The sequence below is a fragment of the Ruminococcus sp. 210702-SL.1.03 genome, from assembly GCF_020559915.1.
Taxonomy (GTDB): domain Bacteria; phylum Bacillota; class Clostridia; order Oscillospirales; family Ruminococcaceae; genus YE71.
Window position 1 is genome coordinate 114792 of sequence record NZ_JAJCLZ010000001.1, and the last position, 57671, is coordinate 172462.

General features: G+C 49.3%; 50 protein-coding genes and 1 tRNA gene (2 of these 51 cut by a window edge). 31 read left to right on the forward strand and 20 right to left on the reverse strand.

Annotated features, from left to right (window positions below; all coding sequences use genetic code 11):
- The 6 genes from gatA to LI114_RS00580 all read right to left on the reverse strand — a co-directional run.
- On the reverse strand, positions 1 to 1387 hold the 5' portion of the coding sequence (gene gatA, locus LI114_RS00555; RefSeq protein WP_227218463.1) for an Asp-tRNA(Asn)/Glu-tRNA(Gln) amidotransferase subunit GatA. Its footprint begins 71 nt before the window's first position; only the first 1387 of its 1458 coding nucleotides appear in the window; its start codon is at positions 1385 to 1387; its stop codon lies beyond the left edge, outside the window.
- 19 nt (positions 1388 to 1406) lie between these two features.
- A complete protein-coding gene (gene gatC / locus LI114_RS00560; protein WP_227218465.1) occupies positions 1407 to 1679 on the reverse strand; it encodes an Asp-tRNA(Asn)/Glu-tRNA(Gln) amidotransferase subunit GatC in 273 nt (90 codons plus the stop codon).
- Between the two features lie 16 nt (positions 1680 to 1695).
- A complete protein-coding gene (locus LI114_RS00565; protein WP_227218467.1) occupies positions 1696 to 2247 on the reverse strand; it encodes a hypothetical protein in 552 nt (183 codons plus the stop codon).
- A 40-nt stretch (positions 2248 to 2287) separates the two neighbouring features.
- Positions 2288 to 4261: an NAD-dependent DNA ligase LigA gene (gene ligA, locus LI114_RS00570; RefSeq protein ID WP_227218469.1), complete on the reverse strand. Its 1974-nt coding sequence runs from the start codon at positions 4259 to 4261 to the stop codon at positions 2288 to 2290.
- A 161-nt stretch (positions 4262 to 4422) separates the two neighbouring features.
- Positions 4423 to 5424 (reverse strand): GGGtGRT protein, encoded by a 1002-nt coding sequence (locus LI114_RS00575; RefSeq protein WP_022128476.1) that lies wholly within the window; start codon positions 5422 to 5424, stop codon positions 4423 to 4425.
- Between the two features lie 17 nt (positions 5425 to 5441).
- The gene (locus LI114_RS00580; RefSeq protein ID WP_022128475.1) at positions 5442 to 6134 is read right to left on the reverse strand and encodes an iron-sulfur cluster assembly scaffold protein; all 693 of its coding nucleotides are present in this window, start codon (positions 6132 to 6134) and stop codon (positions 5442 to 5444) included.
- Between the two features lie 471 nt (positions 6135 to 6605).
- Between LI114_RS00580 and LI114_RS00585 the strand changes: the two genes are divergently transcribed.
- The 5 genes from LI114_RS00585 (at position 6606) to LI114_RS00605 (ending at position 9435) form a co-directional block, all read left to right on the forward strand.
- Positions 6606 to 6692, forward strand: a tRNA-Leu gene (locus LI114_RS00585).
- Between the two features lie 85 nt (positions 6693 to 6777).
- The gene (locus tag LI114_RS00590; RefSeq protein WP_227218470.1) at positions 6778 to 7545 is read left to right on the forward strand and encodes a TIGR00282 family metallophosphoesterase; all 768 of its coding nucleotides are present in this window, start codon (positions 6778 to 6780) and stop codon (positions 7543 to 7545) included.
- A gap of 119 nt (positions 7546 to 7664) precedes the next feature.
- Positions 7665 to 7925, forward strand: a complete 261-nt coding sequence (locus LI114_RS00595; protein WP_022128473.1) for a stage V sporulation protein S — start codon at positions 7665 to 7667, stop codon at positions 7923 to 7925.
- A 77-nt stretch (positions 7926 to 8002) separates the two neighbouring features.
- Positions 8003 to 8683 (forward strand): ABC transporter ATP-binding protein, encoded by a 681-nt coding sequence (locus LI114_RS00600; protein WP_227218472.1) that lies wholly within the window; start codon positions 8003 to 8005, stop codon positions 8681 to 8683.
- Complete coding sequence (locus LI114_RS00605) at positions 8677 to 9435, forward strand: hypothetical protein (RefSeq protein WP_227218474.1); 759 nt, start codon at positions 8677 to 8679, stop codon at positions 9433 to 9435. Before LI114_RS00600 ends, LI114_RS00605 begins: the two co-directional genes overlap by 7 nt.
- Before the next feature lie 56 nt (positions 9436 to 9491).
- Here LI114_RS00605 and LI114_RS00610 read toward each other — a convergent pair whose 3' ends face one another.
- Positions 9492 to 12110, reverse strand: a complete 2619-nt coding sequence (locus LI114_RS00610) for a valine--tRNA ligase (RefSeq protein ID WP_227218476.1) — start codon at positions 12108 to 12110, stop codon at positions 9492 to 9494.
- Positions 12111 to 12430: 320 nt separating this feature from the next.
- On the opposite strand from LI114_RS00610, the gene LI114_RS00615 reads away from it, so the two are divergent.
- The 4 genes from LI114_RS00615 (at position 12431) to LI114_RS00630 (ending at position 15370) form a co-directional block, all read left to right on the forward strand.
- Positions 12431 to 12943, forward strand: coding sequence for a hypothetical protein (locus LI114_RS00615; protein WP_227218478.1), 513 nt, complete (start codon positions 12431 to 12433; stop codon positions 12941 to 12943).
- Positions 12940 to 13314, forward strand: a complete 375-nt coding sequence (gene acpS / locus LI114_RS00620) for a holo-ACP synthase (RefSeq protein WP_227218480.1) — start codon at positions 12940 to 12942, stop codon at positions 13312 to 13314. The genes LI114_RS00615 and acpS overlap by 4 nt, the downstream gene beginning before the upstream one ends.
- Positions 13307 to 14818, forward strand: a complete 1512-nt coding sequence (locus LI114_RS00625) for an NAD(P)H-hydrate dehydratase (RefSeq protein WP_227218482.1) — start codon at positions 13307 to 13309, stop codon at positions 14816 to 14818. Before acpS ends, LI114_RS00625 begins: the two co-directional genes overlap by 8 nt.
- A gap of 90 nt (positions 14819 to 14908) precedes the next feature.
- Positions 14909 to 15370 (forward strand): hypothetical protein, encoded by a 462-nt coding sequence (locus LI114_RS00630; protein WP_227218484.1) that lies wholly within the window; start codon positions 14909 to 14911, stop codon positions 15368 to 15370.
- 38 nt (positions 15371 to 15408) lie between these two features.
- Here LI114_RS00630 and LI114_RS00635 read toward each other — a convergent pair whose 3' ends face one another.
- The 3 genes from LI114_RS00635 to LI114_RS00645 all read right to left on the reverse strand — a co-directional run bounded on the left by LI114_RS00635 (position 15409) and on the right by LI114_RS00645 (position 20116).
- Positions 15409 to 16323 carry a hypothetical protein gene (locus LI114_RS00635; protein ID WP_227218486.1) on the reverse strand — a complete coding sequence of 305 codons (915 nt, stop codon included), beginning with the start codon at positions 16321 to 16323 and terminating at the stop codon, positions 15409 to 15411.
- A 220-nt stretch (positions 16324 to 16543) separates the two neighbouring features.
- Positions 16544 to 17536, reverse strand: coding sequence for a hypothetical protein (locus LI114_RS00640; protein WP_227218488.1), 993 nt, complete (start codon positions 17534 to 17536; stop codon positions 16544 to 16546).
- A gap of 237 nt (positions 17537 to 17773) precedes the next feature.
- On the reverse strand, positions 17774 to 20116 hold the full coding sequence (locus tag LI114_RS00645) for a vWA domain-containing protein (RefSeq protein ID WP_227218490.1): 2343 nt from the start codon (positions 20114 to 20116) through the stop codon (positions 17774 to 17776).
- Between the two features lie 320 nt (positions 20117 to 20436).
- Between LI114_RS00645 and nrdG the strand changes: the two genes are divergently transcribed.
- The 6 genes from nrdG (at position 20437) to LI114_RS00675 (ending at position 27116) form a co-directional block, all read left to right on the forward strand.
- A complete protein-coding gene (gene nrdG, locus LI114_RS00650) occupies positions 20437 to 20979 on the forward strand; it encodes an anaerobic ribonucleoside-triphosphate reductase activating protein (protein ID WP_227218492.1) in 543 nt (180 codons plus the stop codon).
- A 12-nt stretch (positions 20980 to 20991) separates the two neighbouring features.
- The gene (locus LI114_RS00655; protein WP_227218494.1) at positions 20992 to 21663 is read left to right on the forward strand and encodes a vitamin B12 dependent-methionine synthase activation domain-containing protein; all 672 of its coding nucleotides are present in this window, start codon (positions 20992 to 20994) and stop codon (positions 21661 to 21663) included.
- A complete protein-coding gene (locus tag LI114_RS00660) occupies positions 21653 to 24016 on the forward strand; it encodes a homocysteine S-methyltransferase family protein (RefSeq protein ID WP_227218496.1) in 2364 nt (787 codons plus the stop codon). Before LI114_RS00655 ends, LI114_RS00660 begins: the two co-directional genes overlap by 11 nt.
- Positions 24017 to 24096: 80 nt before the next feature.
- Positions 24097 to 24360: a hypothetical protein gene (locus tag LI114_RS00665; RefSeq protein ID WP_227218499.1), complete on the forward strand. Its 264-nt coding sequence runs from the start codon at positions 24097 to 24099 to the stop codon at positions 24358 to 24360.
- Between the two features lie 21 nt (positions 24361 to 24381).
- On the forward strand, positions 24382 to 25872 hold the full coding sequence (locus tag LI114_RS00670; protein WP_227218501.1) for a diguanylate cyclase domain-containing protein: 1491 nt from the start codon (positions 24382 to 24384) through the stop codon (positions 25870 to 25872).
- Positions 25869 to 27116 (forward strand): ABC transporter substrate-binding protein, encoded by a 1248-nt coding sequence (locus LI114_RS00675; protein ID WP_227218503.1) that lies wholly within the window; start codon positions 25869 to 25871, stop codon positions 27114 to 27116. The genes LI114_RS00670 and LI114_RS00675 overlap by 4 nt, the downstream gene beginning before the upstream one ends.
- 58 nt (positions 27117 to 27174) lie before the next feature.
- Here the strand turns inward: LI114_RS00675 and LI114_RS00680 are convergent, their stop codons facing one another.
- A complete protein-coding gene (locus LI114_RS00680; protein WP_227218505.1) occupies positions 27175 to 27387 on the reverse strand; it encodes a helix-turn-helix domain-containing protein in 213 nt (70 codons plus the stop codon).
- A gap of 222 nt (positions 27388 to 27609) precedes the next feature.
- On the opposite strand from LI114_RS00680, the gene LI114_RS00685 reads away from it, so the two are divergent.
- From LI114_RS00685 to LI114_RS00710, 6 genes are all read left to right on the forward strand, one after another.
- Positions 27610 to 27810, forward strand: a complete 201-nt coding sequence (locus LI114_RS00685) for a superinfection immunity protein (RefSeq protein WP_227218507.1) — start codon at positions 27610 to 27612, stop codon at positions 27808 to 27810.
- A 99-nt stretch (positions 27811 to 27909) separates the two neighbouring features.
- Positions 27910 to 28140, forward strand: a complete 231-nt coding sequence (locus tag LI114_RS00690; protein WP_227218509.1) for a DUF6809 family protein — start codon at positions 27910 to 27912, stop codon at positions 28138 to 28140.
- Positions 28141 to 28316: 176 nt separating this feature from the next.
- Positions 28317 to 29153, forward strand: coding sequence for a DNA adenine methylase (locus tag LI114_RS00695; RefSeq protein WP_227218511.1), 837 nt, complete (start codon positions 28317 to 28319; stop codon positions 29151 to 29153).
- A complete protein-coding gene (locus tag LI114_RS00700) occupies positions 29146 to 30450 on the forward strand; it encodes a type II restriction enzyme (protein WP_227218513.1) in 1305 nt (434 codons plus the stop codon). The genes LI114_RS00695 and LI114_RS00700 overlap by 8 nt, the downstream gene beginning before the upstream one ends.
- Positions 30451 to 30529: 79 nt before the next feature.
- Positions 30530 to 31147 carry an HD domain-containing protein gene (locus LI114_RS00705; protein ID WP_227218515.1) on the forward strand — a complete coding sequence of 206 codons (618 nt, stop codon included), beginning with the start codon at positions 30530 to 30532 and terminating at the stop codon, positions 31145 to 31147.
- Between the two features lie 313 nt (positions 31148 to 31460).
- Complete coding sequence (locus tag LI114_RS00710; protein WP_227218516.1) at positions 31461 to 33479, forward strand: NACHT domain-containing protein; 2019 nt, start codon at positions 31461 to 31463, stop codon at positions 33477 to 33479.
- A gap of 316 nt (positions 33480 to 33795) precedes the next feature.
- On the opposite strand, the gene LI114_RS00715 is transcribed toward LI114_RS00710, so the two are convergent.
- Genes LI114_RS00715 through LI114_RS00725 form a run of 3 tightly spaced genes read right to left on the reverse strand, consistent with a single transcriptional unit; the run spans position 33796 to position 36563 of the window.
- On the reverse strand, positions 33796 to 34377 hold the full coding sequence (locus tag LI114_RS00715; RefSeq protein WP_227218518.1) for a recombinase family protein: 582 nt from the start codon (positions 34375 to 34377) through the stop codon (positions 33796 to 33798).
- A gap of 15 nt (positions 34378 to 34392) precedes the next feature.
- On the reverse strand, positions 34393 to 35997 hold the full coding sequence (locus tag LI114_RS00720) for a relaxase/mobilization nuclease domain-containing protein (protein WP_227218520.1): 1605 nt from the start codon (positions 35995 to 35997) through the stop codon (positions 34393 to 34395).
- Positions 35892 to 36563 (reverse strand): plasmid mobilization protein, encoded by a 672-nt coding sequence (locus LI114_RS00725; protein WP_227218522.1) that lies wholly within the window; start codon positions 36561 to 36563, stop codon positions 35892 to 35894. The genes LI114_RS00720 and LI114_RS00725 overlap by 106 nt, the downstream gene beginning before the upstream one ends.
- A gap of 460 nt (positions 36564 to 37023) precedes the next feature.
- On the opposite strand from LI114_RS00725, the gene LI114_RS00730 reads away from it, so the two are divergent.
- From LI114_RS00730 to LI114_RS00755, 6 genes are all read left to right on the forward strand, one after another.
- The gene (locus LI114_RS00730) at positions 37024 to 37497 is read left to right on the forward strand and encodes a GNAT family N-acetyltransferase (protein WP_227218525.1); all 474 of its coding nucleotides are present in this window, start codon (positions 37024 to 37026) and stop codon (positions 37495 to 37497) included.
- Between the two features lie 239 nt (positions 37498 to 37736).
- Positions 37737 to 38006 (forward strand): hypothetical protein, encoded by a 270-nt coding sequence (locus LI114_RS00735; protein WP_227218527.1) that lies wholly within the window; start codon positions 37737 to 37739, stop codon positions 38004 to 38006.
- Between the two features lie 42 nt (positions 38007 to 38048).
- Positions 38049 to 38231 (forward strand): transposon-encoded TnpW family protein, encoded by a 183-nt coding sequence (locus LI114_RS00740; RefSeq protein WP_117957124.1) that lies wholly within the window; start codon positions 38049 to 38051, stop codon positions 38229 to 38231.
- A gap of 88 nt (positions 38232 to 38319) precedes the next feature.
- Positions 38320 to 39945, forward strand: a complete 1626-nt coding sequence (locus LI114_RS00745; RefSeq protein ID WP_227218529.1) for a recombinase family protein — start codon at positions 38320 to 38322, stop codon at positions 39943 to 39945.
- On the forward strand, positions 39887 to 40828 hold the full coding sequence (locus LI114_RS00750) for a patatin-like phospholipase family protein (protein ID WP_227218766.1): 942 nt from the start codon (positions 39887 to 39889) through the stop codon (positions 40826 to 40828). Before LI114_RS00745 ends, LI114_RS00750 begins: the two co-directional genes overlap by 59 nt.
- The gene (locus LI114_RS00755; protein ID WP_227218531.1) at positions 40825 to 40968 is read left to right on the forward strand and encodes a hypothetical protein; all 144 of its coding nucleotides are present in this window, start codon (positions 40825 to 40827) and stop codon (positions 40966 to 40968) included. The genes LI114_RS00750 and LI114_RS00755 overlap by 4 nt, the downstream gene beginning before the upstream one ends.
- 56 nt (positions 40969 to 41024) lie before the next feature.
- On the opposite strand, the gene LI114_RS00760 is transcribed toward LI114_RS00755, so the two are convergent.
- Genes LI114_RS00760 through hflX form a run of 3 tightly spaced genes read right to left on the reverse strand, consistent with a single transcriptional unit; the run spans position 41025 to position 44297 of the window.
- On the reverse strand, positions 41025 to 41723 hold the full coding sequence (locus LI114_RS00760; RefSeq protein ID WP_227218533.1) for a hypothetical protein: 699 nt from the start codon (positions 41721 to 41723) through the stop codon (positions 41025 to 41027).
- Between the two features lie 5 nt (positions 41724 to 41728).
- Positions 41729 to 43012, reverse strand: coding sequence for an alcohol acetyltransferase (locus LI114_RS00765; RefSeq protein WP_227218535.1), 1284 nt, complete (start codon positions 43010 to 43012; stop codon positions 41729 to 41731).
- 1 nt (position 43013) lies between these two features.
- Positions 43014 to 44297 carry a GTPase HflX gene (gene hflX, locus LI114_RS00770; protein WP_227218536.1) on the reverse strand — a complete coding sequence of 428 codons (1284 nt, stop codon included), beginning with the start codon at positions 44295 to 44297 and terminating at the stop codon, positions 43014 to 43016.
- Positions 44298 to 44467: 170 nt separating this feature from the next.
- Here hflX and LI114_RS00775 point away from each other — a divergent pair, with 170 nt between their 5' ends.
- Both LI114_RS00775 and addA read left to right on the forward strand, forming a co-directional pair.
- Complete coding sequence (locus LI114_RS00775; RefSeq protein WP_227218538.1) at positions 44468 to 47821, forward strand: PD-(D/E)XK nuclease family protein; 3354 nt, start codon at positions 44468 to 44470, stop codon at positions 47819 to 47821.
- The gene (gene addA / locus LI114_RS00780; protein WP_227218540.1) at positions 47821 to 51507 is read left to right on the forward strand and encodes a helicase-exonuclease AddAB subunit AddA; all 3687 of its coding nucleotides are present in this window, start codon (positions 47821 to 47823) and stop codon (positions 51505 to 51507) included. Before LI114_RS00775 ends, addA begins: the two co-directional genes overlap by 1 nt.
- 53 nt (positions 51508 to 51560) lie before the next feature.
- On the opposite strand, the gene LI114_RS00785 is transcribed toward addA, so the two are convergent.
- From LI114_RS00785 to LI114_RS00795, 3 genes are read right to left on the reverse strand one after another with little or no spacing between them, the layout of a single operon-like run.
- Positions 51561 to 53405, reverse strand: coding sequence for an ABC transporter ATP-binding protein (locus LI114_RS00785; protein ID WP_227218542.1), 1845 nt, complete (start codon positions 53403 to 53405; stop codon positions 51561 to 51563).
- Positions 53405 to 55129, reverse strand: a complete 1725-nt coding sequence (locus LI114_RS00790; RefSeq protein WP_319638284.1) for an ABC transporter ATP-binding protein — start codon at positions 55127 to 55129, stop codon at positions 53405 to 53407. Before LI114_RS00790 ends, LI114_RS00785 begins: the two co-directional genes overlap by 1 nt.
- A complete protein-coding gene (locus tag LI114_RS00795) occupies positions 55126 to 55608 on the reverse strand; it encodes a MarR family winged helix-turn-helix transcriptional regulator (RefSeq protein WP_227218543.1) in 483 nt (160 codons plus the stop codon). Before LI114_RS00795 ends, LI114_RS00790 begins: the two co-directional genes overlap by 4 nt.
- Before the next feature lie 414 nt (positions 55609 to 56022).
- On the opposite strand from LI114_RS00795, the gene LI114_RS00800 reads away from it, so the two are divergent.
- Positions 56023 to 56982, forward strand: a complete 960-nt coding sequence (locus LI114_RS00800) for an L-lactate dehydrogenase (protein ID WP_227218546.1) — start codon at positions 56023 to 56025, stop codon at positions 56980 to 56982.
- A gap of 108 nt (positions 56983 to 57090) precedes the next feature.
- Positions 57091 to 57671, forward strand: partial view of an NADP-dependent malic enzyme gene (locus tag LI114_RS00805; RefSeq protein ID WP_022127687.1) — the beginning only. Its footprint extends 592 nt past the window's final position; the window shows 581 of its 1173 coding nt (coding positions 1-581); the start codon lies at positions 57091 to 57093; the stop codon falls past the right edge of the window.

The window sequence follows — 57671 nt, forward strand, 5'->3', positions numbered from 1 at the left end:
CAGCGAACTTATCGCCTATGAGCTGCAAGCCCACGGGCAGCTCGCCAGCCTTATTCATGCAAGGCACGGAGATAGCGGGCAGACCTGCGATATTTACCGTAACGGTGCAAACGTCGGTAGCATACATCTTGAGCGGGTCGTCGGTATTCTCGCCGATCTTGAAAGCGGGAGTCGGCACGGTGGGCGCTGCGATAACGTCTACCTCGCGGAAAGCTTCGGCAAACTCAGCGCTGATGCGTCGCTGGAGCAGCTTAGCTTTCTTATAGTAAGCGTCGTAGAAGCCCGAGCTGAGCACGAACGTACCGAGCATTATTCTTCTCTTGACTTCATCGCCGAAGCCCTGCGAACGGGTCTTTTCGTACATATCTACAAGACCATCGTACTCTTCGGCGCGGAAGCCGTACTTTACGCCGTCGAAGCGCGCGAGGTTTGAGGAAGCCTCGGCGGAGGAGATGATATAGTATGAAGAAAGCGCGTAATCGGTAGAGGGCAGCGAGATATGCTTAACCACTGCGCCCTGCTTTTCAAGCTCCTTAACGGCTTCAATAACGGCAGCCTTTACGCCGTCCTCTATGCCCTCGCCGAAATATTCATCGGGTATGCCTATGCGCAGACCTTTAACGTCGGAATTGAGCAGAGCCGCGAGATCGGGATACTCGCGGTAAGCGGAGGTAGCGTCCATCTTATCATGGCCGCAGATAGCGGTCTGGAGCATAGCAACGTCCTCTACCGTTTTGCCGAGAGGGCCGATCTGGTCGAGCGAGCTTGCGAAAGCTACAAGACCGTAGCGCGAAACAGCGCCGTAAGTAGGCTTTAAGCCGACAACTCCGCAGTAGGAAGCGGGCTGGCGGATAGAACCGCCCGTATCAGAGCCGAGGGTCATTACGGCTTCGCAAGCCGCAACAGCCGCCGCCGAACCGCCCGAAGAACCGCCGGGTATTCTGGTAAGGTCGAAAGGGTTCTTTGTTTTCTTGAAATAAGAATTTTCGGTGGAAGAGCCCATAGCAAACTCATCCATATTCAGCTTGCCCGTAACTACTATATCGTGGGCGCGCAGCTTTGTCATAACGCTCGCATCGAAAGGCGGAACGTAATTTTCGAGCATTCTGGAAGCGCAGGTGGTGCGCAGACCCTTAGTAGAGATATTATCCTTTATGCCGATGGGTATGCCTGCGAGGGGCGAAAGCTCGGCGCCCTCAGCACGCTTTTTATCGACCTCGGCGGCTTTGGCAAGGGCGTTTTCCTCATCGAGGGTTATGTAAGCCTCTACCTTATCCTCTACCTGCGATATTCTCTCGAACACCGACTTTGTAAGCTCTACCGAGCTTATCTCTTTATTTTTAAGCATTGCAGAAAGCTGCGACGCACTTTTTTCATATAAAGCCAATTTATTCAACTCCTTGATATTACTGTTCTACCGTCTTTGGAACTACTAAGCAGCCCGCTTTTACCGAGGGGGCGTTCTTCATAAGCTCCTGCCTTGTAAACTTGCCGCTTTCGGCTACGTCGGGGCGCAGCTTCATCGGGGTAGCGGGGTCGGGCTTCAGCTCGTCTGAAATATCAGGCAGCTTCTCCACCATTTTCACGATATTCTCCATCTGAGTTCCAAACATTTCAAGCTCGTCCTCGGGTATCTCGAGCCTTGCGAGCTTTGCGATATGCTTGATGTCGATATTCATATCTATTCCTCCTGTTTTAGTTTATTGTTTTCCACTTAGCGCCCGCGCATTTCTGAGATAAAAATTTCTCAAGGTCGGGGTACTGCGGAACATTATTTTTGTTTATATACACGCCGAATCCGCGCTTGCTGACAAGCAGCAGGAAATCGCCGAAGTCTACTATTTTATTTACATCGCCGTAAGCGGCGTGAGCAGCGCCTTTTTCCGGCATACGGGGGCAGGTTATCTGCATCTCACCGTCAAAAAAGGCTATCGAGAAAAGCTGGTCGGAAAAGCCGGTAGCGGTAACGAGAGAATCTATCTCACGCTGAACTACCCTTTTCGGCTGTTTCAGATACGTCACGATAAGCGCTATACTGCTTATCATCAGCATGGCTAAGATGACGAATAAAAAGTCGATCTTTCCGCCCCGTGTGAGCTGATCGATCATTAAACACGCCGCCCAACCGCCTATCACGATCTGGAGCACGATATTGAACAAATGTCCGCCCGTTTCTACGCCGTAGGCGACTCCGCGGCGGTACTGTTCTTCTGAAATTGCAATGTCAAGAGTAAAAAGCGGCTGCATAAAAACCTCTCCTTTTTAATTTTGTCATTTTACGTTTTCGTCACTTTATCATATCGAGGAACTGTTCCTCGGTAATGATCTCTATACCCAGCGAGCGCGCCTTATCGAGCTTGCTGCCCGCTTCCTCGCCCGCAAGAACGTAGGTGGTCTTTTTAGACACCGAACCACTGGCTTTGCCGCCGTATTTTTCGATAAGCGCCTTAGCCTCGGCACGTTTCAGCGTAGGCAGAGTGCCCGTGAGGACGAAAGTCTTGCCCTCAAAACGGCTGTCTACCTGCACTTTCTGATACTTAGTATTAACGCCGCACTCGGCAAGTTTAGCGATAAGTTCGCGCATATGCGGTTCGGCAAGCTCTTTTGTAACGGCGGAAGCCATTATGTCGCCGAAGCCCTCAATATCGGCTATCTCTTCCTCGCTCGCGGAGCAGATATTATCCAGATCGCCGAATTTATCGCAGAGCAGCTTTGCGGAAGCCTGACCGATATTCGGTATGCCGAGCGCGAAAACCAACCTGTCGAGCGGCTGAGATCTCGACTTTTCGATAGCGTTTATAAGATTATCCGCCGATTTTTCCTTAAAATTATCAAGCTCGAGCAGGTCGGCTTTTTTAATAGTATACAGGTCTGCGACGGAAGTTATCAGCCCGTTGTCAAGCAGTGCGCGGACTATTGCAGGGCCTAGACCGTCAATATCCATAGCGCCTTTAGATGCGAAGTGGACTATACGGCGGAATATCTGCGCGGGGCAGTCGATGTCAGAGCAGCGCACGGCGGCTTCGTCCTCGCTTTTAACGAGCGGAGCGCCGCAGACGGGGCAGGTATCGGGAAACTCAAAGCAGCCCTCGGAACGTTTTTCGGCAACGCAGAGCACCTCAGGGATAATATCGCCCGCCTTACGGACAGTGATAAGGTCGCCGATATTGACATTTTTCTCGGCGATAAAATCGCGGTTATGCAGAGTAGCACGCGCGACTTCAGTACCTGCGAGCATTATCGGCTCAAAGACAGCCACGGGGGTGACCGCACCCGTTCTGCCGACATTCAGCTCGATGTCGAGAAGCTTTGTATTCTTTTCCTCGGGCGGAAATTTATACGCCACCGACCATTTTGGGGTCTTAGCGGTATAGCCGAGCGTTTCGCGCTGAGCAAAATCATCTACCTTTATAACAACGCCGTCAATATCGAAAGGCAGAGTATAGCGCACCTCGCCTATCTCTTCGATACGGGCAATGATCTCATCGGCGGTGGAAACGCGCTTATAATCGGGGATAGTCTTAAAGCCGAGCGACTTTAGATAATCGAGCGACTGTTTATGCGCGGTGAGTTCCCTGCCCTCTATACGCTGAACGTTGAAAACGAAAATATCAAGTTTACGGCTTGCGGCTATCTTCGGGTCTTTTTGGCGCAGCGAGCCTGCGGCGGCGTTGCGGGGATTTTTAAAGGGCTGTTCGTCGTTTTCCTCCTGTTTTTTCACGAGATCTTCAAAGACGCCGCGGGGCATATAGACCTCGCCGCGGACTTCCAACAGAGGGAGATCTTCGGGCAGAGAAAGTGGGATAGAGCGAACAGTTTTAAGATTTTGGGTAACATTTTCGCCGACGAAGCCATCGCCGCGGGTAGAGCCTATAACAAATTCGCCGTCATGATATTCAAGCGAAACGGAAAGGCCATCTATCTTCGGCTCAACGACAAAAGCGGGCGCGGGGATAGTTTCGCGGACGGTATCGACGAAGCGGCGAACCTCCTCGAACGAGAAAACGTCCTGAATAGAGCCCATCTGAACGATATGCTCGACTTTTTCAAACTGCGAAACAGCCTCGCCGCCGACGCGCTGAGTAGGCGAATCAGGGCGCAGGAACTGCGGGTAATTCTTCTCAAGCTCTTTTAGTTCATTTTGCAGCATATCGTAATCATAATCAGAGATCTCGTTACGATTTTCGACATAGTAAAGGCGGCTATGGTAATTGAGCTGCTCTACCAGCTCATCAATACGTTTTTTAGCATCAATCTCCATACTAAGCTCTCACATTCCTCTCACGATCAGAAATTCATAATTTATTATAACACATTTTTTGATGAATTACAAGTAGTGCGGGAGAAAAAATTCACCCCGCTGAAAGCGGGGCTTCGCGGGGTGAATGATATTATTCGGTTATGTTATTTTAGGCTGTCAGATCAACCCTTCATAGCCTCTTCAACAGCAACCGCACAAGCAACGGTAGCGCCAACCATGGGGTTGTTACCCATGCCTATGAGTCCCATCATCTCAACGTGAGCAGGAACAGAGGAAGAGCCTGCGAACTGTGCGTCGCTGTGCATTCTTCCCATGGTGTCGGTCATGCCGTAAGAAGCAGGGCCTGCTGCCATGTTGTCGGGGTGCAGGGTACGTCCTGTGCCGCCGCCCGAAGCAACGGAGAAGTACTTCTTGCCTGCGTCCAGACGCTCTTTCTTATATGTACCTGCAACAGGGTGCTGGAATCTGGTAGGATTGGTAGAGTTACCGGTGATGGATACGTCTACGTTTTCCTTCCACATGATAGCTACACCTTCGGTAACATCGTTAGCGCCGTAGCAGTTTACCTTTGCGCGGAGTCCATCGGAGTAAGCCTTGCGGAATACTTCCTTAACTTCGCCGCTGTGGTAATCCATCTCGGTCTCAACGTAGGTAAAGCCGTTGATTCTTGCGATGATCTGTGCAGCGTCTTTTCCAAGACCGTTCAGGATAACGCGGAGGGGCTTCTGGCGAACCTTGTTAGCCTTCTCAGCGATACCGATAGCGCCCTCAGCAGCAGCGAAAGACTCGTGGCCTGCGAGGAATGCGAAGCACTCGGTCTCTTCCTCAAGCAGCATTTTGCCGAGGTTTCCGTGGCCAAGACCAACCTTTCTGTGGTCGGCAACAGAGCCGGGGATGCAGAAAGCCTGAAGACCTTCGCCGATAGCAGCAGCAGCGTCAGCAGCTCTGGTGCAGCCCTTCTTGATAGCGATAGCGCAGCCTACGGTGTAAGCCCACTTAGCGTTCTCGAAGCAGATAGGCTGAATGCCCTCTACGAGCTTGTAGATGTCAAGACCCTTTTCCTTACATACGTCGGCACATTCTTCAATAGTATTGATACCGTACTGATTGATAACAGCAAGGATCTGCTTTTCTCTTCTTTCATATGATTCAAATAAAGCCATTGTTCTGTACCTCCTTATTATGCTTTTCTGGGGTCAACGATCTTAACGGCGTCTGCAACTCTTCCGTACTGACCCTTAGCCTTCTCGAAAGCGGTGTTAGCGTCGTCGCCGCCCTTGATGAAGTCCATCATCTTGCCGAAGTTTACGAACTGATAGCCGATGATCTCGTCGTCCTCGTTAAGAGCAACGCCGGTAACATAACCGTCGGTCATTTCGAGGTATCTGGGGCCCTTTGCAAGAGTACCATACATAGTACCTACCTGCGAGCGAAGACCCTTACCGAGGTCCTCAAGACCTGCGCCGATAACAAGACCGCCTTCGGAGAAAGCGCTCTGCGAACGGCCGTATACGATCTGAAGGAAAAGCTCTCTCATTGCGGTATTGATAGCGTCGCAAACGAGGTCGGTATTAAGAGCCTCGAGAACTGTTCTGCCGGGCAGGATCTCAGCAGCCATAGCCGCAGAGTGAGTCATACCGGAGCAGCCGATAGTTTCTACCAGAGCCTCCTGGATAACGCCCTCCTTAACGTTAAGTGTAAGCTTGCAAGCGCCCTGCTGGGGAGCACACCAGCCCACGCCGTGAGTAAAACCGGAAATGTCCTTGATTTCCTTAGCCTTCACCCACTTAGCTTCTTCGGGGATAGGCGCTGCGCCATGAGCTACGCCCTGAGCGATAGGGCACATTGTTTCAACTTCATGAGAATAAACCATTTTTCACATAACTCCTCTCGTTAATTTAAATGCAAACTTGAGCCAGCGTCTGCATACAAATTTATTATACAACATATTTCGCTAAATTTCAAGCCCCTTTTCATTTTTTTCTTTTTTTATTCATGAAATAGGTATTAAGGCAACACCGCACAACTACCGCCTAGCGGCTTTGTGCACATCTTGCTTGCGTTTTTGCGAAGCCAAAACAATTTTCCGTCATATCACCCAAAACCTCCTAGCTTAACGCGAGTTAAGCGTTGTCGGCTTTAGGCGATCTGACGAAAAATCTGACGACGCAATCTGCACACAATAGCTGTGCGGTATTGCCTTAAGAAGCTCCCACACGTTTTAAGCAGTGATAAAACCTTGAATTTTTCGCCATCACGATCAACAAGTCAACAAAATAAATGCTTACAATGCAAAAATTCCCCTTGACAAACGCCGCATTTTTTGATATAATAGATATATAATGCCGGTGTGATGGAATTGGCAGACGTGACGGACTCAAAATCCGTTGGTAGCGATACCGTGTCGGTTCGAGCCCGACCACCGGCACCATATTTTTTCGAGCGCTTCGGGCAGATACCGAGGCGCTTTGTTGCAAAGACCCGCATGGCGGGTGCGAACTGAAAGGAAATTTGCTATGAAAATGCTCTTTGTCGGCGACGTTGTGGGTACTGCGGGAATCGAGATACTCGAGCGGCGGCTTTACAAGCTAAAGCGCGACCTCGCGATTGATCTCACTATAATCAACGGCGAAAACTCGGCGGTCGGAAACGGCGTCAACCGCGCTTCTTACCAGCGGCTGATACGGCTGGGCGCTGACGTAGTTACGGGCGGCAACCACTCTTTTCAGCAAAAGGGCTGCACCAGCCTTTATGACGAAGCTGAAACGCTGCTGCGCCCCGCTAATTTTCCCGAGGGCGTTTCGGGCAGGGGCAGCTGCATAGTTGACGTTTTCCCCGTGAAGATAGCCGTTATAAGCCTGATGGGAACAGTAGGGCTTGAGGCGCTGGACAACCCTTTTTTCTGCGTGGACAAGCTTATCGAAGAGGCGGACACGCCTAACATTTTCGTAGATTTTCACGCGGAGGCTACCTCTGAGAAAAAAGCTATGGGGCAGTACCTTGCGGGCAGAGTTACCGGCGTTTTTGGCACGCACACGCACGTTCAGACGGCGGACGAAACCATTCTCGGCGGGCACACGGCGTACATCACCGACGCGGGAATGACAGGCCCTGAGCTTTCCGTACTGGGCGTAGACACCGAGATAGCGATTCAAAAAATGAAGTACCACTGCCCTGTTACATTTAAAATAAGCGAAAATCCGGCTTTCATAAACGCTGTAGCAGTTGAATTTAATGAAAAATTGGGCAAAGCGAACAAAATCGAGCGCATAATTATGAGATAACCTACAAAAAATCCGCCGAACTGTTGCAAATTTTTTAAAAATGTTGTATAATCAAATTACCATAGCGGATAATTTTTCACATCTGCGAATGGATATTTGTTTAGCCGGAGGTACAATAAATGGAAATTTTAAAAGTGTCTTCAAGATCAGTTCCGAACTCGGTAGCAGGCGCGATCTCGGGCGTTGTCCGCGACAGCGGCGCGGTTGAGGTGCAGGCAGTCGGCGCAGGCGCGGCTAATCAGGCGATAAAGGCAGTCGCCATCGCAAGGGGTTACCTCGCACCGCTGGGCATAAATATGATATGTATTCCCGCATTTGCAAACGTCGTCATCGACGGCGAAGAGCGAACGGCTATAAAGCTGATCTGCGAGGAAAGATGATTTTTGTAAAAACAACGCCGCGAACGTTCGCGCCTGCGGGCAAGAGCGAAGCGGCGTTTTGTGTTTAAGGAGGAAGTATGGCTGAGATACTGCGGCTGAGCGAGGTCAGCAGAAAACTGGGCAGAATGCCCGCGCTCACCGACGTCAGCGTGAGCGTTTACGGCGGCAGAGTCGTGGGACTTTGCGGGCTGCACGGCTGCGGCAAGAGCACTCTGCTGCGGATAGCCGCGGGGCTTATGCGCGCTGACAGCGGCGAAGTCGAGATCTGCGGACTGCCTGTCGGCAAAAAAACGCGTGCGCTGACAGCCTGCCTCCCTGACCGCGATATGCTGCCAGACGATGTAAAGATCGGCGAAGCGGTGCGGCTTTTCAGCGGGTGGTTCAAGGACTTCAGCTCGGCGGCGGCGCTCGCTATGCTGGACGATCTGAGCATCGACATCAACAAGCGCTTCGGGACATTTTCGCAGGGCGCACGGCGGGGCATACAGTTTGCGCTGACGGCTTCGAGGCAGACGGCGCTGTATCTATTGGATGAGCCTGCGGCTGGCACTGACGAACGAACGCGAGCGTACATCTATCAAAAGATAGGCGAGCTGGCGCGCGAAGAAAGCGCTGTGCTTGTCGCCGTGAACAACATTGACGAAGCGGCGCAGGCGTTGGACGATCTGCTGATACTGCAAAACGGCACGGTGCGGCACTACGGCTCAGCGCGCGAATGCGACCCCGCCGCGCTTTTCAAGGAGGTCTGCCAATGCTGAACCTCGGAAAACTCATATGCCGCGACCTAGCCTGCACGGTGCGAGCTGTGCTGACGATATTCGGCTCGCTGGCGGTGATCGTCGGCATCGCACTCGCGACCATCGCGCACTTTCCTGAAAACGCGGAGAGCTACGCGCAGACTATGCTGATATTCTTAGAGCTTGCGGTGTTCGTGTGTTCGCTGGCAATGCTTGCCACGGCGTTCGCTATGCCGCTGAGCAGATTTGTACGCGCGTATTTCAGCCGTGAAGCAGCGCTGACAGTCTGCCTGCCTATACCGCCGAGCGCGCAGATGATCTCAAAGCTGGTCTGCTGTACGGTCTGGTACATACCCGCGCGGCTGATATACGAAACCGCCATGAATCTGCTGACGAAGCTTATCAACAGCACGAGCGTGGTTTACACGCAGGCTGAGAGCGCGCTTCTCGACCCCATATCGTGGGTGCGCGGGCTGATGTTCATGCTGATGGCGCTTCTCTTCTGCTTCATGGTAATGCTGATCGCAAGCGCGGCGCGGCGGCGGGTTCTTTTCGGCACGGTGGTATTTATATTCGGCGGGCTGATAGTCGCGCTGAGCTATTTCTGCATACAGCTCGGGCTGATGAAAGCTTTCACGCAGATCTTCGGCGAGAGCGAAACGCTGACGAAAGCCGCGCAGCTTTCCGACTGCGTATTTGCGGGATCTTTCGCAGCGGCGTTTTACATAGTCTGCGTTATCCTGCTGAACAAGGTCTACGAAGTTAGAAATTAACAAAAAATAAGGGAACATCTTTTGCCGAGATGTTCCCTCTTTTTATATCTTGTGATTTACTTGAGCGCTGCGAGCGACTCTTCTATCTTCGCCATTTTTTCCTGAGCCTTAGCGAGCTTTTCTTTCTGCGCCGCGATGAGCTGTTCGGGGGCTTTCGCGAGGAAGCCCTGATTATTCAGTTTGCCTGAGAGGAAGTCGATGTCTTTCTGCACCTTTTTCTTCTCCTTATCGAGGCGTGCACGCTCCTTTTCGGTGTCTACGATGTCGGAGAGAGGGATGAAAATTCTTGCCGCGTCGGTAACTGCGGTAACGGCGTCCTTAACGTCAGCCTTTTCAAGTATCTCCACCTCGCTTGCGGAAGCAAGACGCTCGAAGAACATAACGCCGTTTGCGAAAACCTCGGGCTGAGCCGTTTCGATATAAAGCTTAGCCTTTACCGATGGCACAACGTTCATTTCGCTGCGGATATTTCTTACAGCCTTGATAGCCGCGATGATCTTGCCAAAGTCGATCTCCTCAGCCGAGAAGTTGAGCGACTCATCGTAAACGGGGTACTTTTCGAGCATGAGAATGCTTGCGCCGTCGGTAAGGGTCTGCCAGATCTCTTCAGTGATGTACGGCATGAAGGGGTGCAGAAGCTTCAGCATACCTTTCATTACCCAAACGAGCACCGTCTGCGCCGCCGCCGCGGTATCGCCGCCCGCCGCAATCCTCGGCTTAGTCAGCTCGATGTACCAGTCGCAGTAAACGTCCCAAATGAAGTCGTAAAGCTTAGCGACCGCTACGCCGAGGTCGAAGTTTGTAAGATTCTCATCGATCTCCTTAGCGAGGGTATTGAACTTGGAAACTATCCACTTGTCCTCGATGTTCATCTGCGCGGGCAGTGCATCGGCGGTAAAGCCATCGGGCAGGTTCATCATGATGAAGCGAGCCGCGTTCCAAAGCTTGTTTGCAAAGTTTCTGGAAGCCTTTACCTTATCGTCTGAATAGCGCATATCGTTGCCGGGGGCGTTGCCCGTAGCGAGCATGAAACGCAGAGCGTCAGCGCCGTATTTGTCGATAACTTCCAGCGGGTCGATGCCGTTGCCGAGCGACTTAGACATCTTTCTGCCCTGCTCGTCGCGGACAAGACCGTGGATAAGAACGGTATCAAAAGGCTTTTCCTTCATATTTTCCATACCCGCAACTATCATGCGCGATACCCAGAACGGGATAATATCGTAGCCGGTAACGAGCGTGCTGGTCGGGTAGAAATACTTGAGGTCTTCGGTATCATCGGGCCAGCCGAGGGTAGAGAACGGCCAAAGCGCCGAAGAGAACCATGTATCGAGGGTGTCGGGGTCTTGGCGCATGGGCTTGCCGCACTTAGGGCAACAAACTTCGCTTTCCTTAGAAACCACCATTTCGCCGCAGTCGTCGCAGTAGAACGCGGGTATGCGGTGACCCCACCAAAGCTGGCGGGATATGCACCAATCGCGAATATCGTTCATCCAATTAAGGTAATTCTTTTCAAATCTATCGGGCACGAACTTGATGTCGCCGTCCTCTACAGCCTTGATAGCAGGCTTGGCAAGCTCGTCCATCTTTACAAACCACTGGAGCGAAACACGAGGTTCTACGGTAGTGCCGCAGCGGTAGCAAGTACCGACGTTGTGCTCGTGGTCTTCAACTTCTACGAGATAGCCGCCCTTTTCAAGGTCTTCGACTATCTTCTTTCTTGCTTCGTATCTATCCATGCCAGCATACTCGGGATAATCGTCAACTATCTTAGCGTCCTCGGTCAGAACGTTCAGAACGGGCAGATCGTGGCGCTTGCCGACCTCGAAGTCGTTGGGGTCATGCGCGGGGGTGATCTTAACTACGCCTGTACCGAACTCCATGTCAACATAGCTGTCGGCGACAACGGGTATCTCTCTGCCAACGAGCGGCAGGATAAGGGTCTTGCCAACAATGTCCTTGTAACGCTCATCCTTGGGATTTACGGCAACTGCGGTATCGCCCAGCAGAGTTTCGGGACGGGTGGTAGCAAGCTCAACGTAGCCAGAGCCGTCTTTCAGCGGGTAGCGAAGATGCCAAAAATGACCCGCCTGATCTTCATACTCTACCTCGGCGTTTGAGATAGATGTACGGCAATGCGGACACCAGTTTATAATTCTTTCGCCGCGGTAGATAAGGCCTTTATTATAATAGTTTACAAACACGTCTTTAACAGCCTTGGAACAGCCCTCGTCGAGTGTGAAGCGCTCGCGCTCCCAGTCGCAGGATGAGCCGAGCTTTTTTAGCTGCGAAACTATTCTGCCGCCGTACTGCTCTTTCCAAGCCCATGCGCGCTTGAGGAAGCCATCTCTGCCGAGGTCGTCCTTTGTGACGCCCTCTTTGCGCATAGCCTCGACTATCTTAGCCTCGGTCGCGATGGAAGCGTGGTCGGTGCCGGGTACCCAGAGCGCGCAGTAGCCGCTCATTCTCTTCCAGCGGATAAGAATATCCTGAAGAGTGTTATCCAGCGCGTGACCCATGTGAAGCTGACCCGTTATATTCGGGGGCGGGATAACGATAGTGTAGGGCGTTTTTTCGGGGTCGCGCACTGCGTGGAAACAGTTTTCATCGACCCACATCTTATAGATTCTATCCTCAAAATCAGAGGGACTGTAAAGCTTATCCAGCTCTCTTTTCATATTCATCTATCCTTTCAGCAAGTTTTGTAATTATGTTCAAACGAATTTTAAACCTGCCGCTCGACTCGCGTATCCATTTCAAAGGTAAGTCGGCGGAGTATAGCTATTTTCATATCCATAAAAAGCACTTCCGTAACAAAACATATATTTATATTATCTCACATATTCCGTCGATTGTCAAGGGGTAACGGCAGAAAATCACGGGTTTGGGCAGCAAAATGCGTAAATGTGCTTTTCAACAAAATTAACAAAATATCGCTTTACTTTTCGTGAAAAATGTGCTATACTATTTAATACACAACTTTAGGAGGACAAATTTCATGGACGTTTTCAAGGAATATATTGTAAAAAGAGAGCTTTCGCAGGGAGAAAAGACCTCGAAGATCTTCACGATAGCCGCGGCAGTAGCGCTCGCCGCTTTCTTTATACTGCTGACTTTCAACACGACGCTGACGCTTTTCGGCTTTGTGTTTGCAGGACTGAGCATTTTCATCGGCTACCAGCTAATCACGAAACTTTTCGTTGAGTACGAATACATTCTCACGAACGCCGACCTCGACATCGACAAGATCATAAATCAGGCTAAGCGAAACAGACTTTGCACCATCGACCTGCACAAGGTCAGCGAGTACGGCGTTGTAAACGGCGATTTTGCCGTTGGCGAGGACGAAACGCTTGTCAAGGCGGGCGCGAATAACCCTGAGCTTACCGATTATTACCTGCGTTTTACGCACCGCGAGTTCGGAAAAGGCGTGCTGGTATTTACCCCCAGCACCGAAATGACCCAGCTTATGAAGCCGTTTTTTCCGAGAAATGCGGTGAGCAAGCTGTGAAATACCGCGTTGGCTGCGACCTGCAAGAAGTCGAGAGAGTGAAAAATGCGGCTCAGAGAGATAGTTTTTGCCGCCGTGCCTTTTCAAATGAGGAGCGGCGGCGTTTTTCTCAGATGAAAGACCCTTACCAATCAATGGCAGGGACTTGGGCGGCGAAAGAGGCGTTCGCGAAGGCACTGGGCACGGGCGTGCGCGGTTTTTCGCTGAATGAGATCACCGTAGCGCACGATGAGCTTGGCGCGCCTTACCTAAAACTGGAGGGTGCGGCAGCACAGGCGGCGGCGGGACTGGAATTTTCGATAAGCATTTCGCACACGCGCGAGCTGGCTCAGGCGGTGTGCATCGCGGAAAGGAGCGATAAAGATGAATAGACTATTAACGCCTCAGCAGATGTCGCAGGCGGAAAAGGCTTCGGAAGCGCTGGGCGTTTCGCTCTGGGAGCTTATGCAGAACGCGGGAGCGCAGTTGGCGAGAACAGTCGAGAGTGCGGCGGCGCGAATCGGTGCGAAAAACATTCTGGTTCTCTGCGGGTCGGGCAACAACGGCGGCGACGGTTCAGTCTGCGCTTCCTTACTGGCGGACAAATTTGACGTCAGCGCGGCCTACGTCTGTGGCGAGCCTAAGACCGAGCTTGCGAAGAAAGCTTTTGCGCTCAATGGCAGCAAAAAAGTGAAGATCATTACAGAAAACGTTGATTTTGGCGATGCAGATATAGTTGTAGACTGCATTTTCGGCACGGGTTTTCACGGCGAGTTTCGCGAGAACATACAGTTTTTGATGAGCAGATTTGCACGATCTGACACCTACAAGATAGCGTGCGATATGCCGAGCGGTGTTGACTGCCTACGCGGAAAGATCGCAGCTGAAACGGTAAAGTTCGACGAAACGATCACTTTTCACGCGATTAAGTTCGGAATGGCGCTCAAACCTGCGCTTTCTGTATGCGGAAAGATCGAAATTGCGAACATCGGAATTCCCGACGGCTGGGAAGAGTACCTCGATGACCGCATGTCTTCTCACGAGATTTTCGGCAGCGAATTGCACAAAATGTTACCTGCGCGTCCCGAATACTCACACAAGGGAACGTTCGGAAAAGTCCTGCTGATCTGCGGGAGTGAAAATTACATCGGCGCGGCGGCGATATGTTCGCGTGCGGCGCTTCACACCGGCTGCGGGATAGTGAACCTTGCTGCTCCGCACAGCGTGATCTCGATAATTGCGGCGAGCGCGCCCGAGTGCATTTACACTCCGCTTGAAACAGAGGGCGGCACGATCAGCAGTTGCGAGATAGATAAACTGGTCGGATTGGCAAATTCACACAGTGCTGTTGCGGTCGGCTGCGGCATCGGCAGGAGCGAAAACACGCGCAGGCTTGTCGAAGCGTTGGTAAAAAAAGTGCGTGTACCGCTGCTTATCGACGCGGACGGAATAAATCAGCTCGCGCTGAATATAGATGTACTGAGGGACAAGAATTGTGAGATAGTTCTGACTCCGCACATCGGCGAACTGGCAAGGCTGAGCGGTCGGACGACGGCAGAGGCTTCGGCTGAGCGGTACGCGATCTGCCGCGAGCTGAGCGAGAAGTACGGCGTGACACTGCACAGCAAGGACACGACTTCTGTGACGTTCAGCAATGGAAAAGCGGCTGTCACGAATTTTGGCTGTTCGGCACTTGCAAAAGGCGGCTCGGGCGATATGCTTGCGGGCGTTATCGCATCGCTGCTTGCGCAGGGCGTTACGGCGGCGGAAGCTTGCGCGTTGGGCGATTACATATGCGGAAAAACTGCGGAAATACTATGTGAAAAGTACTCACCTGCTGCCGTCACGGCGAGCGATATTATAAACGCTTTTAAGGAAACTCTCACGATTTTGTAAATTACGATTGTCAACAATTTGCAAGTTAACAAGCTTGATTATGCAAAAGTCCCCCATCGGTTTGGGGGACTTTTTTATGGAGGGGTCTGAATGAAAAGATTTATACTGATGTGTATGTGTATCTGCGCGATCTCGACGGCATCGGCGTGCGGCAATTCAAAGAGTGCGGAGATCTCGCTGCCGAAAAGCTACACGGTTACCGCCGATATTTCCAGTGACGATTTTGCAGGAAAAGCGCAGTTTGAGCGATTAGAGGGCGGCTGGCAGATAAGCGTCAGCGAGCCGAAAACGCTCGCGGGAATGGAAATTTCGCTGACTGACGCCGACTGCAAGATAAGTTTTGAGGAAATGGAGCAGACTTTTTCACGCGAGGAGTTGCCCGCAAATTCGCCGATATTTTTGACGGTGCGGGTGTTGGAAAAATGCGCGGCGGGAAAAGTCAGCGGTAAAATCAGCAGTGAGGATTACGATGTTGAGATGAAAAACGACAAACCGAAAAGCGCTGAGATCGGCGAAATGAGTGTAAAGTTCAGCAAATTTGCAAAAAAATAAACCGCACAGCGTGTGTGCGGTCTATTATGTAAACTGAATTATTCAGCGTGTGCGCCAATGGAAACGGGCAGAACATTGCCGTCCTCATCCTTAAAGGTGATGTCTGCAACGTAGAAATCAGCCTGGTTAGGAATGGTCCATCTCAGAAAGGTAAAGTACTGAGGAGTGTCAACAGCGCTGAAAGGTCCAAGCAGACCGGGACGAACGCTAAACTTGTAAGTAGCCCACTCAGAAGTCCACTCAGATTCGCTGATCTGGTTGTCAAGTTCCTTCCAACCGAGCTTGTCAGGATCTTCGCCAGCCTGCGAGCAAAGAGCGCCCATGAAGTTGCCGGGAACGAGCGACTCAGTACCGTCATCAGCTACGAAGTTGCCAACAGCCTTGGTCATGAACTCGATGTCGATGGTGAATACCTTGTCAAGAGTATCGGTCTTGCCAGCAAAGATCTTGGACATATCGAACTGGATCTTCGGAACCTTGTAACCGAGAGAAGGATCTTCTTCATCCTTAAGGGTCAGAACCTGACAACGGAGCATAGGAACGCCCTCGACCTCTTCAATAGAGAATTCAACGTCAGATTCATCGTTCTCAAAGTTTGCCTCGTTCATAGTCTTTACGAAATCAGCAGGATCCATGCTGGTGTCGAATACGAGAGAAGCGGTCTCGAGATCCTGAAGAGTTGCAGGCATCTCAGAGATAGGCTTAGGCTCAGCGGCATCGCCCTCTGCAGCGGATTCATCAGCAGCGGACTCTTCGGTAGCAGATTCATCAGCAGCGGACTCTTCAGCAGCGGATTCCTCGGTAGCAGATTCATCAGCAGCAGAGCTGGCCGCGGTGGTAGTGGTGCTCTCAGCAGCCTTGCTGGAGCTGTCCTTAGAATCATCACTGCCGCAAGCAGTCATCATAGATGCTGCGATAATAGTCGCAACAGTGCAAGCTAAAAACTTTTTCATAAGTAATTACCTCCAAAAATAATTGTTCATACAGAACCATTTACTTTTAAAGTATAACACAAATGCCGAAAATATTCAATATACTAAATGTACAATTATCCATTTTACTTTTGTTCATACTGCACAGATAACGTTTTCATATTCATACAATATATACAAAAAAGGCACTGCCCGAGAGCAATGCCTTTTATTATTTGCAATTATTCAGCTATGCTAAAAATTACTTCTTGCGGGAAACTACGATAGCTGCGCCTGCAAGAGCAGCGATAGCCAGACCTACGCCTGCAGCTGCACCGGACTCTGCGTTAGCAGTGTTATCGGAAGCACCGGCATCCTTAGCGGAAGAAGTAGAAGCACTGCCCTTGGAAGTGCTTCCGCCGTTGGAACCACCTTTGGAACCGCCCTTAGAGCTGGAAGAAGCAGAGTTCGAGCTGCTTCCGGAGGAAGAACCGGAAGAAGAGCCGGAGGAAGTAGTGCTGCCGTCACCGGAGCTAGTAGTGCCTTCGCCCTCGATCTGCTTGTTGATGTCAGCGTTAGGAATCTTCTCAGGAGTCGAAGCGCCATTACCGAACATGGTGAATACAACGTAGGAGTTCTCATCATCGGACTTAGCCTCGTCATAAGCATGATATTCCCAAGTAGTGTCAGCATCTGCAACAACAGTTACAGTGACGGTAACGCTGGAAACATCGTCATTGGTCAGCATGAACTGTGCCCAGTTGCCGTTGAACTTGGTAGGGCCGGAATCCCAGCCGTTCAGCTCAGCAGCACCCTTAGCTTCGTTTTCAGTGTACTTTACAGTGCTCTTTTCTTTATCAGCAGGAGCGTCAGCGTTCCAAGAAGTCTGTACAGTCCAGCAAGTATCATCAGAACCAGCGTCAGCATCAGCACCCTTGTAGATGTTGCCAGCGTCACTATGTACAGTCATGGAAACCTTAGCGTTCTTCATATGTCCAACCTGGAAGTTGAAACCGCAGGTCCAGGTGCTGGGCGATCCATCTTCGCTGGTGTTTTCAGCAAGCAGGATACCGTCGTTATCACCGCTGGGGCCGATCTTATCTGCATAATCAGAAAGCTTGAATGTGTAAGTCCATTCGCCAGTCGCATTGTAGAATTCATTATCTACAGGAGCTTCAGCAGATGCAGGCATTGCTACCGCAGCAGCGATGATAGCAGCAGCGGACATTCCTGCGAAAATCTTAGAAATTTTCATTTTAAATCTCCTCCACATTAATTAGTGTAATTTAGAATTTACAGTACGCCCATTGCGCACCGTTCTAATTCAATATTTATTATAACAGAAAAACGCCGTAAAATCAAGGGCTTTTGTGAAATTTGTTTTCAAAAATACGTCAAATTTCTTACGAAATTCCCGCCATGAATTTGTGCAGTATTTACAGAAAACGTTTACTTATGCTCACTCCAAATATCTTTTTGGAGTGCCGCGCGGTCAATATGCCGCTACGTCAGAAAATTTTACGCCTACCTGTTTGCCGTCATATTCGCAGGTGTATTCGTAGGAAACGTCTTTCAGTTTGCCCTTGCCATCTGTAATATCGAAATTGCCCTTTACGGCGCGGGTGATGTACAGCTTTTTGATCGAGCCGGGATAATTGCTGTCGTAGACCTGAAGCACATATTTGCGGTGGTCGGAGCTGTCTTGTATAAGACCGATAGCATTTACGGTATGCGAGCCGTCGATGGTGGTAACTACGGGTTCGCCGAGAGCGAGAAGCGATTTCAGCTCGTCAAAGCCCTCATCGCCGTTAAAGAGATCGAAAGTAACGGGCGTATCGTCCCACTGCAAAGCGTTGAGGTGGTAGAGAGCCTTATAAAACTCCGCTTCCGAGTCGGAGCTTGCCTTTGCGATCTTGTCTGAGCATTCTTTGACGTTGAGCGAGAGAAGCTCTACCTTTTCCCACGAGAGGTTGTTCGCGTCAAGCTTATATTTCTTCACCGACCAGCCCTGCTGGAGAGCCTTTGCCATAAGGTCGGCGTCAACTTTCAGAACTGAGCCTGAGGAAGAATAATCGAGGTACTTTTTAACGTCGCCGAAGTCGCCCGTGATAAGGGACGGAACGTAGGAAGAGAGCGGCTGATTTGCCTCGAACTTTTCTTCCACTTCACTGCCCTTGAGGTTATAGCCCTCGGCATCGTATTTCTGCTCGCTGTCGTCCGCGGGAGAAACGGCCTTGGTCTTGAGCTGAAGTCTGCCGACGTACCAGTCGCGCGCCATTACCGCCATACCGAAGTCTACGCTCGGGGTATCAGAGGTGCGGAAGTTTCTGAACGAGAAGCCGTTTTTGGTGGGGTCAAAACCTGTGTTATAGAGCGAGTAGCCCTGTGCCTGCTCGTCCGAATCGGAATAATCTACTATATCGTAATTCAGAGTGGTAACTATCTGCTTGTAAACGCTTTCGAGAGCGTCTGCGTCGGAAGCCGAGTAGTACTTGCCGCCTGTCTGCGCCGAGAGGTTTTGCAGCCATGCGCGGTCAGCCTCTTTGCCCAGACCTATCGTCATAACGATGATGTTGTTATTATTTGCGATTTCCGCAAGCTGCTCTATGCTCTTCGGATTTGATTCATCGGAAGCGCCGTCGGAAAGCAGCACTATTATATTTCTCTGATTAGTCGAGCCGTTATCGAAAGTGCTCATGCAGCTTTGGAGCGCTGACTGGATATGAGAACCATCGAATACCTCTTTGCCGACGCGAATTTTTTCGAGCGCGTTATTCAGCTTTTCGGTATCGGCGGTGAATTTCTGGAGCTGGGTGTATGTGCCCGTAAATTTCGCTATGCTGTAAAGGTAATCGCCCTCGCCCTCTATCTTATTGATAAGGCTCTTGGTGAAGTCAAGGCGCTTGAAATTAACGTCGTTTTCGGGAGAAGTTTCGCACTCCTCTACGGGGTACATAGAGCCGGAGTTATCGAGCAGGAACGCTATTTTGGTAACTGCGGGCGAATTAGCCTTTTTCTCTGTGCCGACTACATATGTGCCGTAAGTGTTGATGTCTGCGGAGATAGTACCCGCCGAGCTGTCTGCCCTGCTCTTTATTTTCTCGTAACTCTGAGTCGAAGCGTCGAATTTCAGTACTGAGAGGTCAGAGAAGCTTGCGCCCTTTTGTGCGACTTTCTTGCTGTCGAGCTTGAAAGTGATCTTCGCGGTCTGGAACTTGTGGTCGGAAACGAAGTCGTAAGCGGTGCTGACGATACCTGTGTTAGAAGAGATCCCGAAAACGTTAAGCTCAGAGATAGATGTATCAGCTATATTTGCGTCGCCGGTAACGTTAAGAGTTATCTCGCCGAACTCACGCTTTATATCTACCACAACGTCCTTATCGGGCGTTTTATCATCGGTGCTTGTCTTTTTCGGGTCAAGACCCGCCATCAGCTCAAAGCCATCGAGAAGTCCGTCGCCGTCGGTATCAGGATTGAGCGGGTCAGTACCGAGCGCGACTTCGTCGCCGTCGCTTATACCGTCGTTATCGCTGTCAACGTCCTGCGGATTGGTCTTGGCGCGCGTTTCAGCTTCGTTGAGCATACCGTCGCCGTCCTCGTCGCCGTCAGAAGCTAGCTCAGGCTCGCGGTAAGTAGTATTTATCTCAAACTGAGAGATAAGGTTTTTCGCGAGCATTATGCGGTCGTTGGCGCGTATCTTTGCAACTGCCACTATGCTGACTATCGCTATCATCAAGATGATGCCCAGCGCAACGGCAAAGCCTATGTGCCTGTTCCTCAGCCGCCTGCTCTGCTTGCTGGCAATAGCTTGAGCGGCTGACATTTCATTTTTCATTTTTTTGCCTCCCTGCGGTAAAAATAATCCCCTTATCTGCAAGCTCGAAAAACCGAGCATACAGACCTCATCATATTATTCTATCATATAATCGTTATTTAATCAAGCAAATTTACAAAAAATAACTCACAAAAAAAATAATTTTTTCATCTCAAATATGACAAATCGGCAAATAGCGATGAATCGGTGTCATTTAAAATGTTAAATCAAGGTTAATTTTTCTGATTATTATTGTTTTTAGACATAATAACTGCTATAATAAATATGTATACTCATTTACAGTAGGTATGAATGAATAATGATCAGGAGATAATTGTAAAATGGAACTTAAAATAGCTGGGCTGGTGAATGACTCGATAGTAGACGGCCCCGGAATGAGATTTACCGTTTTCGTGCAGGGCTGTCCGCACCACTGCCGCGGCTGCCACAATCCACAGACATGGACATTCGAGGGCGGCAGGACTGAGAGCACGCAGGAAATATTTGAAGAAATAATCAAAAATCCCCTGCTGGACGGCGTAACTTTTTCGGGCGGCGAGCCTTTTTGCCAATGCGCCGCGCTGACCGAGCTTGCCGACATGATACTCGGGTACGAAGGCTTTAAGATGAACGTCATGGCGTACACGGGCTATACCTTTGAATATCTGATGGAAAACGCGAACGCGGAAAACGGCTATCTTGAGCTGCTGAAACGGCTGGATTATTTGGTAGACGGCGAATTTGAGATGGACAAAAAAAGCTACGAGCTGAAATTCATGGGCAGCTCTAATCAGCGGTTCATAGATGTGAAAAAGTCGCTGGCGGCGGGCGAAGTTATACTCGCTCACGACCCATGGGACAACATCGAGATAAAATTATTATAAGGGAAGCTAAAAATGGAGATAAATATAAGTATAAATGTAAACGAAGCGATTAGGTACATGGGCTACCGCGAGCAGCCCCCCGCCCCGCAGATGGAGATGATAGAGAGCTGCCGCCGCGAGCTGGTAAAGGCGATAACGCCCGCTTGGGTATACCGCGCTTTCGACATCGAGGAATGTGACGATGGGATAAAACTGGCGGGCACGAAGCTGATCTTTAAGGGCGAGGACATACGCCGACACCTCAGCGGGTGCCGGCGGTGCATACTGCTATGCGCTACGGCTTCATCAAAAGCTGACGAGCTTATTCGCCGCAAGGAGGCTGAGGACATAACCCTCGGCTACATGACCGACTGCTTAGCGAGCGCGGCGGTGGAAGCCGTTTGCGACGAAGCGGAGAAAGAGATATACGAAAAACTTACGGGCTGCTGGTTCACATGGCGGTTCTCGCCGGGATACGGCGACTTCCCGCTAGACATACAGCCGATGATAATAGAAACGCTGAACGCGCAGAAACGCGCGGGGGTAGCCTGCACCGATTCGCTGCTGCTGACTCCGAGAAAATCGGTAACGGCGGTGATAGGCGTTTCAGACGAGCCTATAGAAAAAGGGCGGCGCGGCTGCGCTATCTGCAAGATGGCGGGCAGGTGCGAATTCAGAAAGAGAGGAATACACTGTGGATCTTAAAAAACTGCTTAACGAAAAGGAATTTATATTTTTAGACGGCGGAATGGGCACTATGCTGCAGGCAGCGGGTCTGGCGGCGGGCGAGAACCCCGAACTGCTGAACCTCACCCACCCCGAGCAGATAGAGGAGATAAACCTAAAATACATCGAAGCGGGCGCGGACATTTTCTACTGCAACACCTTTGGCGGAAACAGGCTGAAACTCGCGGCTACGGGCAAGAGCGTAGACGAGATAATCGGCGCAGCGGTAGAGATAGCGCAGAGGGCGAAAGCGCGCGCGAGCCGTACCGCATACTGCGCGCTGGACATAGGCCCTACCGGTCAGCTTCTCGAGCCGAACGGCTCTATGAAATTTGAGGAAGCCTACGACGTTTTCAAAGAGATGGTGCTGGCGGGCAAGGACGCGGACGTTATAGTTATAGAAACCATGACCGACCTGCTGGAGGCCAAAGCCGCGCTGCTCGCCGCAAAGGAAAACTCTGACCTGCCCGTACTCGTCACCATGACCTTTGAGGAAAACATGAGAACATTCACGGGCTGCGGAGTAGAGTCGATGACGATGACGCTGGGCGGACTGGGGGCAGACGCCATAGGCATAAACTGCTCGCTCGGCCCGCGCGAACTGCAACCGGTAGTAGAGCAGGTATGCGCGCACACGAATCTTCCCGTTATCATAAAGCCGAACGCAGGTCTGCCAGACCCCATAACCAACGAATACAACGTATTGCCCGAAGAATTTTCCGAGCTGCTCGCCGACATGATACCGCTGGGCATAAAGATAATCGGCGGCTGCTGCGGCACTACGCCCGACTACATAAGGGCTACCGCAGAGAAATTCAGCGGCAGGAAGTGCGAAGCTAAGTACAAAGAGCTCGGCGCGGGAGTATGCAGCGCGAGCAGAGCCGTACCGATAAACTGCCCGAGGATAATTGGCGAGAGAATAAACCCGACGGGCAAGAAGCGCTTTAAGCAGGCGCTTGCTGAGCACGACCTGGACTACATCTGCAATCAGGCGATAGAGCAGATCTCGGCGGGCGCGGAGATACTGGACGTAAACGTAGGTCTGCCCGGCATAGACGAAAAAGAGATGATGGTGAGCGCGGTAAAGGCGATACAGGGCATATGCGACACGCCTTTGCAGATAGACTCATCTATACCCGAGGTGCTGGACGCGGCGCTGAGAGTTTACTGCGGAAAGCCGATAGTAAACTCGGTAAACGGCGAGGAAAAATCGCTCAACTCAGTACTGCCGCTGGTAAAGAAATACGGCACGGCGGTAGTAGGACTCTGCCTTGACGAAAACGGCATACCTAAGACGGTAGAGGGCAGACTAAAGATAGCAGAAAAAATATGCCGCCGCGCGGACGAATACGGAATACCCCGCAGCGACATTTGTATAGACTGTTTGGTACTCACCTGCTCCGCAGAGCAGGAAGCGGCTATGCAGACATTGCAGGCGGTAAAGCTGGTAAAAGAAAAGCTGGGCGTAAAGACGGTGCTAGGCGTATCGAACATAAGCTTTGGTCTGCCCTCGCGCGAGATAGTGAACCGCACTTTCCTCACGATGGCGCTGATGCAGGGGCTTGACCTGCCTATCATGAACCCGAACATCGACTCTATGACATCGGCGGTGCGCGCTTACAGACTGCTGGCGAACATTGACAAGAATGCTGCGGAATTTATAGAGAACTACGGCGCAGAGCAAGCGCCCGTGCCGAAAGCCGCAGCGGCGGACATGACCCTCGGCTACGCTATGGCGCACGGCTTGAAGCGCGACGCGGCAGAGATAACGGAAAAGCTGCTGGAAACTACCGACGCTATGGAAATAGTGAACAACATACTTATCCCAGAACTGGACAAGACAGGCAACGAATTTGAAAAAGGCAAGATATTCCTGCCGCAGCTCATACTCACGGCGGGCACGGCGCAGGCCTGCTTTGAAGTAATAAAGCAAAAGCTTTCGCAGAGCGGCGAAAAGGAAGCCTCTAAGGGCACTATTGTGATATGCACGGTAAAGGGCGACATACACGATATAGGCAAAAACATAGTTAAGGTACTGCTGGAAAACTACGGCTACGACGTTATCGACCTCGGCAAGGACGTAGACCCCGAGCTGGTAGCGGAAACGGCTGTAAAGCACAACGTAAAGCTGGTAGGACTTTCGGCGCTGATGACCACCACGCTGAAAGGCATGGAGGACACTATAAAACTGCTGCGCGAAAGGCACGAATGCAAGATAATGGTAGGCGGCGCGGTGCTTACGCCCGAGTACGCCGAGATGATAGGCGCGGACTACTATGCTAAGGACGCAAAGCGCTCATGCGACATAGCCAAAGAAGTTTTCGGAAAATAATTTCTGCGGGTGATTAGCGCGATAAAAACTGCCAATGATACTTTCAGACATCTTTAAAGACAGTGAAAGGAAGTATCGGCATGAAATACCAAAACAATAACATAGCTTGCACATCGGCAAGATCTGAGAGAGCCAAGAGGGCGCTTTGCTGCGGGTTCGCAGCGGCGATAATGCTTGCTGCCTGCGGCGGCGGAGCTGAGGCAAAGGCGGAGAAGCAGACTTTTCTCTTTCCGCAGATAAGCAGCTCGGCGGCGGCTGAAAAGCAACGAGGCGCACTGGCAGACAAGGTGACCTACTCTTTCAGGATATGCGAGCTTTTAGATAAAATTTTCCACAAAAAATAAATTCAGAAAGGACCGCACGCCATGGGGGAAAAAGATAACGGCAAGAGAGTATCAGTCCGCAAGGTGCGAAACCGCATGATGATATGCTACACGATAGTTACCGCCATGCTGTTTTTCGCAGCCTTTACATACGCATTCGTAAACCTTAAGAGCATAGTTTACAAAGAATGTGAGGAGGACATAACGGCGCTGGGCAGACAGTACGCAACAGCTGTAAACAGCTTTACCAAAAGCGTGGAGAACGACACGAGCGCGCTTTTCACGGTAAACGAGCTGCCCGAGTACGACCCCGTAAAAGGAGGGCTATCCCCCGCAGATGAGAGCGAGCTGAAAAACAGCACAAAAGAGATGCTGCTGAAAATGTCAGCTGGCAAGACATACGTTGACTTCATGATATTCTACTCAGACGGCAGCGTTATAGGCAAAGCATCATCGGGCACGAATGCGGCGCTGAACACAGAGAGCTACGAATACTTCAACGACCAAATGAAAAACGGCGAATGCTGGCTTTTCGGGCTTAGCGGCGCTAACAGAAAGATATACTACATAAGGCGGCTGAGCGACCACTCGGTACTGCTGCTTTCTGAGTACATCGACGAGCTGGACAAGATAATCAACTCGGAAAACGGACAAAAACAGATATTCATACTCACTGACGAACAGCAGAGGGTGATATACACGACTGCTGACGAGAAAAAACTGAAGCATGGCGACGCGATACCGAAAAAATACTCATCAATGTTCGATGCGGAAAACGAGCACGTTACGGTAAACGGGCTGATGGGCGCAAAGCTGACAACTGACAGCGGCTGGACGGCATACACGATAATGGAACAGCCTTCTCTGATAAAGATCTCGCCGATAGATGGGCCATCGGCTATGGCGATGCTGCTGATACTGGTGCTTATATCCGTAGCGACGGGCACGCTCGCGACTGCGAAATTCATGGCTGGCGAGCTGGCGGACACCAACAGCGAATTCATCGACCCCGCTACGGGCGTGCTTAACGAGTACGGACTGGACGAAAAGATAAGCGAGCTGATGGAAACCTCTATCATCGGAAGTACATACGCGCTGGTGCTGCTTTCGATAAAGGATGCGGCGGGCATACGGTCTACCGTTACATACAGTTGCTGGAACGACACGCGGGTGAACGCGATAAACATTATAAAAGAATACTTTGGCGAAAAGGCAGTATACATCGGCAGGATCTCGGAAGACCGCATAGCGGCATTTGTGAACTTCAGCGAATTTGACATATTCAAAGCGCACGAAGCTATGAACACGGTTTGCGGCGGGCTGCCGGAAGCATTTGAAGAATTCACGCTGGGCGGCGAGAGCGATATGAAGCTTTACGTTTCGATAGGCATATGCTGCTACCCCGACCACGCAGAGGACTTCAGCTCGCTGATAAGCAAGGCGGCTGAGGCGATGAAGGAAGCCGAGCAGGCGGAAGGCAACAGCGCAGCTTTCTACAAGCCGGAGAAAAGCAAAGAGGGGGCGGCAAAATGAGCGGCTTTATAAAAAGAGCGACGGCTGCGGCATCGGCGGCGGTGATAACGCTGACGGCAACGGGCTGCTCTAACGGATTTTTCAAGGAATACCAGAGCCGCGAGGAGATAAGCGTGCCGACCGAAATATCGTTTGCATGGTGGGGCGGCGACGCGCGCGCTGATTACACATTCAAAGGCATAAAGATATTTGAGCGGGAAAACAGCGACATAAACGTACAGCCCTACTCCAGCGACTACGTTGGCTACAAAGAGAGCCTTGACGCACTTTACAGCTTCGGCAAAGAGAGCGACATAATACAGCTGAACTACGCATGGCTGAACGAATATTCGCCCGACGGCGAAGGATTTTACGATCTGAACACGCTGAGCGACGAGATAGCTCTGGACAATTTTACGGAAGAGCAGCTCTCTTACGGCATGATAAACGGAAAACTGAACGCCATACCTATCTCACTAAACGCGATAACATTTTACTACAACGAGGATATGCTGAAAGAGATCGGCGAGGAGATACCCGAAACATGGGACGACCTTTTTGAGTGCGGCAGCAAGCTTGCGGCTGAGGGAAAGTACCTCTTTGAAACGGCGAACATATACCTATGGCTGATGCTGACGGCACATGAGGAGCAGACAACGGGCAAGGCGGCTGCGGATTTTGACACCGAAAACCTAGCCTCTATGATGAGATTTGCGAAAGAGCTGAATGAGGGCGGCGTGATACACCTTGGCGAAAACTATGACAAGACCAACTATTTTGGCGGCAAATGCGCAGGACAGCTATTATGGGCGAGCGACGCGCAGAACTACGCATATTCGGACGACTCACAGATAACTACGGTGATAGGCAAATACATCAGCACGGAAGAGCCGCTGCGCAGCGGCTGGTATGTAAAGCCCACGAACCTGTACGCTATCAGCAAGAACAGCGACGACCCGCAAAGCGCGGCACGCCTGCTGAACTATCTGCTAAACGGCGAAGAGATGGCAGAATTGCAGGGCATAGAGAAAGGCATACCTCTTTCGCGGTCGGCACTGGAAACACTGGACGGCAAAGAAATGCTGACCGGCACGGCATACAGCGCGGGCAAGATGATAACCGACTCGCAGAACGAACTGCAGCCGATGACAAAAGGGCTTGAAGATACCGAGAGGATAAACAGTTTTTTTGTGCAGCTTGAGCAGTACATGAAAGGCGAAAAAACTGCTGAGGCGGCTGCGGGGGACGTAATTTTGCAGAGCTGAAACAGTACATAAAAAACGGAAATGGACTTCGAGTGAGCGCATTTCCGTTTTTTTTGATTTAGAGATTTGTTTTTTTATTATTCGTTCTGCCGAGAATGTAATCTACCGAAACGTTGTGAAAATTTGCGAGCTTGATTAGAATATCGGTAGGAATATCAAGCTCTCCCCTCTCATAATTGCTGTACACGCGCTGACTGCAATTTAAGATCTTAGCTATCTCAGTCTGCGTCATATCCGCGTCCTCTCTCAAATTCCTTATTCTTACATACATACTGCTGATGCTCCTTTTTAGTCATTTTACCCAAAATCTGTGTTCAATATTTGTTAAATTTATTATACGGTATTTTGTAATTTGCTGTTGACTTTTAGCGGAAAATCCGCTATAATTATATTGTGGTCATAAAACCGGTTTGCCAAGCGCGGCACTGCCCGTTTAGTAAACGGACTATTTATGCAATATATTAGCGGAAAATCCGCTAGAACGGAGGAAAATATGGACGGTTCAGCACTTATGATTTTGATGATAATAGTAGGTATCATCGTGTATTTTATCCCTACTGTTGTAGCACTAGCGAGGGCTAGGGTAAACAAGGGCGCGATATTCTGCATGAATCTATTTCTCGGCTGGTCATTTATAGGCTGGGTAGTAGCGCTCATTTGGGCGGTAAAGGAACCTGATAATGCAGGAAAATGACAAGCCTATACGTTTACGACAGTAGGCATAAAGAAGTTTTCAGACAAGCATTGTAAGACAGGTACAGCAAGCTAAAATAATACCGAAAGGGTGCTTACAATGATTGATATGATTTACAACCTCCGTGTGGGTGATATTCACGCCGCCGAGTTCTCTGACGAGTTCAACAAGCTCTGCATTCCATTTGAGGATTCTTTGAGCGAGGAGCAGATCGAAGTATTCCACAAGATACTTGACTGCGTGAGCGATACCGCCGCCGCCGAGATGAGAACTGCGTACAAGGTCGGCTTCAAGGACGGCGTTGCGTTGATGAGAGAGGTTCAGGAGTAATCACATATAACTATTGAGGAAAGGTCTTATCCCTGTGACACGGGGATAAGGCTTTTTCTAAAAAGTGCTGAAAATCTATTGACTTTCGGACGATAATGCGGTATAATAAAATAGATTAGGTGGTTTTTCTCGTTTTTTACTAAATTATGCTAACCTGTTAAGAGGGAGTGACTTTAATGCCTAAAAATAAACTTGTATCTCCCGTACTTAAATGGGTCGGGGGAAAGAGACAACTTTTACCTTCAATAAAGCCTATGTTGCCTAAGAGAATAACATCATATTGTGAGCCTTTTGTTGGAGGTGGCGCAGTATTATTTGATCTTCAGCCTAAGAGAGCGATTGTGAATGACATTAACAGCGATCTTATTCTTGTTTACACTGTAATAAGAGATAATGTTGAAGCACTTATTGAATTGCTTGAAACTTATCCAAATGAAGAAGGTTTTTACTACGAACTTCGCAATATTGATCGTGAGCAGGAAAAGTATGATAAGTTGAGTGAAATCGAAAAAGCTGCAAGAGTTATTTTTCTTAACAAAACCTGTTATAATGGGTTATATCGTGTTAATAATGCTGGCGAATTCAATAGTCCTTTTGGAAAATATAAAAACCCAAATATTGTTAATGCTCCTGTTTTACGGGCTGTAAGTGCCTATTTTAATTCATCGGAAATAACATTTAGCACAGCTGATTTTGAACTGGTACTTGAGCAAGTGCGCAGAGGAACATTTGTATACCTTGATCCACCATACGATCCAGTATCAGATACATCCAGCTTTACGGGCTATTCTAAAGGTGGATTTAGTCGAGAGCAACAAATACAATTGCGTGAATGCTGTGATAGACTTAATGCTCGTGGTGTAAAATTCATGTTATCTAACTCCGCAACAGATTTCATAAGAGAGCAGTATTCTAATTATCATATAACAATAGTTCAGGCTAAAAGAGCAATTAACTCTGTCGCAAGCAAGCGAGGAGATGTCGATGAGGTAATAATAACAAATTATGAGTGATACAGAGAAAATTGATAAACTTGAACACGAAAGCAGAAATGATGCTGCTTGGCATCTCCTATTTGAAAAATATGACATTCTCCATCATATTGAGCAGGATGGTTGTTTTCAAATATCTGCTACGCAAATAAAGGAATTTCGTGAACCCCGATTAATGGCAAAATTTGATCACACTATCAATTTGCCAAAATTATTCAAACAAAATAAGCTCTCTATACTTCCAATAACTCGTGGAGACTATATCATTTCACATTTTGATGCCTATCATAAATTCGAGCCTGTATCAAGTGATGTAACAAGAATCAGTTTGCCGTATTACATTCAGAGTTTGAATATAGATTCGATAACAAGTGAAGCAGTTGCATTAAATTGTGCCTATGTTTCAGGAATAATGGCTGATTTTTTAGAGGATGAACAGCTTGTACCAACAGTTAGCGGACGAATGGGATCTGGTAACTTTGATTTTGAGATTAAAGATACACAGCATAGGAATAATAGAATTGTCCAAGTGCATAATTCTCAAATCGAAATAGATGCAGGGTATGAAGGATTACAGAAACTTGCGTTAATTGAAGCAAAGCGTGATTTATCTGATGATTTCCTTGTTAGACAGCTCTATTATCCATTCAGAACTTGGAGTGATCGAGTAAACAAAGCTGTTAAGCCTATCTTCTTGGTGTACTCGAATGGTATCTTTCACCTATATGAGTATCAATTCGCAAATCCTATGGAATACAGCTCGTTAATGCTTGTTAAGCAGAAAAACTACACAGTTGAGGAAGATATGACTATTACAACTGAGGAGATCAATCGGATACTTGATGCTGCACAGAGAGCTAAGGAACCTGAAATAGCCTTTCCGCAGGCAGATAGCTTTGATAGAGTTATAAATCTTTGCGAATTGTTACAAGAACACCCTATGACAAGGGAAGAAATTACGATAAATTATGCCTTTAATGTAAGACAAACAAATTATTATACCGATGCAGCTCGTTATCTTGGTTTGGTAGATAAGCAGAGAACCGATGATATTACATTCACTTTAACCTCAAAAGGAAGAAGTATACTACGATTAGGCTATAAACAAAGACAGTTAGCTTTTTGCGAATCTATATTATCACACAAAGTTTTTGCTGACAGCCTTAAACTGTGGTTTGGGCAAGGTGAAATTAACAAGCAAGACATTGTTGCGATCATGAAGCAAAATGATCTCTACAACGTCGAAAGTGAAAGCACATATATTCGTAGAGCATCAACTATCAGAGGTTGGCTGGAATGGATCGTTAGATTACTATAAATTTATGTCTGTTGATATTACAATTCATAAATGAATAACCTCAACCGAATCTAAACTATTAGAATCTAGGTGTAAGTATATGTCAGAATATATGCGTATATTTTTAAATGAAATATATAACTTAAAAAAGCAAAAAAGAAATGGGTGGATGGCAAAAGGTAGAGAACTTGAACGGATTATAGTTGAATCTGTTGCAGATCATTCATGGAGTGCAACAATGATTGCAGAATTCTTTTTACCTTCTACCGCTGCTGAAATGGCTAAAATACTTGGTAAATCAATTGAATCTTCTCAATATAGTAAAAGCCATATTATAAGACTACTTATAATTCATGATTTAGCAGAATCATATACTGGTGATATTCCGAAAAAAGAAAAAAATCTTACAGATGAATTAACTGAGAAAAAAAGATTTGAATATTATAGAGATAGTTTGAAATTTACTGATTTTGGAGATACGTTTGAATTATATAATAATTGGGAAGAATTTTACAGATGTGAAACATTTAACGCAAAAATTGCTAAAGATATCGACCAACTTGAATGCTACATACAACTATTTATGTATAAAGAAGAACTATTAAATAATAATTCAAACTCATGGGAACAAATAAAAAAAGAATGGACAGATAATTTAAATATATATACTGATTTCGGACATTGGTTAAAAATACAAATAGATGAGATTTTTGATTAGTCAAACTCCTTGCAACTTAGCGCATTGTCATGATGAAATTTACATAAACCCAAAAGTTTGAAACACTTGATATACCAGCAGTTTTAGGATTCTTAAAGATTTAACATGATAGCTATTTTTCAAAAATGCAGGTTATTATTTAAAAATTCATTTTGAGAGTATCATCTTATTTCTTTAAGATTCCTTAGTATCAATATTTATGTAAATACCAATATGTCGATATGCTAACGCTTTTCATATTATGCCATGCAACTTTGTTAAAAATTCTAAAGTGTAAATATATATTGGGACTTTGATTATTAAGAGGTGACTTATGAACCTTGATATTTTTTTAGATTTTATAAAAAAAGTTTTTGGTTGGATGGTAGAACATGAATTTATAACAGGAGCAGGTATAATTGCTTTATTTAAATTGATTAGGGATAAAATTATATCGCAAACAATACTATATTATGGATATTTGAAAAATCAAAAACGTATAGTAGATAATAACGATATATTCCCGTGGGAATACGACAATCGAATTTACGGTAAAGATTTGTACAAGCACTTATACGTTAAACATATTAATATGCGTGCTGTAAAAAGCGAAAAAGATGTACCATCTGTCTTACGATTATCACCTAAAAATATTTTAATTATAGGAAAGCCAGGAAGTGGGAAATCTACTTATTTAACATATTTATATAAAAAATGTATTTCTCCCCAAAAATCAATTATAAATTTTCTGTTTCGACGTTATTTTTTCATAGTTAGAGCAAGTTTGTTTTCTACCACTCCCTCTAATGAAGTATTTGAAATTTTAAAGAAACACAAATCTAGGTATCTTACTTTAAAATACATTTTTTTAGATGGCATTGATGAAATGAAAATAGAGGATTTTTCCTCCCTTATTGAAATAATAGAAACTTTACAAAGAAAAAACGTCTACTTTATTGCCACATGCAGAAAAGAAGATCATGAAGTACTAAAAAAAATAAATTCAACGTACACATCTCTATTCGATGAAATATTCGAATTAAAAGATTGGGGTAATCAACAAATCAACTCATATATTCAGAATTATAAAAAGATTTCAAACAATACAAGCTTTGAAGTTCAAATATACAATTACATAAATAAAAAAGAATTTCATGATTTTTTTCTTACACCACTTGAACTTTCTTTATTATCATTTATCATTGATAATAGTAATTCGAGAAACGTAAAAATAAATAATCAGTTTGACTTATATGAACAATTTATAAGACATTGGATAATTAGAGAATGCTTGAAAATAGATAATAAAAATGATAAAAAGAAATGCGTTGAAAACACAATAACTATTCTATCGGATATATCAAGGCGATTATTTAAGGAAGAAAAGATCTATTATAATGATGAAAAAATCAAAAATTATTTTGATAACGAGTATAGTATAAAATTCTTTTTTAATGCAATTGTAATGTATGTTGATGATACAGACTCTCGTCTTTTATGTGGTTTTTATCATAAGAATTTTCAAGATTATTTCCTTGCATGCTATTTTTTTGAGAAAATATTAACTAAAACTAACGAATTAGGAATTGAAGCTATATATTCACTTGAAATCAGATATAATCATACAGTTACAAGGTTTATCAAAAGTAAATTTGAATTATTGAGTCAAGATGAACTTGAACTTGTTAAGAACAATTTATTACATATTATGGGAACAGCTTGTCGAATCAATAATTCTCAATTAGGGATAAACGGAAGTGTGAAAAATGAAATAAAAAAATACTTTAGAGAGAATAATTCTAATGCAACTATTGTCAGAAATGAAATATACTTTCTCCTTGCAAGATTGCCTCATCAAGATAAAAATGAATTAATAAGAATTTTTCGATTAGCGTATAGTCGTGAAAACGATATAAGAGCAAAAAGAACCATAGCTATTAGTGCAACAATTTTAGGAGATGAACAGACTGAGTTACAATATGCTAACGAGATTTATAATAATGCTAATAGCAATTATATAGATAGATCATTTACATTAGTATATTATCAAGATGTACCATATAGTAATCCATTTACATATAATGATGATAATGTTTGCGAATGGAATAATTCTCGTTCAAGTCGCATTGACAGATTGCAACGTAATGACGAAAAGAGCCAAAGAATGAGAACTTTTGATTTAATTACTATATTAAACTTTGTGAAAAGTAGAAATAACTATTATATTCCAACTCCAGAAGAAAAAAAAGTCATTAAAGATTGCGATATAAATTGTAGTTTTTATTCACAAGACAAGAAAAATTTGCTAATTGTAGTTTTAAATGAGCTTAAAAGTCTTTGGTCTATAACATAATTTTAATATTGAAATTTCAATCATCCATAGCATAAATATAAATGATGGTGATATTCAAAACTTTTCTTGATTTGTGAGTAATTCACAAACCATAGCCTACTGGCACACCTGTTTTCCGTTCCACACAAGTCCGATTAGGCATTGTGGAGCATACCACAACAGGCACAAACCTTATTGGAACTAAATAAACTCAAGCTCTCGGAAACGCTCTGTAAGCGTTTCTGAGAGCTTTTTCTTTTCAGCGGTTAGTTTTCCGCTCCGCAGGCTCGGACGGTGCTGTGGAGCTTTTCCGTTCGCCAGACGGTCAAGCTAAGGTCTACTCGGTGATACCGTGCCGGAGTTCATACTCACGCACACGGCGGTAAAAGGTATTTGACGACATATCCATTCTCCGCATAAAATCTCTGCCCGTGATGTTTTTTGCTCTCCATTCCCCATAGAGCTGCCCGAACCTCATCCAGTCGGTGGGGATAGGCTTTCGCCCGGTGTACTTGCCCTGAGCCTTAGCAATCTCGATGCCCTCACGCTGTCGCTGTTTCAGCTGCTCACGCTCCAACTGAGAGAGTGCAGCGAACACGGTCAACATAAATTTGCCCGCAGGCGTGTTGGTGTCGATTTTCTCCTTGTGGCTGATAAGGGTAACTCCTTTGTCGGTGAGGGTGTCGATGATGTTCAGCAAGTCCTTTGTGGAGCGCCCCAAACGGCTGATACTCTCGATGTAAAGCGTATCTCCCTCACGCACATAGTCAAGCATTGCCCTGAGCTGAGGTCGGTCTGTGTTCGCTCCTGACAGTTTCTCAGAGAAGATGCGGTCAACCTGATAACCGCACATGATCTCCTGCTGTCTCGCTGTTTCCTGATGCTCCGTAGAAACACGGATATAACCTATTTTGCTCATAGTATCGTCCTTCCTTTATTCAAGTGCATTTTTATTTCTGTGTTTTGCCTGTGTCCTCTGACGGCTTTTCTCTCGCTCACTCTTCATATACTGCTCATTAAGGTACTGGCGCACCTGTCGGGTGTACCGCATCGCCGTTTCATGTTTGAGAAGATATGCCTTGTGTTCGGGCATAATGGCTTTGAGCTTATCTTTTAACAGCTTTGACAGTGCTGCAAGCTCGCTCCGCTTGGGTGCTTTGCCGTCAACATAATAAGCCTTAATATGCTCGGTGATGTACTTGTCAGCTTCTTCGTAAGCGTCGATTGCGCCAGCGTTCTTCTTGCGGAAATGCTTTTGCGTAAACGCTGACCGTTCCTGATACTCCTTGTATGTAGCAGAATTGTCAGAACGCTGTTTTATCATCGCAAGGAGCTTGCCGATAGCTGTGTACTGCTCTTTCAGCTCGGTAACTTCATCGGTGTGATCTTCGGGCGAATGGATATTGTGCATAAATCCACCAAACTCGCTTAAAGACATGATGCCGACAGCTTCAAGCTCTGCAATAATCTTGTCGCTGTCACGCATACCTCGGATAGATGCCCATTCATCTATTTTCTTTTCAGGTGCTTTACTCTCGGTCGGCTCAGATGCAGGCGGTGGAGTTTCACGCTCATCATACAGCGGTGCAAGAAATTCCTCTGCTGTAATAACTGTCCTGTCGGGTTCAGGCTTTGGAGTAGTCGGCGGTGTGATCGTGGGTGTAAATGTAGGCACTTGTGAGATGCCCTTTTCCCGCATTTTTGAGCGAATGAGATCGGAGATAAGGTGTCCGGGTTCTGACGGTGATGTTGTCGGGGCGGTGACTGTTTGTGTCGGCTTAGGATTAGGCTTAGGAGCAGCAACAGGCTTCGGCGGTTCAGTAAGCATATCGGGAGTGACATTCGTCGCTGACAGCTTTTCCTGTATCTCCGCTATCTGCTCGGCAATGCGTTCGGGGATGTAGTCTGCTCCCAATGTGTCGGCTCTTGTGAATCTCTGCTGTCCCTCGCCCGAAAGACGGAATTTCAGCTTGACTTTGTTCTGTGGCGTGTAAACATACTCGATACCGCTGGCAGAACAGTTGCGTAAAAAGTCCGCAAAGTCTTTGCTGTAAAATGCGACTTCTGCAATCTTAGCTCGGAGTTTGTCTTTCCACGACTTGCCCTGCAACTGCATATCCCTTTCAAAGTGGGAAACGCCTTTCGCCTTCGGCTCAATAACGGATATGCCGTGTTCCTTGCATAGTTCGTCCGATATTGCCCGTAACTGTGCCCATGACCGTTCATTTACCTTGCCTTGATTGTGTTCGTAAGTAAAGCTGAGTCCGTTGTAAAGATTAGTGTTATTGAAAATGATGTGACAATGGGTATGGGACTTGTCTGTGTGAACGGCAAGCACATATTGGTAGTTGCCTTTCAAAAATCTGTCACACAATTCCTCACCGATCTGCAAGGCTTGTTCAGGTGTAACTTCATCAGGAGCGAAACTCTGGACTATGTGGTGTGCGAGGATTTGTGTTCGCCCTGTTCCGCCTGCTCTGACTGCTCGGAAGTCGGCGGCAGCACCGATGCTGTCGGCTCGGCAGGCAAAAGACTGCACATATAAGCCGTTGACGGTCTTATCTCCGTTTGTGATATAGCGGAGAGCCGCCCCGTCTGTTGCCTTGATTGAATGGATAGAAGTGTATGCCAAATTTCGCTAACTCCTTTCTTGATTTCGGAAATGTCCTCGGCATAGATGTGACCTGTGCTGTAAAGTCGGACAAGTATCTGATTGATGTTCGCTCCGATACGCTTCATAAGCCTGTTGGTTTCAGCAATCTCGGTGTGGTCGGGTGTGAGATCAACCCTTGCACGAACGCAGTCACGGATATACTCCGTTTTGTTCTTGTAACCGTACTGCTCACACTTGGAAAGAATATCCTGCATTTCGGATTCTGTAAAGCGTACATTCAGCGTGTAGGATTTCTTCTCTCTCTTGCGTTTCAGGTACTTTCGTTCGTCATCGGTGAGCTGGCTCTCGTCTTTGTCGGCAAGGCTCTTGTCAAGTTCGGACTTAACCTCTTGGTCAAGTGCGTGGTTGATTGCTCCCTCATAAGTCATTTCCTCGAACTCCATAGCCTTACGCTTGGGTGGTCTGCCTCTCTTGCGTTTTGCATTTTCCATAGTGGTGTCTCCTTTGTTTTATTTCGGCGTAAGCCGATTATTTTCTGACCGCTGTGCGATCATTTCGGGGCTTGGGGTGTCCCCAACAAGCATTGGTGGAATTTCGCTCGCTGTGCGGCGCATTCCACTATGCTTGTTATTTTTGTTGCGCTATGGCGCATTTTTTCTCGCCTGAGCGTTTCTTTCCGCTCAGGCTTTCGATGCTCCGTCAGCGAATTTGGAGCTATGCGACTTCAATCTCCGCCGCTTAGGTCGGCGGTCATTCTCGCTCACGCTCCTGCGTGATGCTCTCAATTATCATCGGTGTCAATATTCTAAACTGGCTCGGCGCAGTTATTGCGCAGTTTGGGCGGCAGTTTTATGAAAATGGAGTTGCTTTTTCAGTATGGATATGGTATAATGATTTATAAGAAAAAACGATTTGTTTTTCACAATAAATCGGGATTTGAAGAGGTAATCTATGGACTATACGATTAGAAATATAAGAGAGGCTGAATATAAAATATTAAGCGATTTTTTATATGAAGCAATATTTATTCCCGAAGGTGTCAAAGCACCCCCAAAAGATATTATTAATAAACCTGAACTACAGGTGTATATATCAGATTTTGGAAAGCATAGTGGAGATTACTGTCTTGTTGCAGAGTCTGACAAAAAAATTGTGGGTGCCGTATGGGTTCGGATTATGAATGATTATGGTCATGTTGATAATGAAACTCCATCTTTTGCAATATCATTATTTCCAGAATACAGAAACCATGGAATAGGAACTGCTTTGATGAAATCAATGATTGATCTACTGAAAACAGAAAAATATAAGCAAGCATCACTTGCCGTTCAAAAAACAAACTATGCAGTTAATATGTACAAGAATGTTGGATTTGAAATAACTGACGAAAACGAAGAAGAGTACATTATGATATGTAAGCTTTAATTCGTCAAATTCCAGTTTATCAACCTTGATATAAACTAAATATCCCTAAAAACTGTAAAGCATTGATTTGCTTTGCAGTTTTTGTTTTTCTCATACAAAATGCCGAACTGAAAAAGTCAACTGGAACAGAAAGATTATGCGCCTTGCGAATAGACAGAAATAATGTATCTGCGCTATAATATTACTATGTAAATGCACTATTGCTGAATCGAAAAGAGGTGAAAGAAGTGCGTGCGACTTTGACTGACAATAATGCAAAACTTGAAAATCTTGAAAAATCAATCCGGGCAGCCAATGAACGAAAGCGTAAACTTGTTGAGAAAAACAAGCGGATTACCTATGATATTCTTTCTGAACTTTATGGGTTAGAGGGACAGGAACTTATTAACGCTGTAACTGCTGAACATGAATTAATGGAAATGTTTAAAAAACGAGGCATGGACTACAACCAGATTTACGAACTTACAAAATATCAAAACCACAGACCAATGAACACAAGCGAGGGATAAACAGAGAAAGCGAAACCCTCAGATAAAGGAGAAAAATTCGCTATGAACAAAGAAAGTACAACTTATACTGAATACAAAATCGGACACACAACCTATATGGTAAAAACAATATTCAATCCTGATTTTCAGGAAAGTCTTTCCGATATTCTGAAAAGACTTATTATTCGTGAATGTGAAAGTTTCCTCAGTGAAAGCCAACAGGACTGTGAATTGCAGGCTGTGTAAATTTTTAGTGCAACTGTATTGCAATCAGCAGTGCAGCGCGCTATAATAATAACATAGCTTGCTGTATCTGTCGGAAAGTGAGGATATTATGACAGACAAGATTACAGCTTTATACTGCCGACTTTCACAGGACGATATGATTGACGGTGAGAGCAACAGTATTACAAATCAAAAATTGATTTTGAAAAAATATGCTGATGACAATGGGTTCAAAAACATAGTTTTCTACGTTGATGACGGCATTTCAGGCACAACATTTGAACGTAACGGCTTTCAGGCGATGATGTCTGATATTGAGAGTGGCAAGGTAGGAACTGTTATTACAAAAGATCTCTCCAGACTTGGACGTGATTATCTTAAAACAGGCGAATACGTAGAAATTATATTTCCTGATCACAATGTGCGTTATATCGCTATCAACGACAACGTGGACACTTTCAAGGGCGACAATGAGTTTATGGCGTTCAAGAACATTTTCAACGATTGGTATGCTCGTGACTGTTCCAAAAAGATCCGTGCAGTTTTCAAGGCTAAGGGACAATCAGGCAAACACCTCTGTCCGCCTGTTTACGGCTATAAAAAGTCTGATACGGACAAAAACTTGTGGGTGATTGATGATACTGCTGCCGAAGTAGTCCGCAAAATATTTAGGCTTTGCATTGAGGGATATGGTCCGGTACAGATTGCCCGTATTCTCACGGAACAGGACATTCCAACACCTACCGCTTATGCTCTGTCGCAAGGAAGAGATAACGGACGGCATAATGCCAAACTGCATCGTTGGGGAGCAAATACTATCTGTCACATTCTTGAAAGACTTGAATATTGCGGTCATACGGTCAATTTCCGCACTCACATGAAGTCTTACAAGGTGCATAAGATTGTCTATAATCCGCAGGATGAGTGGCAGATTTTTAAGAACACACAAGAGCCTATTATTACGCAGCAGGAGTTTGACTTAGTGCAGGAACTCCGCAAGAACAAACGCAGACCGCAGAAAATGCAGACGGTCAATCCGTTCGCAGGAATGGTGTACTGTGCTGACTGCGGTGAGAAGATGTATTTGAGCCGCCGCAAGAATGAACGTCCCGAACAGGAACACATGAGATGCTCTACCTACGCCAAAGAACAGGATAAATGCACAGTGCATTATATCAGAACTTGTGTTCTAAATGAGATTGTCCTCGGAGAACTGAATAAGCTCATTGAAACCATTAAGGAAAATGAAGAAGAATTCATCAATTCAGCTATGAATCATTCCGTTCAGAAAAAATCATCAGAACTTACAAAGGCAAAGAAAACCATAAAACAGGCTGAAAAGCGTATCGCTGAATTGGATAAGCTGTTTACAAGGCTCTATGAGGACAATGTTCTTGGTAAAATATCTGATGAACGATTCACGGTCATGTCGGCAGGATATGAGAATGAGCAGAAAATGCTGAAAGAAACGGTTTCAGAGCTTCGTACAATTATCGCTCATGCTGAGAAGCAAGCTTCTGATGTGACTGCATTTCTGAAGGCAGTACACAAATATGAGCATATCACAAAGCTTACACCTGAGATCATGCACGAACTGATTGAAAAAATCGTGGTGCATGAAGCAGACAAGACAAGCGGAAAGCGTGTACAGCAGATTGATATTTATTATCGCTTTGATGTTGCCGTTTCATCAGTTACTGCCGAAACAGGAAAACACGGAAAAAAGACTGCTTAACCGAAGTGTTACGCAGTCTGCATTAAAAGAAGAAAAACTTCTATATCACTACTGTACTTTAGGCTTAGTTTTATCGGGCGGAATGGCGAAAGGCGCGTATCAGATAGGCTTTTGCAAAGCGCTTAGCGAGAACGCGCATTTTGAGGTAAAAGCCATATCCGCCGCCTCGATAGGCACGCTCAACGGCTACGCTTTCGCCGCGGGAAGATCAGAGCAGGCGGAGGAGATATGGCGCTCGCTGGACTTCAAGGGCTGTAAGAAAATGTATGATAAGTTTTTGAAAAGCGGCGGGATAATGAGCATAGCTGAAAGCATACACGGGCGCTCTGACGAGCTGAAATGCTTTCTCAGCACGGTATGCTGGTCGGCGGGCGAGAAGAAAGCGCAGTACATACGGCTGGACAAAACGCCGCCCCAATACCGCGCGGGGTTTCTGAAAGCCAGCGTAGCAGTACCGCCGATAATGCACTCCGTCACCGTAAACGGCAAAAGCTACTACGACGGCGCGGCTGCTGACAACACGCCTATACGCCCGCTCTTAAAAATGCGTGGACTGGACATGATACTGGCTCTGCAATTCGACGGATACATCAGCAAAAAAAGCAATGACCGCGGCGTGCCGATAATGTATGTCAATCTTCAGGAAAAGCCGATATTCTCAGACAGCTTTGACCTTCAGAGAGATTCCGTAGCGAAAATGATAGAGTACGGCTACCGCGAGGGGCGCGGCATACTGGAAAGGCTTGAAAAAAGCGAAAACATTTCGGCAGAGATCGTCCGCGCGAACGCGGCTCTAAAAGAAAACCGCCGTACAGGAGATCACATAGTACGGCGACTGAACAGGCTCACAAGAATAATATCGGAAAGGGAGATGGCGGAATGAGAAAAAAACTGCTGGTAGTTGGCGGCGGCGCTATGATAATTCTGGCTTTCTGCATAGGGACGACTGTAGCTCTGACCTGCAAAAAAGCAAAGGAAAAGCTTGAGAAACTGAAAGATAAAGACAACAAAATGACCGCATAACAAGAAAACGGAAATGCACTTTTACGATCAGCGCATTTCCGTTTTTTTATCGAATATCAAACAAAAAATTTCTTTTTAAGCGAATTTCGCAGGTTCGGGCAGATGGCTACTATCAGCAGCCACAATCCTATAAGCGTGCACGCCGCCAGAGGGTAGAGCGACCAGCCTATGCGCATACGCTCGCCGAAAGTCAGCGTGAGCATACTTTCTACCAGCACGGCGAAACCGCCGCTGAGTATCACTACTCCGCCGAAGATGTACAGATACCCGCGGCGGAGACAGCGGCAGAGGGTAACAGCCGCGGTAGTTATCAGCGCCGCGCCGCCCGTTATCGGCAAAGCGAACGTCATGAACCAGCCGCCATGCACAGCGAGGTCGATATACAGCAGGTAGACCGCAGCCGCCGCGAAATCGCAGGGGACGAATATCACAGGGTTCGGCTTTTTGAACCAGAGCGGCAGGACTATCACGATATACGCGAGCAGGACAGCACCCGTCACGAAGCCCGACCAAGTAACCGCGCGGTTTATGCTGAGATTGCAGACCAGCGACAGAAGCACGGCGAGCGCGAAGATAGACGTTATTATAAAAAGTGCGCCGCCGCGGCTGACCGTCTGCACCTCGCTCTCATTAGTGCGCGGGAAAAGCGGCTCGCCCTCTCCCCTTTCAATATCGGGATGGTAAACGCGCGTTCCGCAGAGCGGGCAGCGCTCCTCAGCGTCGTCAAGCTCAACGCCGCATTTTACACAATACATTTTGCTCAGCTCCTTCTCTGATTACTGCGCAAGGTGATATGCAGACCAAGTTTGCGCAGATATGTAAAAAATTCGCGCTCAAGCACAGGCTCTTCTATACGGCGTATCATGCTGATATACAGCCGTCCGCCGTAAGAAAGCACGGCGCAGTTGTTCGGCGAAGTTACCTGCGTGCCGAGTGTGAAGCCGAAGCGCCGCGTGTGGCGCGCCATTTCGTCGGGCAGGGTGATGTTGCCGAGGTTCGAGATAGTGATGCAGGACTTTTTCTCTCCCGTAAGCTCGTAGGCTATCTTCATGCCGATATTTTTCACGAAAAGCGGCAGTATTTTCAGCAGCGGCATCTGCTCTATCTTGACGTTGGCGCGTATGCGAGCCGCCATGCGCTTTGGCGAAAGCTCCAGCGACATCTGATGATGCACCTCTGCCAATATCTCTTCAAAGCTGTAATCGCCGAGCTGAGGGTCTATGCCGGGGGTGATATAGAGCACGAAATTGCGCAGAGTTTCGCTCGGGAACATACGCCGCAGGTTGGTAGGTATCAGCACTTTCAGCGGTCTTTGGCGGCGTTTCGGCACGCGCTCGTCCTGCAGACGGGCGAAGGAAGCTATCATCACCGAAACTATCAGCTCGGTAATCGTTACGCCATAGCCGTGCGCGAGGTCAAGGACGTCTTTCACGCTCATCTCGCCGACTATTATGTTCTTATAGCCGCCCTGCTCGGGCAGACCTGTAAGCTGAAAAGCGGTGCGCTCTCCCCTGCCCGCGCTGACCCTGCCTGCGTATTTCGGGAAATCGTCGGCAAGCTCACACTCGCGCGGCGGCTCTCGCCTATCGAAAACGCCTTTTTCAAAGGGTATCTGCAAGCCGCGTTTTTGCTCCAAATACTCGGCGGAAAGGGATTTTAGGAATATCAGACCGCTGTTGCCATCGGCTATCGCGTGGAAAAACTCGACGGCTATGCGCCCGCGGAAATACAGCACGCGGAAAGCGCATCGGCGAATATCGTCAAACGGCATATGCGTTAGCGGATAGGCGTGCTCGGGCTGCACCTGCGGCGCTTTTTCTATCTCTTCAAGATAATACCAAAACATACCCGTGCGCACGCGAACGGCTATCGAGGGAAAGCGCTTTATAGTGACATCGAGCGCGGCTTGCAGTACGACGGGGTCTATATCCTCGTCGAGCGTTATCGAAAGGCGGAAGATATTGCTCCAATTGCGCCGCCTTGCCGCGGGGTATATCTTCGCGGCGTTATCCAGCTTCATCCATCTGAGCTGACGTTCCGGCATATTACTCACTTACCTTTTCATCGTGTTTATCGGCGCTGAGAGGCTTCGCTGCCTGCTCCAGCAGACCGATGTATTTTTTATCCAGACGAATATCAGCCGCAATGCCCTCGGCGGTGTACTCTTCGTTTTTCACGCCGCCCAGTTCGCGAACGCGCGCCAGCACGCCGCCTTTATCGAACGGAAAAAGAAAACGGCCGCTTACGCAGTTCTCGCCAAGCGCTTCGGCAACGGCGGCGAGCAGCTTATCAGTACCCGCGCCGCTTTTTGCGGAGATAAGCACGCTCTGCGGCTCGTGCGAGAGGGCTTCGCAAAGCTCAGGCACAAGGTCGCACTTATTAAAAGCGGTTATCACGGGAATATCGGAACAGCCGAGCTCTTCAAGCAGTTTAAGAGTGACATTGCTTTTTTCGTGGCATTCGGGGTCGGAAGCGTCGCAGAGGTGGATGATTACATCGGCGTTGGCAGCTTCCTCCAGTGTAGACTTGAACGCTTCGACGAGATTATGCGGCAGGCGGCTGATAAACCCTACGGTATCCGCCATTATTATCTCGCGGTCGTCGGGCAGAGTGACGGCGCGCGATGTGGTTTCTAGGGTAGCGAAAAGCTTGTCCTCAGCGAGCACATCGGCGTCGGTGAGGGTATTGAGAAGCGTTGATTTGCCCGCATTTGTATAGCCCACCACCGCGCAGACGGGCACGCCTGTTTTCTTACGGTGGCTGCGCGCCAGACCACGGCGTTTTTCTATCTCTTTAAGCTCCTCGCTGAGCTTTTGTATGCGCGAGCGGATATGGCGCTTATCGGTTTCGAGCTTGGTTTCGCCGGGGCCGCGCGTGCCGATACCGCCGCCCAAACGCGAAAGCGAAACGCCCATTCCCGCAAGGCGCGGCAGGCGGTATTTATACTGCGCAAGCTCTACCTGCAACCTGCCCTCGCGGGTGACGGCGCGCTGAGCGAAAATATCGAGTATCAGCGTTGTGCGGTCTATTGTGTGAACGCTGATGACGTCCTCAATATTGCGCACCTGCGAAGCGGTAAGCTCGCAGTCGAAGATGACCTGATCGGCGTTTTCATTTTGGCAAAGTTCTTTCAGCTCGGCAAGTCTGCCCGAACCTATGCAGGTAGCGTTATCTATAACGGGGCGCTTTTGCACAACGCGCGCCGCGACCTCTGCACCCGCCGTGCGCGCAAGTTCGGCAAGCTCGTTCATAGAAGCTTCGGCGTTGTACTCGCCAGTATCCACTGCGCAGAGGATAACGCGCGGAAGTTTTATTTCAGTTTCAAACATTTGATCCTCCAACAAGAAATTATTCGGTGTTTTCTTTATAATAGTATACCACAAACGCGGGCGGGTTGTCAACGAAAATGCGCGCGGGAAGGCACTTTTGATTGACAAATTTTGCACAGCGTGATATAATTATTCTAAAGTTATTATGTCATTATTAAGGAGAACACGCTATGCCTGAAATAATTTACGGTAGAAATCACAGCTTGCGCGAGGAAGTATTTTTCTCGCGGGTAAAGGCTGCGGCGGAGAGCGGCGGGGCTCTCGTGATAACGCCCGACCAGTACTCATTTGAGCTTGACAAGCGACTTTACGAATACATGGGCGCGCGGCTTTTCAACTCGGTGCAGACTATGGGAATCTCGCGCCTATGCGGGAAGATATGCCGTACTTTGGGCGGTAGCAGGCTTGGAAACGCCGACGACAACGCCAAACTGATAGCCATGTACAAAGCGCAGAGCAGACTGCGCGGCGAGGGCAGGCTGGAAATGCTGAGCCGTTCGCTTTTAAGACCCTCGTTCGTTTCGGAGTGCATATCGCTTTTCGGCTCGCTGACGCACGCGGGGGCGACGCCCGAAACGCTGCACATCACCGCCGAGAGTACGCTGAACGGTTCGCCGAAGCTGAAAGACTTAGCGCTGATATTTGCCGAGTACAACGCCGCCCTAGAGGAAGCGGGACTGCGCGGAAGCGTTACCGAGTCGGCTGCGGCGGCGAAGCTTGCGCGGGAGAATAGATTTTTTGCGGGCAAAAACGTGTTCTTTGAAGCGTTCACGCGCTTTTCGGCGGACGAATTTGAGCTGGTAAAGAGCGTGCTGAGCTGCTGCCAAAGCGCGGTGTTCTCACTAGTATGCGGCGAAAGCGAGGGCGGCTCTGACCCATTTGCGGAAACTGTGCGCACGCGCGCGAAGATAGAGGATGCGGCGCGGGACTGCGATCTGCGGGTAAAGCTTACGCCATGCGGCGGCTGCGGACGATCGCCCGCGCTGGAGCACATAAACGGCAGTCTTTGGAAATACCGCCCCGAAAAGCGCGGTTCGCAAGGGGCGGTGAAACTTGTGAGCGCCGCCGACCCTTACGAGGAAGCGGAGTACGTCTGCGCCGAGATACACAGGCTGACGCGCGAAGAGGGGCTGCGGTACGCGGACATCGCGGTGATATGCGGCGGGCTGGAGGAAAATTCGCAGCTGCTGAGCGGCGCGGCGGAGCGGTACGAACTGCCCTACTACATCGACACAAAGACCTCGGCGCTGACATCTGTGCCCGCGAAGTACCTGATGAGCCTGCTTGAGGCGGTTCTTACGCGCGAGTACCGCACGGAAGATCTGCTGAGGGTGGCGAAGTCGCCGCTTTCTACGATATTTGATTACGAAGCCAACTATCTGGAAGAATTTTGCATAAAATGGAGCGTAGACGGCAATATGTGGAAAGTGCCTTTTGCCGAAGCCACGCAGAACCCCGCCATTGAAAAAACGCGCGCCGCGCTCATCACGCCGCTGGAGAAATTTCGCGCCGCCTGCAAGGACGCTACGGCGGCTGAGATATGCCGCGCGCTTTTCGAGCTGCTGGACGAGATGGAGATGTCGAAGCAGATATACTCGGCGGTAAAGGCGGCATCGGACGAAAACGAGCTGGAGGTAACGCGCGCTTTCAAGCAGATATGGCTCGGCATAGTCGGCGCGATAAAGGCGATATACGAGGACATGGGCGGCGAGAAGATAAGCCTGCGAGCATTTTCGGAGCTGATACGGCTGATGCTGGACGGCATAAAGATAGCCGCGCCGCCGCAGAGGTCGGACTGTGTGCGGTTCGCGGACGCGGAAAGATCGCGCATATCGGGAGTAAAAGCGCTTTTCATCATCGGCGCGAACGACGGCGTTTTCCCGCGCGGGGCGAGCGCTTCGGGGCTGCTGAACGAGGCGGAAACTGCGGCGCTGGCTAAGGACGGCGCAGAGCTTGACTTTTCCCCCGCCGTACAGCTTGACAGCGAGCGAATGAACGTTTACGAAGCCGTTACCGCGCCGAGCGAGCGGCTGTACATCTGCTGCCACAATGCGGACAGAACGGGCACGGCATGCGCAAAGTCGCAGCTTTTCGCTATGACGGCGGAGCTTTTTGAGGACGACATTTCGGTGAACGCTTCGGCGCTGGGGCAGGAGTTTTACTGCGCGACGTACCGCAGTGCGTTTTACAGTTGTTTACAACACTCAAAAGACAAAACGCAGGCGGCGGCGAACGTGCGGCTTTCGCTGAAAGGCTCGGCGGAGTACAGCGAGCGGCTGGAGTACGCGGCTATGGCGGCAGCGCAGAGGACGGACAAAATATCGCAGCAGACGGCGAAAACGCTGTTTTTCCCGAAAGACCTGAACATCTCGGCAACGCGCGTTTCAGACTACTACAAGTGCCCGTTCTCGTACTTCTGCAAGCACGGGCTGAAACTTTTCGGCACGGACAAGGTGCAGATGGACGCGAGATACTTCGGCAACATAGCGCACGAATGTCTGGAAAAAATAATGAGCCGCGAGGAAAACGGCAAGAGAGTTTACGACGAAAACTTTACGAAAAAGACGGACGAGCAGCTTGCGGCGGAGGTTTCGGCCTGCGCGGACGAATACATCGAGCGAGAAATGGGCGGAGCTTTCGGCAAAACGCTGACCTTCAAATTTGCGGTTGAGCGACTGAAAAAATCTGTGACGTACATGGCGGCGTATTTCCGCGAGGAGATGAAACGTTCGCTTTTCCTGCCGATAGCTTTTGAGTACGACCTAACCGATGAGAACGGCAGGTCGGCGCTGGCGATACGGCTAGCAGACACGCGCATACAGATACGCGGAAAGATAGACCGCGCTGACATTTACAAGTCTGACGCGGGCACATGGCTGAGGATAGTGGACTACAAAACGGGCAGGCAGAGCTTCCGTGCGGAAGAGGTATACCACGGGCTGGATCTGCAAATGCTGATATACCTGCTGGCGGCCTCGACAGGTCTGCGCGGCGAATACGGCGAACTTCGGCCCGCGGGCATAATGTACTCGCACATACGCTTTGTGAAAGCGGAAATGACGCCTTACGAGCTTGAAAAGGCGGAAGCCGAGGGAAAGCTTGCGGAGAAAACATCGCTGGCGAGGGCGCGCGAATACAAGCCGGACGGACTAATGCTCGGCGACGAGATAATGCCCGCGCTTAACACGGACAACGAGGGCATCTTCACTATATACCGACTGACGGCGAAAGGCGCGGTGCATGGAGCTTCGACCGCGAAGCCTGTAAGCGAAGAGCGGCTGAAAGCTATGGAGCGGTTTGCGCTGAACAAGGTCAACGAGATGGCGGAGAAGATACACGGCGGCGAGATAAAGGCAGACCCGCTTGAAGCAGGCGGCGTGCTGCCCTGCACATACTGCGATTACAAGTCGATGTGCCCCGAGCCTGACCCGAAAAATCCGCGCGCGGTAAGCCCTGCGGACAAGGAAAAGCTAGAGAGCGCGCTAGAGGAGATAGAAAAAGAGATCGGCAAGGAGGAGAACTGATGGCGGTAAAATGGACTGACGAGCAGCAGCGGGCGATAGAAACTACCTACCGCGGAGTGGTAGTGCCTGCGGCTGCGGGAAGCGGAAAAACTGCCGTACTGATAGAGCGCACGGTGCGCCTGCTGGCAGACAGCAGCGCCGACTGCCCTGCCGAGCGGTTGCTGGCGGTAACATTCACAAAAGACGCGGCGAACCAAATGAAAACGAAGCTGCGCGGGGCGCTTACCGAGCGCACGGCTGCCGAGAGCGACCCCGAAGCGCGCCGCTGGCTGGAGCGGCAGTGCGAAATGCTATCGCTCGCGAAGATAAGCACGATAAACTCATTTTGTCTGGAACTGGTGAAGAGCCACCTGAACGAATTTGACTACCGCGCGGGGATACGCGTGGCGGACGACACGCAGACGGCTGTCATCACAGACGAAGCTATGGCGGCGGCTCTGGAGGAAACGCGCCGCGAAGACCCGCAGGGGGCTGAGCTGCTCATCGACGCGCTGACGAACAACAGCGACACCGAGCTTAGCAGACAGGTGTATGATTTTTACAAATTCTTATGTTCGCTGCCGTTTCCTGAAGACTGGATAGAGAAAACGCAGGCGGGCTTTACCGACGGCGAGAAGCTGCGGCGCGATGTGGAGATATTCATGTACGAGGTGCAGGGCGCGGTGGACAAAGCCGTGCGCTGCCAGCAGCAGGAGGCACAGCTATGCCTGAAACTGGGCAACAGCGAAAGCGCGCTGAAAGCCGCGGCGGCAGACCTCGACTCGCTTGAAAGCGTGCGGGCGGCGGTGAACGCGGGCGATTACGAGCTGCTTTACGACGCGCTGGAAGGGATAAAATTCGCGACTATGCGCAAGCCCTCGGAGAAAAACCTCAGCACCGAAGAAGTAATCGCGCAGCAGGAAGTTTTCGAGCAGATAAAAAAGGTGCGCGAAACGATGAAGAACAGCATAAAGCGGCTGACGACGAGCGTACACGCTATGGGGCGGGACATCGGCGCGGCTATGGCGCACGCGGGCGAGATATTCGCGGCGCTCTGCGGAGCGACCATGCGTTTTCAGCGGATACTGAACGATATAAAGCTGGAGCGCGGGGTAGCTGACTTTTCGGACATCGAGCGAATGGCTATGCGGCTGCTGGTAACGAACGAAAGTGGGCAGGCGCGGAGAACGCCGCTGGCGGAGGAGATAGTGCGCAGCGGGGCGTACAAGGTCATACTCATCGACGAATACCAAGACGTGAACAACTTGCAGGAAACGATATTCCGCGCGCTTTCGACCTCGCAGGACATGGCGGCGCTGGGCAGCAACATTTTTGTAGTAGGCGACGTGAAGCAGGCCATATACCGCTTCAGACTATCGAACCCGCGGCTGTTTTTAAAAGCTGCCGAGCAGGCTGACGCAGACGAAACGGGCGCGCTCTGCAAGATACGGCTAACGAGGAACTTCCGCAGCCGCGCTGGGGTCATCGACTTTGTAAACAGCGTTTTCCGCGCGCTTATGAGCGAAGAGCTTGGCGAATTGGAGTACACGGAGGACGAGGAACTGCGGTGCGGCGCGCATTACGGCGGCGAGGACAAGCCGACCGAGCTTATGCTGATACGCACGGCTGAGCAGGAGAACGAGGAGCTGAAATACTACATTTTCGGCGAGGAGGAGCTTTGCATAGCGCGCAGGATACGGCAGATGATCGAGAGCGGCGAGCAGGTATGGAAAGGCGACGAAGCGCGCGCCTGCACGGCGGGAGATTTCTGCGTACTCTCGCGCGGAAAAGAGGGCTGCCGCAGGATAGCCGCGGCGCTGGAGTACGTCGGGCTGAAAGCGCAGAGCGAGCAGACGGACGGCTACATGGGCGCGAAAGAGATAATCACAATGGTGAACCTGCTGAAAATAATCGACGACCCGATGAAAGACCTGCCGATGGCGGGGGTGATGATGTCGCCAATATTCAGCTTCACGGCGGAGGAAACGGCGAAGCTGCGCCTGCTCAGCCGCGCGGACGACAAGCCCTTGCGCCTTTACCAAATGATACTCGCCGCCTCAAAGACCGAGAGCGCGGACGCGAAAGAAGCGGAGCGGATAGAGCTGAACGACGAGGTGCTGGAGGAGAAGTGCCGCCGCGCCGCCGCGCTGATAAAGCGGCTGAGGTCATACTCGGTAAGCATGAGCCTTGAAGCGCTGATCTCGGCGATATACGACGAAACGGGATTTTTCGCGGTAGCGAGCATTTACGAAAACAGCGCACAGCGGCGTGCAAATCTGCGACTGCTGACGCAGAGAGCAGCGGAGTACGAGAAAGACTCTACAGGCGGCATAGCGGGATTTCTGCGGTTTCTCGACAGCCTTTCGGCGGCGGGCGGCGACTTCGCGCAGGCGCTTACGGTGACGGCGGACGGCAGCTGCGTAGAGGTCAAGACGATACACAGCTCGAAGGGTCTGGAGTACCCGTTCGTATTTCTCACGAACATCGACAGATCGTTTAACAGATCTGACCTTTCGCAGAAGATACTGCTGAACGAGCGGCTGGGCGCGGGCATAAACTATATGCGGCACGACAAGCTGCTGAAAGTGCGCACCATCGCACACGCTGCGCTGGAGTCGATAACCGAGGGCGAACAGCTCAGCGAGGAACTGCGCCTGCTTTACGTTGCGCTGACGCGTGCGAAAGAGCGGCTTTTCATACCCATAACGATAAAGCACAACAAAAATTCGCAGTACGACACGCCTACGGTGCTGAGCAACTTGGCGCTTTCGATAATGCGCGAAGGCGGCGTTTCGGCGAAGCTGCTGCGCGGCTGCAAGAGCTATCAAGAATGGATGGCGGCTGTTATAATGATCTCAGACCGCAACCGTCCGCTTTTGGAAGAGTTAGAACTCGGCGACATTGCGGGCGATCTTTCTATGGGCAGCGGGGTGCGGCTGAAAGCGCTATGGGGCGAATATTCTGCCGACGGCGGCGATGCGCCTGCGCAAAAGCGCTTTGAAACGCCCGAGGGCGACCCTGCCGCGGCGGCGGCTCTGCGCGAAAAGTACGAATTTGTATACCCGAACGCCACGGCATTGGCGGCGGCGAAGCGCACCGTTACCGAGATAGTGAGCGAACTGCGGCGAGCTAAGGAGGGCGACGCCGACCCGATGTTTTACCCACAGCTAGGCACGCTTGACGAGGAAGCGAAGCGGCTGACGGCGGCGGAAAAGGGAACGTACACCCACCTTTTCATGGAGCTGGCGGACTACGAGAACGCCGAAAAGAGCGTTAGCGTCGAGCTGGAGCGGCTGGTGGAGAAAGGCATTTTCAGCGAGCGCGAGAGCAAGGGCGTTTACACGGAGGCGGTGCAGAAATATTTCGAGAGCGATTTTTACCGCCGCGTGAAAGCTTCGGAGGACGTGCGGCGCGAGATGCAGTTTATGGTGCGCGCGGACGACGCGGGGCTTGACAAGCAGTTTCCCGAGCTGATAGCGCCCGACGGAATGTTACAAGGCGTTTGCGACTGCATTTTCAAGGACGGCGAGGGGTACATACTCGTTGATTACAAGACGGACAATTTTGCGGAGATCTCAGAAGCGCTGAGGTACAAAGTGCAGCTAAAGCTGTACAAGGCGGCGCTCGACCTGATACTTCCGCTGCCGGTAAAGGCCTGCTACATCTACTCGTTCAGGCTTTCGCAGGGCATCGAGATAAGTTTATAAAAGCAAAAACCGCAGGGCGAAAAAGCTCTGCGGTTTCTTTATGCTTTGATATGTTAGGTCTTATTTCCTGCGAACTGGGTCTGATAAAGCTTGTAGTAACAGCCGCCGAGGGCTATAAGCTCATCGTGGCTGCCCATCTCGGCTACCCTGCCGCCGTCTATAACGACTATCTTGTCCGCGTCGCGGATAGTGGAAAGGCGGTGGGCGATTATCAGCGAGGTGCGATTTTTCATAAGCGCTACCATCGCGGACTGAATGTGCATCTCGGTGCGGGTATCTACGCTGGAGGTCGCCTCGTCGAGGATAAGTATAGGCGGGTCGGCGAGCACGGCGCGGGCTATCGCGAGAAGCTGGCGCTGACCCTGCGAGAGGTTAGAGCCGCCCTCGCTGAGCTGAGCAGCGTAGCCCTCGGGCAGGCGCTCTATAAACTCATCGGCGTTGGCGTGAGCGGCGGCGGCTTTAACTTCCTCGGTGGAAGCGTTTTCTTTGCCGTAGCGGATATTATCCTCGATAGTGCCCGAGAAAAGCACGGTATCCTGCAAAACTATCGCTATCGAGCGGCGCAGCTCTGCCATGCGAATATCCGTTATCGGCACGCCGTCTACCGTGATGCTGCCGCTGTCGATGTCGTAAAAGCGAGTGAGCAGGTTCACTACGGTGGTCTTGCCCGAGCCGGTAGCGCCGACTATCGCGATCTTCTGACCGCGCTTTACATCAAGATCAAGACCTTTGAGGACGGTCTTGCCCTCTTCGTAGCCGAAAACTACGTCCTTAAAGCAAATATCGCCCTTGACGTTTTTGGCGGTGAAGCAGGAAGTGCCGTTATCAGTTTCGTGCTCCGCCTCCATTACCTCAAATATACGCTCTGCGCCTGCGATAGCGGTCTGGATATTTGCGTACTGGTTCGCTATCTCGTTTATCGGGCGTGAGAACTGCTTTGAGTAGAGAATGAAAGCCTGTATAGTGCCGACGGTTATCATGCCGCGCATGGTGAACCAGCCGCCGAAAGCAGCTATCAGCACGAAGCCGAAGTTTGAGATACAGTTCATCAGCGGCCCCATAACGCCGCCGCATATCTGGGCGCGTATACCGCAGCGGCGAAGCTCGTCGTTCATCGAGCTGAATTCATCTATTGCGTCCTGCTCCTTAGAGTAGGCGACTACCGTGCGGTAGCCCGTAACCATTTCCTCAACGTGGCCGTTTATCCTGCCGAGCAATATTTGCTGCTGCATGAAGTATTTGCGCATGAATTTCGTCATAACGCTTGAAACGATTATCGTGAGGAAAATGGTGGAAAGCGAGATAAGGGTGAGCAACGGCGAGTAGAACATCATTATCGCGAACGAGCCGAGTACCGTCAGCACGCCCGAAATGAGCGAGCCTATAGACTGCGAGATGGTGGTGGAGATATTCTCGACATCGTTTGTCATGCGGCTCATGAGGTCGCCGTGGCGGTGGGTGTCGAAGTACTTTATCGGCAGGTGCACGAGGTTATCGAAAAGGTCGCGGCGCATGGTCTTTACCGTGTACTGCGAAAGCTTCGCCGAAAGTATGCCCTGCAAATAGGTGAACACTGAGGAAGCGGCGTAGACTACGCCGAGCAGAACGAGCGACCTGCCCAGTCCGCCGAGATCAACGTTCAGCCGCTTTTCAGTTATCGTGATGAAGTCTATCGCGCGCTGCTGGATAGACGGCGCAGCAAGATTCAGCCCCGTGATGATGAGCATTACGGCCATCAGCGCGAAGAATATGTACTTGCTCCTGCCTATATAGCGCAGCAGCTTGGCGAGAGTTTTTTTACCGTTTTTCGGCTTCTCGCCGTTTATGCGGGAATGTCTTCCCGGAGGACCTCCCGGCCCACCCGGTCCTTTAGGCCCCATTGGCGGCATTGGCGGCATTATTCCTCACCTCCTGCATTTCTCATCTGCGAATTACAGATGTCTTTATAAACTCCGCAGCTCTGCAAAAGCTGCTCGTGCGTACCGCTGCCCGCGAGCCTGCCGTGGTCGAGGACGAAAATACGGTCGCAGTTTTTAACGCTTGCTATGCGCTGGGCTATCGTGATGACGGTAGTACCTTTCAGCCCCTCGCGCAGACCCTTATGCAGCTTTGCCTCAGTACCGAGGTCGAGGGCGCTGGTAGAGTCGTCGAAAATAAGTATCTCGGGCTTTTTGAGCACCGCGCGAGAGATAGAAAGGCGCTGTTTTTGACCGCCCGAGAGCGAAGCGCCTTTTTCCGCGATGATACCATCGTAGCCGTCGGGCAGGGTAGAAACGAACTCATCTGCCTGCGCTATCTCGGCGGCGGCCTTTACTTCTTCGAGCGAAGCGTCCTTTTTGCCCCAGCGGATATTGTCAGCCGCGCTGCCCGAGAAAAGCTCGCTTTTTTGCAGCACAATGCCGACCTTACTGCGCAGGTCTGATAGCTTCATATCCTTGACGTTTACGCCGTCTACGAAAATATCGCCCTGAACGGGGTCGTAAAAGCGGGGTATCATGCTGACGAGGGTGGATTTTCCCGAGCCGGTAGCGCCGAGTATTGCGACGTTCTCGCCCTGCTTTACGTCGAATGAAATATCTGAGAGAACAGGTCTGCCGGATGCGGAGGGGTAATAGAACGAAACTCCGCGGAACGAAACTGTACCTTTTTCTGTACAGTTAGCGCCTGCGCCGTCCTGAATAACAGGCTCGGAATCGAGCACCTCGCAGATACGCTTGGCGGAAGCCGAAGCGCGGGACATAGTTTGGAACATCATCGAGAGCATCATAATGCCGTTGAGCACCTGCGTGAGGTAAGTTATAGCCGCCATTACCTCGCCGACCTTCATCTCGCGCGCCTGCACCTGAAAACCGCCGATGAGAATTACGGCGATGACCGAGATATTCATGATCATCATGAGCGCGGGCTGGAGGACAGCTACCATCTTCTGCACGCGCAGGTTTGCCTGCATGAGGTCTTCGTTCGCTTTGCCGAAGCGCTGCGACTCGCGCTCTTCGCGCACATACGCCTTTACGACGCGCGCGCCGCTGACGTTTTCCTGCATTACGGTATTTACCGAGTCGAGCCGCGCTGCGACTATGCTGTAAAGCGGGTTTGCCTTACGCATAACGAGCACAACTATAAGTATTTCGATAGGCATAGCGACAGCGATAACAATGCCGAACTTTACGTTGAGCGTAAGCATCATTATGATACCGCCGATGAATAAAATACCGTCGCGCACCAACATTCTCAGCATAAAATCTACCATCTGCTGAAGGGCGGTGATGTCGGTGGTAAGGCGGGTGACGAGCGAGCCGGTGGTGAATTTATCGGTCTGCTCGAAAGAAAGACCCATTACCTTTTTAAAGACATCGCTGCGCAGGTCGCGCGCGAAGCCCTGCGAAGCCACGCCGCCCAGTGCGGAAGAGCCTACTCCGCAAGCGCCGCCAATGATTATCAGCAGCATCATGAGCAAGCCTGTATGGATTATCAGCCCCATATCCTGCCCGAGCACGCCCTCGTCAACTATTTTAGACATCAGCTTTGGCTGAAGCAGGTCTACCATTACCTCGCCGACCATAGTCAGCGGGGTGAGCAGCGCGAACAGCATATACGGCTTTAGATATTTGGAAAGTTTCACTTATTCTCCTCACTTTCTATCATATTTTCGAGTATTTTTCGCAGCGCCGCTGTAAGCCCCTCAAGCTCCTGCTCGGTAAGCCCCGCCTGCATTATCTGCTCTACCTCGCGGCAGCGGGCGAGCATAGAGTCGTCCACTGCCCTGCCCTTTTCGGTGATATAGACCTTCATGCGGCGCATATCTTCGTCGTCGCAGCGGCGCTCTACCAGCCCCTCGCTTTCCATTTTTGCAAGCGCAACGGAGATAGTCGGCGCAGTAAGGCGAGTCTTTTGCACAAGCGTCAGCTGGCTTACGCCATCGTCGTGCGAGAGGAACATCAGCACCTTGCGGTAGCTTTCAGATATGCCGCAGCGCTCGTTTTCGCGGCGCATCATGTGCGAAAAGAGGTGCGAAATATCGTTTATAAACATCGAGGGGGAAGCGTCGGGCATTTCAAGCAGGCGCTTCGGGCGCTCGATAGCGCAGTCTTTATCTTTCAAAGCACATCTCACTTCTTTCATACGATATAATTAGTTTACTAACTAATTATATCGTTCATCGCCGAAGATTTATACAGATATTTTGTGAAATTTTGTGGGAAATTCGATTATCTCAGCGGAATTAGCAGAAGTGAAACATTATTAACACATTATTACAAATATTTAAATGTAAGATTTGAAAAATGTCACATAAATTCGACTCAAACGTTTACTTTACATGAGTTTAGCTGATATTTTACACAATTTTCACAATTAAAGTCTGAATATATGGCAAATGGGTATTGTAAAATACGAAAAAATATAGTATAATAAACTTGAATTTGATTTTTTATCAGATTTGCATAAACAAAAACCATGCGGGCAGCCAAAAGCCGCTCCGCAGCGCAAAATTATAGATTTCGGAGGTAATAGATCTTGAAAAACAGCAGCGAAAAGAAAGGCAGAAAGATAACGATACTCGGTGCGGGCAACGTTGGCGCTACCATCGCTTACACCCTCACACTCAAAGGCGTTTGCTCTGAACTGGTGCTCGTTGACATCAACAAGCCCAAAGCTATGGGTGAAGCTATGGACATTCGTCAGGGTATAAGCTTCTGCCCTTCTGTAAACGTATATTCGGGCGACTATGAGGACACCAAGGATTCCGACATAGTTATCATCACCGTAGGCATTGCAAGAAAGCCCAATCAGACGAGAATAGACCTTGCAAAGACCAACGTAAACATAATGAAGAGCGTGCTTCCCGAGATCACAAAGTACTGCCCAGACGCGGTATATGTAATAGTAAGCAACCCCGTTGACATACTCACCTACACTGTACACAAGTACGGCGGCATACCCAAAAACAGGATAATCGGTTCGGGCACTATGCTCGACTCGGCAAGACTGCGCTCGATAGTAGCCGACAGACTGGGCGTTTCGGCAGACAGCATACACGCTTACGTTTTCGGCGAGCACGGCGACACATCTTTCGCGCCATGGTCGCTGACCACCATTGCGGGTATGAGTATGTTTGACTACTACCGCTCTATCAACCGTCAGGTGAACCCCGAAATGCTCAAGCAGATAGAGGTAGACGTAAGAAATGCGGGCGCTCAGGTAATTGCCGCAAAGGGCGCTACATTCTACGCCATCGCGCTTTCAGTTAAGCGCATCTGCGAGTGCATACTCAGAGATTCAAAGACGGTAATGACGGTATCCTCGATGACCGACGGCATTTACGGCACTGAGGACGTTTGCCTCAGCCTGCCCTACATCGTAGGCGCTGACGGCATAATCTCGCGCATAAAGGTAAACCTCACCCCCGACGAGGACGAAGCGCTGAGAAACAGCTCTAAGGCGCTGAAAGCCATCATCGACGAGCTGGACATCTAATAAGAGCAAAACGCACGCAATAGTTGTGCGGTGCTGCCTTAACAACTTAGTCTTTTATCGCGGCAGTTGGCCGCTTTAAAGAATATATCATGAAAGGACATGAAAAGCATGGATTACGCAAAGGAATCATTAAAGCTTCACGAGCAGTGGAAGGGTAAGATAGAGGTCATCACACGCGCACCTCTTGAGACCCGCGACGATCTTTCGCTGGCATACACCCCCGGCGTTGCACAGCCCTGTCTGGAGATACAGAAGGACGTAAACAAGAGCTACGACCTCACCAGACGTTCTAACCTCGTAGCAGTTATCACCGATGGTACTGCGGTACTGGGTCTGGGCGACATTGGCCCTGAGGCAGGTATGCCTGTTATGGAGGGCAAATGTGCGCTCTTTAAGGCATTCGGCGATGTTGACGCTATACCGCTCTGCGTTCGCTCTAAGGAAGTTGACGACATCGTAAAGACCGTAAGCCTTATCGCAGGCTCTTTCGGCGGCGTAAACCTTGAGGATATATCCGCCCCCAGATGCTTCGAGATAGAGAGAAGACTCAAAGAGATCTGCGACATCCCGATATTCCACGACGACCAGCACGGTACTGCCGTAGTTACTCTTGCCGCTATGATGAACGCTCTCAAGCTCACCGGCAAGAAGATCGACGAGATACGCGTAGTTACCAGCGGTGCAGGCGC

Excerpts from the sequence above, each read along its gene's own strand:
- gatC (WP_227218465.1), bottom strand. The coding sequence starts at position 1,679 with ATGAATATCGACATCAAGCATATCGCAAAGCTCGCAAGGCTCGAGATA.
- LI114_RS00565 (WP_227218467.1), bottom strand. The coding sequence starts at position 2,247 with ATGCAGCCGCTTTTTACTCTTGACATTGCAATTTCAGAAGAACAGTAC.
- ligA (WP_227218469.1), bottom strand. The coding sequence starts at position 4,261 with ATGGAGATTGATGCTAAAAAACGTATTGATGAGCTGGTAGAGCAGCTC.
- LI114_RS00575 (WP_022128476.1), bottom strand. The coding sequence starts at position 5,424 with ATGGCTTTATTTGAATCATATGAAAGAAGAGAAAAGCAGATCCTTGCT.
- LI114_RS00580 (WP_022128475.1), bottom strand. The coding sequence starts at position 6,134 with ATGGTTTATTCTCATGAAGTTGAAACAATGTGCCCTATCGCTCAGGGC.
- LI114_RS00590 (WP_227218470.1), top strand. The coding sequence starts at position 6,778 with ATGAAAATGCTCTTTGTCGGCGACGTTGTGGGTACTGCGGGAATCGAG.
- LI114_RS00595 (WP_022128473.1), top strand. The coding sequence starts at position 7,665 with ATGGAAATTTTAAAAGTGTCTTCAAGATCAGTTCCGAACTCGGTAGCA.
- LI114_RS00600 (WP_227218472.1), top strand. The coding sequence starts at position 8,003 with ATGGCTGAGATACTGCGGCTGAGCGAGGTCAGCAGAAAACTGGGCAGA.
- LI114_RS00605 (WP_227218474.1), top strand. The coding sequence starts at position 8,677 with ATGCTGAACCTCGGAAAACTCATATGCCGCGACCTAGCCTGCACGGTG.
- LI114_RS00610 (WP_227218476.1), bottom strand. The coding sequence starts at position 12,110 with ATGAAAAGAGAGCTGGATAAGCTTTACAGTCCCTCTGATTTTGAGGAT.
- LI114_RS00615 (WP_227218478.1), top strand. The coding sequence starts at position 12,431 with ATGGACGTTTTCAAGGAATATATTGTAAAAAGAGAGCTTTCGCAGGGA.
- LI114_RS00625 (WP_227218482.1), top strand. The coding sequence starts at position 13,307 with ATGAATAGACTATTAACGCCTCAGCAGATGTCGCAGGCGGAAAAGGCT.
- LI114_RS00630 (WP_227218484.1), top strand. The coding sequence starts at position 14,909 with ATGAAAAGATTTATACTGATGTGTATGTGTATCTGCGCGATCTCGACG.
- LI114_RS00635 (WP_227218486.1), bottom strand. The coding sequence starts at position 16,323 with ATGAAAAAGTTTTTAGCTTGCACTGTTGCGACTATTATCGCAGCATCT.
- LI114_RS00640 (WP_227218488.1), bottom strand. The coding sequence starts at position 17,536 with ATGAAAATTTCTAAGATTTTCGCAGGAATGTCCGCTGCTGCTATCATC.
- LI114_RS00645 (WP_227218490.1), bottom strand. The coding sequence starts at position 20,116 with ATGAAAAATGAAATGTCAGCCGCTCAAGCTATTGCCAGCAAGCAGAGC.
- nrdG (WP_227218492.1), top strand. The coding sequence starts at position 20,437 with ATGGAACTTAAAATAGCTGGGCTGGTGAATGACTCGATAGTAGACGGC.
- LI114_RS00655 (WP_227218494.1), top strand. The coding sequence starts at position 20,992 with ATGGAGATAAATATAAGTATAAATGTAAACGAAGCGATTAGGTACATG.
- LI114_RS00665 (WP_227218499.1), top strand. The coding sequence starts at position 24,097 with ATGAAATACCAAAACAATAACATAGCTTGCACATCGGCAAGATCTGAG.
- LI114_RS00670 (WP_227218501.1), top strand. The coding sequence starts at position 24,382 with ATGGGGGAAAAAGATAACGGCAAGAGAGTATCAGTCCGCAAGGTGCGA.
- LI114_RS00675 (WP_227218503.1), top strand. The coding sequence starts at position 25,869 with ATGAGCGGCTTTATAAAAAGAGCGACGGCTGCGGCATCGGCGGCGGTG.
- LI114_RS00680 (WP_227218505.1), bottom strand. The coding sequence starts at position 27,387 with ATGTATGTAAGAATAAGGAATTTGAGAGAGGACGCGGATATGACGCAG.
- LI114_RS00685 (WP_227218507.1), top strand. The coding sequence starts at position 27,610 with ATGGACGGTTCAGCACTTATGATTTTGATGATAATAGTAGGTATCATC.
- LI114_RS00690 (WP_227218509.1), top strand. The coding sequence starts at position 27,910 with ATGATTGATATGATTTACAACCTCCGTGTGGGTGATATTCACGCCGCC.
- LI114_RS00695 (WP_227218511.1), top strand. The coding sequence starts at position 28,317 with ATGCCTAAAAATAAACTTGTATCTCCCGTACTTAAATGGGTCGGGGGA.
- LI114_RS00700 (WP_227218513.1), top strand. The coding sequence starts at position 29,146 with ATGAGTGATACAGAGAAAATTGATAAACTTGAACACGAAAGCAGAAAT.
- LI114_RS00705 (WP_227218515.1), top strand. The coding sequence starts at position 30,530 with ATGTCAGAATATATGCGTATATTTTTAAATGAAATATATAACTTAAAA.
- LI114_RS00710 (WP_227218516.1), top strand. The coding sequence starts at position 31,461 with ATGAACCTTGATATTTTTTTAGATTTTATAAAAAAAGTTTTTGGTTGG.
- LI114_RS00715 (WP_227218518.1), bottom strand. The coding sequence starts at position 34,377 with ATGAGCAAAATAGGTTATATCCGTGTTTCTACGGAGCATCAGGAAACA.
- LI114_RS00725 (WP_227218522.1), bottom strand. The coding sequence starts at position 36,563 with ATGGAAAATGCAAAACGCAAGAGAGGCAGACCACCCAAGCGTAAGGCT.
- LI114_RS00730 (WP_227218525.1), top strand. The coding sequence starts at position 37,024 with ATGGACTATACGATTAGAAATATAAGAGAGGCTGAATATAAAATATTA.
- LI114_RS00740 (WP_117957124.1), top strand. The coding sequence starts at position 38,049 with ATGAACAAAGAAAGTACAACTTATACTGAATACAAAATCGGACACACA.
- LI114_RS00745 (WP_227218529.1), top strand. The coding sequence starts at position 38,320 with ATGACAGACAAGATTACAGCTTTATACTGCCGACTTTCACAGGACGAT.
- LI114_RS00750 (WP_227218766.1), top strand. The coding sequence starts at position 39,887 with ATGTTGCCGTTTCATCAGTTACTGCCGAAACAGGAAAACACGGAAAAA.
- LI114_RS00755 (WP_227218531.1), top strand. The coding sequence starts at position 40,825 with ATGAGAAAAAAACTGCTGGTAGTTGGCGGCGGCGCTATGATAATTCTG.
- LI114_RS00760 (WP_227218533.1), bottom strand. The coding sequence starts at position 41,723 with ATGTATTGTGTAAAATGCGGCGTTGAGCTTGACGACGCTGAGGAGCGC.
- LI114_RS00765 (WP_227218535.1), bottom strand. The coding sequence starts at position 43,012 with ATGCCGGAACGTCAGCTCAGATGGATGAAGCTGGATAACGCCGCGAAG.
- hflX (WP_227218536.1), bottom strand. The coding sequence starts at position 44,297 with ATGTTTGAAACTGAAATAAAACTTCCGCGCGTTATCCTCTGCGCAGTG.
- LI114_RS00775 (WP_227218538.1), top strand. The coding sequence starts at position 44,468 with ATGCCTGAAATAATTTACGGTAGAAATCACAGCTTGCGCGAGGAAGTA.
- addA (WP_227218540.1), top strand. The coding sequence starts at position 47,821 with ATGGCGGTAAAATGGACTGACGAGCAGCAGCGGGCGATAGAAACTACC.
- LI114_RS00785 (WP_227218542.1), bottom strand. The coding sequence starts at position 53,405 with ATGCCGCCAATGCCGCCAATGGGGCCTAAAGGACCGGGTGGGCCGGGA.